Here is a 57671-nt window from a genome sequence, read left to right as displayed (position 1 = left end):
AATCGTACCGGAAAGCAGGGGAGGCGGAAAAAGAGTCAATCAGTGATGATATCATTTTTGAAATGGAGTTGGTCCGCCAAATCGAGGTTAACATTGATTACATCCTCATGCTGGTTGCCGAATACAAAAAAACCAACGCGAAGGACAAAACCATCCTGGTCACCATCGAGAAAGCTGTCAACTCAAGTCTCGAGTTGCGAAGCAAAAAGAAACTGATTGAACAATTTATTGACCGGATTAACCTGGTCACTGACGTTGTGGACGATTGGCAGCTTTTTGTCCGGGAGAAAAAGGATGCGGAGATCGCTCAGATCATCGATGAAGAAAGGCTGAAATCCGAAGAAACAAAGCGATTCATAGACAATGCTTTCCGTGATGGAGTCCTCAAGACCAAAGGCACGGACATTGACCGGATTATGCCTCCTGTTTCCCGGTTTGGTACAGAAGATCGAGATGCGCGAAAGTCCGCGATTATTGAACGCTTGATTGTATTTTTCGAAAAATACTTCGGCTTAGTTTAGCTTTACCAGCTGAATCAGGACATGCACGGTTTGCTCCAAATGCTGGTTTTGGCATCCATGGGCAAGAGCCTGGCCATGCCGGAGCGAGCGGGCGAAAATGCGAACAGGTGAACGATGACGTGACAAAAGCGGTCAGGATATTGTATCATTAGGGGCAAGCCTCGCCCAATTAAGTTGATGAAAAAGAGGCATCGTGCTAAGTTTATAGCAACAATACTATTGGAGGTTCTAGTATGAGTAACAAACTAATTAGAAAGTCGCTTGCTTTCCTTCTGGTGGCAGTGATGGCATTTGCCGTGTTTGGCTGTGCCCCGAAGACACCGCCGGAAGAGACGGGCAAGCCGACGGAGACATCGGCGCCGCCGACAACTGAGGCCCCGCCGAAAGAAGTCTTGCCTGACGTTCCGGCCGATCGGTACGATGCGCTGGCCACCCCGCGGACGGGGAGCAATGCCACAGTACCTCTCGTTGTCAGTACGGGTACATTGGATGGAAAATTCAACCCCTTCTTCTATACCTCTGCCTATGACGCTGATGTGGTCGGCATGACCCAGCTTGGCCTGTTGTACTACAACAAGTTCGGTGCACCTGAGGCAGGCATCGATGTTCCCAGCTTTGCCTATGAGTATTCGCAGGATATTGAAGGCGACACTTCGGTTTATACCTTTGTGCTTAAGAACGGCATCCCTTTCAGCGACGGCACTATCATGAGCGCCAAAGACGTGCTCTTCTCCATGTATGTTCTGGCTGACCCCATGTATGACGGTTCATCCACTTTCTACACCATGGACATCCAGGGGATTGTTGAGTATCGCCGCCAGGCGCCCATGGACCTTATTGAAAAAGTTGACTCCATTCTGGAAGCCGGCTATGAATACGTTGATGGCGAAATGGTCATGAACCCCGTTTCCGGTGTCAGCGAGGACGATCAAAAAGCCGTTTGGGGCTATATCGATCAGGCTGGAGCCCGATTCGCCCAGTCAATCGTCGATTATGTCTACAGAGAATATCCTCAGTACATTCCAGCCTATTTCGCACCCTATACGCAAGCTGATTTGGTTGAAGATGAGAACAAGAAAGTTGCTTTTGGCATGGTGATGTGGGGCTTCGGCGACTTGGATGACGATGACAACTTCGTCGACTACCTTGGGAATGTCTACGTTTTTGGTGAAGATGAAGTTACTCCTGAAGTTTACTGGGAGAACATCGTTGGCATGTACGGCTACGACCTTGAAGGCATCAACGGAGAAGCCGCCGAGCTCGAAATCGAAGACTTTGTCAAAGATGTATACTTCCAGGAAGAACGCGAAGAAGGTGGCGGCGTGCCCAGCATCTCCGGTATCACAACCGGCACCCTGACATCGGAGGATGGTGTTGAGAGAGAGTACATCAAGATCGTCCTGGACGGTGTTGACCCGACGGCCATCTTTAAATTCGGCGTTGCGGTTGTTCCCTTCCATTACTACACAAAAGGTTACGCGGGCGAGCTGAATGACTTTGGCGTTGATGTAGGCAACAAGGCCTTCATGGATCATCTGAAGACCAAGAACGACAAGCCCGTTGGCGCAGGCCCCTACATCTTTGAGGAATTCAAGGACAATGTGGTGACTTACGGCCCCAACGAGCACTTCCTGCTGGGTTCACCCCACATTCACACCTTCCGTTATCAGGAGATCACCCTGGGCGCCGAGCTTGACTCGCTGAAGACCGGCACGGTTCACTACGCTGATCCTTCTGCTTCGACGACCATCGTCAACGACATCACGGCGGGTGAAGGTGAATACGCCAAACTGGCCTACACCCTGGTCGACAACGACGGCTACGGCTACATCGGCATACAGGGCCAGGCAGTTCCCGAATTTGAAGTCAGAAAAGCGCTCGCTCACGCCATGAACGTGCAGCTGGCCGTTGATGACTACTACGGCGAGCTGGCCAGTGTCAACTATCGGACCATGACCAAAGTTCTCTGGGCCTACCCCGAGAACCCGGAAAATCTCTTCCCCTATGATGAGACCGGCGAAAAATCCAAGGAACTCTTCCTTGAAGCGGGTTATGTTTACGAAGATGGCGTCATGAAGTATCCTGAAGGTCACGAAAAAGAGGGCCAGCAGGTTACCTTCAAGTTCACCCTGCCCTCAGAGGCCAAAGACCACCCGGCTGGTTCCATCATGATCGACACGCAGGAAGTCCTGGCCAAGATTGGCGTCAAGGTGGACATCGAGGTCGACCAGAACCTCCTGGGCAAGCTCAATACTGCTTACGACAGCGGCATCCAGGTCTGGGCAGCTGCCTGGGGCGGCGGCGGCGTCGACCCCGATATGTTCCAGATCTGGTACTCCGACCCCAAGGTCAACCAGCAGCCTCCGCGCGCCGGCCTCTTCTACCTCTATGAGAATGGCTCGGACGAGGAGAAGGCCATGCTGACCAGGCTGAATGAACTGATCGTGGCCGGCCGCTCAACGCTCGACGTGGAAGAGCGTAAGACCATCTACAAGGAAGCGCTCGAACTGTCAACCGGCATCGCGATTGAGATCCCGACCTACCAGAGGAAGAACATGTTCGTCTACGACAAGACGGTCGTTGACGGTGATTCACTCTTCAGTGGTGAAGATGTGACACCCTTCCAGTCGCCTCTGAGCTTCATCTGGAATGTCGATCTGCTCGACTGATCTTTGTCGAATCAAGTGGCATTAAGCTGCTTCAGGTGCAAGGCCCGGAGAAAACCCGGGCCTTGTGCCTTTTCTCTGGATAAAAGGGACCTTTCAGTTAAGAAAAGCCGCTGGGCGGTTGCCCCTTGAATACAGGTTTGCTATCTTAGATGGACAAGATCCGGCAAAGGAGAGCGCCTGCCAAAAAAGAGCCGGCCTGCAGGGTCTGTCGTTGCAGAATGGCGCCATGGTCAGGGGGAGTTTCTTTTTCTGACGAATAGAGGATTGATATGTGGAAGTACATCTTGAAGAGGCTGGGCCTCGCCTTGCTCATCATCGTGGGCGTTTCGGTGCTCATCTATATGTTGAGTATGCTGATGCCTCTGGACTACATCGACAACCAGACATCGGCAGCCGTGCAAAGCGGCGCCATGACCCTGGACGATGTGCAGCGCCTGAAAGAACTTTACGGGCTGGCAGATAAAAGCCTGGGAGGCATCATCAAGGGTTATTCAAAATGGCTGCAGAGTACCTTGTCGGGTGACCTGGGTTTTTCTTTCCTTTACGGGAAGCCGGTCACCAAGGTGCTGGGTGATTACATCTGGATCTCATTTATCGTGGCCTTTCTGTCCTATATCCTGGAGATCATCATCGGGATACCCATGGGAATCAAGGCGGCTGTCAACCAGTACAGCACTTACGACTACACCGTATCAGTCTTTGCCATGATGGGGACGGCGCTGCCCTCATTCTTTCTGTCCGCCCTGCTCATGAATGTTTTTGCTATTAAATTGAAGCTCTTCCCGCTTCAAGGCCTGGTTACAGCAACCAAGGTATTTGCGGCGGACGCGCATCTGGCCATCCTGGCGGACAAGGCCTGGCATCTGGTGCTTCCCATCACCGTTTTGACCATGCTGGGCGTTGGAGGTGTGATGAAATTCACCCGTACTAATATGCTGGAAGTCCTGAATTCGGATTACATCCGAACGGCGAGGGCCAAGGGATTGTCCGAGCATACGGTAACCTATAAACACGCTTTCCGGAACACCATGATTCCTCTGGTCACCTCGCTGTCGGGCATGCTGCCCGGCCTTTTCGGAGGCGCCATGATCACGGAGACCGTTTTCGCTATCCCCGGAATCGGCTACATGGCCCTCCGGGCCACGCAGCAGGGTGACATTCCCTTCATCATGGGCTACAACATGTTCCTCGCCATTCTTACGGTGACCGGCATGCTGATCTCAGATCTGATGTACATGGTGGTTGATCCCCGGGTCAAATTGTCTTAGGGGAGGGGCTTGTCATGGATACCAATAACGAACGGAAAAACGCATATCAATATGTCGATATGGAAGATACTGCCGCGACAGGTTTTGAAGAGAACTTCCGTGTCATCTCCCCAGGCCGCATGGTGGCCAAGCGGTTCTTCAAAAGCAAGTTGTCCATTGCCGGGCTTGCCATGGTCCTCTTTGTCTTTGTCTTCTCCTTTGTAGGGCCCTGGATCATCGATTTGACCTGGAAATACAAGGAAACGCAGGTTTTCAAAATTGAAAGAAACTCGGATATGGTCTCGTCAGCCGACTTCAAGGGCCCGGACGGCAAACCCTATCAGTATTACGATAAGTCAAGAACTGTGGTGCTGTTCAAGGCGCCGCTTTCGAAAGATCACTGGCTGGGAACCGATACGTCCGGCTTTGACATCCTGACCCGGCTCATGTATGGGGGCCGGATCTCGCTGGTGATTTCTTTCATTGTTATTATCATGGAAACGATTCTGGGGATTATCCTCGGCGGGCTTGCCGGCTACTTCGGCAAGTGGGTTGACCAGGTGGTTATGCGGATTGTCGATATTTTTGCCTGTCTGCCCGGCCTGCCTATCCTGCTCATTTTATCGGCGACCATCAGTTCAATTGAATCCATTCCAGCTGAGCACCGGATCTACTACCTGATGGCCTTCCTTACCCTGATGGGCTGGACCGGGGTTGCCCGGCTTGTCAGAGGGCAGATTCTCATGCTCAGGGAACAGGAATACATGATGGCTGCGGAGACGACCGGCATCAGCGCCTTTAAGAAGATCTTCAAGCATCTGGTACCCAATGCCATGCCCCAGCTGATTGTCAGTGCAACCCTGGGACTGGGCGGAGTCATCCTTTACGAATCGACCCTATCCTACCTGGGGCTGGGTGTTCCCTTCCCCCGCGCAGCCTGGGGATCCATGATCGCTCTGGCTGACCCTTCCAAAGGCCAGGAAATCCTCGCCAACTATCCCAACATGTGGGTGCCGGCAGGAATTCTTATTGTCATTGCGGTCCTGGGTTTCAGCTTCATGGGCGACGGTCTGCGCGATGCTTTCGATCCCAGAATGAAAAGGTAGGTGACCACTTTGGCAAGGCTGAAAATATTTAAGCGTAAAAAAATTGAGGGTATTGACGATTCAGTTTATTTGACGCTTCGGGAGGAGCGGCGCATCTCCCGGAACAACAATCGGATCATCAAGAAATTTGAGCGGGCCAAGGCGCGGAAAAATGTCCCTGAAAAGGATTATTTGACCGTCATGAAAGACCCCAATAATGTGGTTGAATTTGAGGATCTCCACACCTTCTTCTTCACCGATGTCGGCACCGTCAAGGCTGTTAATGGCGTCAGCTTTGATGTTCCCCAGGGGAAAATCGTGGGCGTGGTCGGTGAGTCGGGCTGCGGCAAATCCGTGACCAGCCTTTCCCTCATGCAGCTTGTACAGGCGCCGACCGGGCAGGTTGTTGCGGGCAGCATCCGTTACAAGGCCAGTGACGGCAAGGTCTATGAAATCACCCAAATGCCCAAGGATCAGATGCTCAGGATCCGGGGCAAGGAGATCGCCATGATCTTCCAGGAACCCATGACCAGTCTCAATCCCGTCTTCAAGGTGGGTGAGCAGCTTGACGAAGTGCTTCTGGTTCATAAAGAGGTCAAATCGGATTCTGAGGCAAAGAAGCGCTCGATTGAGATGTTGAAGCTGGTTGGCATTGCTGACTGCGAGAAAATCTACAACAATTATCCGCATGAACTGTCAGGGGGTATGCGCCAGCGGGTCATGATCGCCATGGCCCTGGCCTGCAACCCCAGGCTGGTGATTGCCGATGAGCCGACAACGGCTCTCGATGTGACCATCCAGGCCCAGATACTGGAACTTCTCCGGGAAATCAAGGACAAGTATGAAGGAAGCATCATGTTCATTACGCACGACCTGGGCGTAATCGCCGAAATGGCTGACTATGTCGTCGTCATGTATGCGGGCCGCATCGTCGAGCAGGGGACGGTCCGGGAGATCTTCCATCACCCCAAACACCCCTATACGATCGGCCTGATGAAATCCAAGCCCGGCGGCGAAGAGGTCGGCAACAGGCTCTACAGCATCCGGGGGCAGGTTCCCAACCCCATCAACATGCCTGACCACTGTTATTTCTGCAACCGATGCGATCAGGCCATGCCGATCTGTCATGAGCATTACCCGGCGATGACCTTTTTCAATGAAAACCACGCGGCGGCCTGCTTCCTTTACAGCGACGAGATTCTGCAGGAGGAAAAAGACGTACTGGAGAGCATAAGGTAGAGCACCATGATCAACGAAAATTTGAAAATTGATAAGGGCAGTGACGACATCCTGATAGTCAACCACCTGAAGAAGTACTTTCCGATTTCAAAGTTCGGATTCGGTAAAAGACGGTCCTATGTCAAAGCTGTGGACGATGTTTCGTTCACCATTAAGCGCGGAACGACCATGGGTCTGGTTGGAGAATCAGGCTGCGGCAAGACAACGGTGGGCCGGACTATCCTGCGCTTGATTGATGTGACCGACGGTCAGGTATTTTTTGATGGAAAAGACCTGTCAAAAGTGTCCAAGCGGGCCCTGCGCAGGATGCGTCCGCAGATGCAGATGATCTTCCAGGATCCTTACTCGAGTCTTTCGCCCCGTGTACCTGTCGGTGAGATTATCGGGGAGGCAGTCAAGTCGCACAAGATCGTACCCAAGAATCGATATCGATCCTATATCTTGAAGGTCATGCGTGACTGTGGCTTGCAGCCCCAGTATTTTTACCGTTATCCTCACGAATTCTCGGGCGGTCAAAGACAGCGGATCAGTATCGCGAGGGCGGTCGCACTCAATCCGAAATTCATCATCGCTGACGAACCTTTGAGTGCCCTTGATGTATCCATCCAGGCGCAGATCATCAATCTGATGAAGGATTTGCAGGAACAGTTTGGCTACACCTATTTATTTATCTCACATGACCTGTCGGTCGTCGAGTACCTGTCCGATACGGTTGGTGTCATGTATCTGGGTACCATCATGGAGATGGGCGACAAGAAGAAGATCTTTTCCAATCCCATGCACCCTTATTCGAAAGCGCTGCTGTCAGCGGTTCCAGTTTCCGATCCCGATGTGAAAATGAACCGGATCGTTTTGGAGGGGGATATCCCGAGCCCGGTCAATCCACCTTCCGGCTGCAAATTCCGGACCCGGTGCCCCAACGTCATGCCGATTTGCTCAGAGATTGCGCCGAAATTCAAGGAATACGAAGAAGGTCACTTCGTCGCTTGTCATCTTTACAGCCAGGATTGACTAAAGGTGGAGCTCTTGGGCAAGAAAGACAAAAAAGAAGACTTTGTGGATGATGGCCGCGTCATTGCCGACATGAGTGTCGACGGGATGCCAGGCCCGCTCTTCAGGCGCAAAGCACGCAGGAAACCGGCAAAGGAAATGAACCAGCCGATTGCCAAGCTGACGAAACGGGAATACATCAATGCTTTTTTGGGCATCATTTCTTCCTACATCCTTTTCGGACTTGTCGTTTTTGGCAGCTTTGCGCTTTTCATCCTGTTTTGCATTAAAGTCTGGTTCAAATAGAAATTCAGGGGCCAGTTTAGGGGGAACACCATCAATGAAGAAAAATAGAATGCGCCATCCTCTGGTTTTGCTCATCATGATTGTTGCGGTGAGCCTATTCCTCGCTTCATGTTCAGTAACCGGCCAGGCAGCTGACCCCGGTGACTGGGGTTTTAATTGCCTGATTACCTACAATGCGCTAGGCGGGGTGGTCAACAATCGTGAAATCCGCGAAACCTACTACATGAAAAATTCCTATCTTTTCAAACCCTCAGGGACAACCAACATGTTGATTGAACCTGTCCGGGATGGCTATGTGCTGGCGGGCTGGTATACCGCCATGGAAGAAGTGCCGGATGACCAAGGGGCGGGTACGGGCTACGCCTTTAAGGGGGAGGACCGCTGGGATTTTTTCGAGGATCGGGTCCAGGATGATATGACCCTTTATGCCCGATGGATCCCCCAGGGCCGTGTCAGTTACATTGATCCGGAGACAGGTGAGGTCAAATTTTCCAAGAATATCACCAGCGATGAGGCCATCCAGCCCCTGTCGAGCGCAGCCGAGCAGCTGATTGCCAAGGCAGGCATGACCTTCGATGGTTACTATGCCGATCCCGAATTAACGGAACCTTTCCGCTTCAATGAGTACGTTCACAAAGAAATGATTCCGACAAACCAGGAGGTCTATGACCAGCTTTTTGAGATCTTCCCCGACTATTTCGAGAAGATCGATTTCGAGGAGCCTTCAAAGGAGGAACTGGAATCTCAGCTCGATACTTCGGACCTCTACATCAACAGGCTGGGGTACAGAGTCGTAACGGATGATCCGGAGGCCAGAGCAGAGATTCGCAGGGCCAAAGACCAGATCTATGAGGATGCGATTGAGTATTACACGGTCAACACGGCCAACAAGGAAATTTATCTGAAGTATTCTGAAGGCCGTTTCGTCCACGTCGGCAAGCCGTCCGATCTGAAATTCGGCAGCAAAACGGGCTTTTTCGGTCTTGACAAATCCGGCAATCCGATTGACGGTTACATCTTCACCAATGACATTGACTTCAGGGGGGAGACCTTCACCATGGCCGGGCCATTCAGCGGGAGGCTCATTGGCAACGGCTTCACCTTGAAAAATATCAAGCTGGTCATGAAGACCAAGAAAATGGATCAGGATAAACACAAGGATGTGGCACTTTTTGAAGAACTGGATGGTGCCTACCTTGAAAATCTGACTTTTGAGGATATCCTGGTTGACATCAGTATCGATCCAGGAGTTACTTTGAATGCTGCGCCCCTTGCGATCAAATCGAAAAAGACCACCCTGAAGAACGTCATCTTCAAGGAGATTGTCATTAATACCGGCATGGGCGATGATGGCGAGGCCCTGTACAGGCTCGGCGATCTTTTTGTTCAAGCGACAGGTACCGTCCTGGATCAGGTAACCGCCGAGAATATCGTATTCAAAAGCTCTGAATTCGCGGAGATCAGCCGATTGCTGGACTAGTCCGCAGCCGGCAGGCAGGAAAAACCAATCCGGCAGCGAGCGCGACTCATCGACCGCTCGCTTTTGCTTATTGTAAGAGTCATTTCAAACGGTCAAGTGACTGATAGAATGGAATAAAAGGAGGATCGCATCTGTCTGTTGAAGAACAGACTCTGCGTCATCATTATGAATCAATTGAAGGCCAAGAAAATCAAGCGCCATATCCTGAAATCCTATGAATTTTGGCAGATCGACGAGAAATTCCTGGTCGTTTCACCCGATAAAAAACTCTTTCTTCAAGAAGGCCTGGACGCCTTGCCCGCGAGTGAATCCGGCTATCTGGCCTATGCCTACCTTGACGATATCCTGAAAGTCGCTTTTCTCGGCTATGCCGATCCCGAGCAGGGTACTTATGAGTATTTTGAATCGGAGGATATCCTGGTTATGCCAGCCGCTGCCTTGACGCAAATGCTTGTCATGGTTGTCAAGCCAACACTTGAATTGAACAGCCATCCTTTTGTCCAGGGGGTGCTTGCTTTCCACGAGTCGGATGCGCTCAGGCGCAGTACCCTGGCGCTCCGGATCTTGGATCCGCTCCGTGACCCGCTTTACCCGGGTATCCTGACAGCCTGTTTCATACGGGATGAGCAAAAAAAACGGCAGGCCTACCAGGATTTGACTGATCGCTATCGGGAAAAACTGGAGACAGCACAAATTCAAACTGAGAACCAGGGAAGCCTTCCCGGGCTGCCGGACGTTCCCGATGATTACATCAACTTTGTCCGTATCAAGGATTTGACACCCGCCAACCATGGCACCTGGCGGGCCGTCCTCATGGAGAATCTTCCCGGAACCAGACTGAAGAAAAAAGGTGACTCTGTTGCAATTTCCCTGGTGCAGGTCACAGAAGAGGAGACGGACTGCGCGGTGCTCTTTGTCGACCACACGGCACCGGTTGAAGGAACCGGCATCACTGTCGCTTCCCACAAGCCGTCGCGGCTGCCCTGGAGGCTGGCCTATGAGCTGGTATGCACCGATTGTTCCTACCGGGATACTTTCTATCTGGGCAGGCAAGGCGAAGACCATCAGATGTTCAAGGAAATACTCGATGAGATCCGGTCAGGGAGAATTGACCCTCTGATCCTGATTGACCTGGTCCAGTCCGATCAGTGTGAGCTGGATTTTTCCAGAGAACTTTACCGGTGCAGGAACTGCGGCACCCTTGAAGTTAAAAGACAGCTGCGCCTCATTAAGGAAGACAAATCACTTTCTTCCACCTACAATTGTCCTTCCTGCGGGGAACGCATGTCTCTTGTGAAACGAAACCAGATCGCCTCAATTGATTGCCCCCATTGCCGCAAACCGCTGGCGCTTGTCTCGGAAAAGCAGTGGAGCAGGGTCCGGGGCCAGAACCAGGTGTGAGAGGATCATGATGAAGCAAGAATACTTCTTGAAGCAACTGGAGGAGGAGCTGGTCGTCGCACTCGGCTGTACGGAGCCGGTGGCGGTAGCCTATGCGGCGTCACTGGCGAAAAAGGAGGCAGGCGGGGGACCGGTCGAATCAATTGAATTACAGGCGAGTGTCAGCATTTACAAGAATGCGCTCGGAGTCTTCATCCCCGGAACCAAGGATATGGGCGCGGCTATGGCAGCCGCGCTCGGTGCTGTCGGGGGCAATCCCGACCTGGGACTTCAGGTCCTCCGGGACATCGGGGAAGAGCACGTGATTGAAGCCAGGCGTCTTTGTGCCGATGGCCTGGTTACAACCCATCCAGCACCGGGGGATTCCCCCCCGGTTTTCATTGAGGTCAAGGTCAAGGCGAAAAACCACACAGGAAGAGCCGTCATCGCCTGGAAACACGACCTGATCACGGAACTTGAGCGGGACGGCCAGCCGACCTTTGTCAACGACATTTCCCATTTGCAGGAAATGGCCGCGGCCATCACCGCCGATGATTTGCGTGAGATTTGGGATTTTGCGGTGCGGGTTGACCTCGGCCGGCTGGACATCATCCGGCAGGCCATGCTGTTGAACGACCGCATTTCCCGGGAAGGGTTAACCGGGGAGTATGGCCTGGAAGTGGGCCGATCCATCGCCGAGGCGCATCAGGTGACCGGCACGGATATTGACCGCAGCCGCTGTTCACTTTCAGATTATTGTGCTGCCCGCACGGCCGCGGCAGCTGACGCCCGCATGGCGGGCGCGCCCTTCCCGGTCATGAGCAACTCAGGAAGCGGCAACCAGGGCCTTACGGCCACGGTCTGTGTCACAGCGGCCTCAGAATACCTGGAGAGTTCTGAAGAGGCGCTGCTTCGGGCCCAGACACTCAGCCAGCTGGTAGCCATCCACGTCAAAAAAAACTATGGCAGACTGTCGCCGCTTTGCGGCGCCACCGCAGCGGCAGTTGGAGCAAGCGCCGGGGTGGTCATGCTGCTGGGCGGAGGCCTTGACCAGGTGATCGCTGCCGTTCAGAACATGTTTGGCACACTGACGGGCATGATCTGCGACGGTGCCAAACTGGGCTGTGCGCTGAAAGTCTCCGTGTCTATCTATGCCGCTGTACAGGCCGCTTTGGTCGCCATGCGGGGCAAGGAGATCGCGGCCACCGACGGTGTGATTGAGAGCGACGTTGAGGAGACCATCCGCAACATGGAACGGATCTCCAGGGAGGGAATGACCAAGATGGACGATCTCCTGCTCAATATCATGCTGAATAAGCAGGGAGGTTGTTGAGAATGGCTTTCTCAATGGTATAATGCCTAAGATAAAAGTTGCGGGTGTAGTTCAATGGCAGAACATTAGCTTCCCAAGCTAAATACGGGGGTTCGATTCCCCTCACCCGCTCCAGAAACCGCCGGACAGGATTTCCTGCAGGCGGTTTTCCTTTTTTTCAGGATCCATACGGTAAGTGACACCTGGTACAGGGGGATCTTGCCGCAGATTCTATAATCACATGAGTTGAGGTTTAAAATCGGATGAGTGGGAGGTCAGCCATCAAAAAAATCAAGCAAAAAAAGTATTTAATGGCAGCATTTGCTGTCCTCCTGATTCTTGCCGGAACGGTATTGGTATACTTGGGCTTCCGTTCCAAGTGGCAGGAAAATTCAGTGCAGAAGCAGCTTCGGGCTGTCTATACGGACCGGCTTGCGTCTGGACAATCCTGGATCAGCCAGATCGAAGAAACTGAAAGGCCGGAGAAGGAAGAGGGGCCGGCCCAGACAGACCCCGTCGTCCTTCCGGGTGATGATGAGGAACCTGACCAGGTCTTCGACATCAATCGGCTGAGGCCCATGGGGATCCTGAAGATTCCAAAAATTAAAATCGAAGCGGTCATGGTGGAGGGGGTGACTCCCAACGATTTGCGCTATGCAGTCGGCCACTTCACGGGAACGGGTCTGCCGGGAAGGGTCGGCAATCTGGCCATTGCCGGCCACCGCAACTTCATTACCGGCGACTTTTTCGGTCACTTGGACAAGGTTGAGCCCGGTGATGAGCTGATCGTCGAGTTCGACGGTCAGACTTATATCTACATTGTTTCTGAGATCTTTGTTGTCAAGCCGGAGGACACCTGGGTGCTGGATCCGGCTTCCTATCCTCAGATTACCCTGGTTACCTGCACCCCGCCCAGGATATCGTCACACCGTCTGATCGTCAGAGGGACACTGCGGGACACTCCCTGATTGCCTTTGACAAAATGGCCGGTCCTTTGTATGATAGGCAGGCAGCCAGACAGAAATGCCTTTTTAGCTCAGCAGGTAGAGCGCATCCATGGTAAGGATGAGGTCGCCGGTTCAATTCCGGCAAAAGGCTCCAGAGATCGAGGGTCCGCTCCCCGGGGGCGGGCCCTTTTTCGGTATTTTGAATGGTGGGCCAAGCCGTGGATAACAGGTTTTACAAGAAAATTTACAATCATTGCGACTTCTTCAAATCACTGGTCCTGGCCTTCAGAGGCGTCAAGTATATGAGGCTCAACCGTAGGAAAGGACTTGTATCTTCCCGGTTCAGGGAGCGGATCATGCTTGCCGTGACCGAAGTCAATGGCTGCGAAGCTTGTTCCTATGCCCACACCAAATTTGCGCTGGAAGAGGGGATGAGTCCCGAGGAAATTGAAGCCATCTTGAGCGGAGAGGCGGGAAGTATTCCGCAAGATGAACGGGTGGGTGTGTTTTTTGCCCAACATTACACGGATAACAATTGGAAGACTTCAGAAGAATCCTGGCAAAGGCTTGTTGATGAATACGGCGAAGAAGGTGCTTGGGTGATTTTGGCCATGATTCGGGTGATGAATGCGGCCAATATCTACGGCATTGCGATCAGCGCCTTATTTGACCGCCTGAAGGGGAAACCATCCGGAAAGACCCATATGCTTTACGAGCTGTCCATCATGCTGGCGGTTTTGCTCTATTTGCCGCTGGCTGCCGTCCGCGCGGTCTTCGACAATCTCACAAAGAAGCCTGTTTATCCTTTCTGAAGGTCAGGCTGTTTTTGGGCCAGGCTGCTCTGAACCCTGTCGCAGTAGGTATTCCAATTTTCCTCAAAAATGTCACTCGGCACAATGCATCGGGGTAAATCCAGAGCGGACCTGATTCCCCTTTTCCGGCAGTCCCTGACATTGATCCGATAAGCCTGCCAGTTCAAATCAGCTGTCTCCCTGATGACCGGGATCGATCGGTAACCCTCAAGAATCATGAAACAGGCCCGGGTGTGGCCATCTGTCATGACTAACTGCCCGTCCAGCTCCTTGACGGGAACCGGGTCGCATAAAGCGGGGTCGAAGTTCATCCTCAAGATCTTCAATTTTGCTTCGTTAATGTAGAACTGCGACGGCTGCAGCCGGCTGGCGTCAAGCCAGGAAATCTCATTATTTTTCATGTCTGCATGTCCTGTTCTTTTTTGCGCCGGGAGGCCTTTCATTTAGGTTAGGCGCCAGCCGGCCCCAAGTCAACCTGAAGTTACCCGGTATCTTATTGGGGACGGCAAGCGAGCGGGGTGTTATACTCGAAACGGGTCAGTCCCCGAATCATTCCACAGATCCATGCGGAAGATCATAACCAGCGCGTCAGATGGGCAGGATCGGGTTATGCGAAGTAAAGTCACCATTGCACCTATGAAAACGGATGAAGAAATGGATGGCAAGGGTTACGTCCATTGGAAAAGCTGGCAGGAAACTTATGCGGGGTTGATGCCCCAGGCGTGTCTGGACAAGCTGAGCCTCGAGCAAACTGTGTCCTGGGCACACAGCTGGCCTCAGAATACCCTTGTTTTGAAAAAAAATGATCAGGTCATTGGCTTTTCCTGCTTTGGCGAAAGTCATGATCCCGACTTGGGGCAAGCGGGTGAAGTCATCGCCCTCTATCTTCTTCGCGCTTTTCAAGGTCAGGGACTCGGACTTCAACTGATGAAGGCTACCATGGCTGAGCTGGCTGACAGGCCGCAAGTGATCCTTTGGGTCCTCAAAGGCAACGAAAAGGCTATCCGCTTTTATCGGCGCTACGGTTTTGAGTTTGACGGAACTGAGCGTACCAAGGCCCATGGGACCGAACTTCGCATGCGTCTGCGTCCATGAATTTCGGCCGAAAGATCAAAGCGCGATCCTGTAAGCCATATCAAGTTCTTCGCGGGAGATGGTTTTCGACATTTGCAAAGCTTCTTCAATTTCGATGGTGGTGATCCGGCCCTGCCGATAGGCCACCACATGTCCATATTCGCCGGCAACCAGGCTTTTGATGGCAGCAGAACCCATCCGGCTGGCCATGATGCGATCCCTGACAGAGGGACTCCCCCCGCGTTGCAAGTGACCCAGGATGGTGACCCTGGATTCAATGCCGGTTTCTTCTTCAATCCTTCTGCTGATTTCAACCGTATTGCCGGCACCTTCCGCAACGACCACAATATAGTGCTGCTTGCCTTTTTCGTGGCATTCCAGCAAACGGCGGACCACGCCCTTGTCAAAATCAATTTTCACTTCGGGGATCAGGATGACTTCCGCCCCACAGGACAGGCCTACATTCAAGGCAATATAACCTGTCTTTCGGCCCATTACCTCAATGCAGCTGCAACGTTCATGCGAGGACGCCGTGTCCCGGAGCTTGTCGATTGCCTCCATGGCCGTGTTGAGGGCCGTGTCATAGCCAATGGCATAACCGGAACAGCCCACATCATTATCAATGGTGCTCGGGATACCGACGACAGGCAAGCCCAGCCGGGCAAGATCCAAGGCTCCCCGCAGTGAACCATCGCCCCCGATGACCACCAGGGCATCCATATTGAAGGCCTGGCACATCTCAAAGGCTTTTTGGACACCCTCAGGTGAGTTGAAAGCCTGGCTTCGGGCCGTCATCAGAAAGGTCCCCCCGTGCTGCAGGCGCCCTGAAACGGAGCGGTCGCCCAATTCGATGATGTCCCCCTGGCACAAGCCGTGGAAGCCGCGCCGGCAGCCCAGCATTTTATATTCCTGGTGCAAGCCTTCCCGTACGACGGCACGGATGGCCGCGTTCATGCCCGGGGCGTCGCCGCCGCTGGTCAGCACACCGACCGTTCGGATGCCCCTGTCCCGGGACCATGGCGCCAACTTGTGTTTTCTCCTATCAGACATGGCTGAATCCTCTTTCCGCTCGACAACTTTAACTTCCAGCCAAGTATAGCCTAACCCAAAAGTCCGGAAACCTGCCAGGCGGATCAGCCGATTGGGATCTTTCGGTTGTTTTCCATTTCCCGGAAACTTCAGGATGGGCGACGAGTCGTAGCCCTGCTCAGCGGTGGATGGAGAAGTAAATGGGAATAATGGCGATCAGGGAAAATAAAAGTCCAGCCGGTCGAATACATTGAAAGCTTGATCGCTCCATCTTATCCGATTGCTGCAGGTGGATGAAAAGGCATCGGCTGAAGTGCGTACGGCAAAAAATAAAGGAGCAGGCCCAATAATTCCAAGAGGCCCAGGCGGGTGAACAGCGTGAGGCAGGCGTTGCCATACCGGCCAGCAGGAGTCAGCGCCTCACAAGTCGGGTCTTGATTGAACAGAATGCCGGGTCCCCAAAGGATGCGATGAATCCCTTCATAAGCACTGTTTATTGTGGCATCGATACTTGACAGTTTGACTTCTGCTTGGGAACAGAAGGTTGACCTTCTCTGTCAGGGACATTCCTTCTCAAGCCGGTTCAAGGCAGCCTGGATGTCTTTCTCCAATAGCCCCCTCATGCTCGTCTTACGGCCTGAAAGATCAATGGACGTCAGAGCTTTCACTATCTTTGATTTCAGCGCCGGCCGATGGCAGGCAATAAGAGGCAAAGCTTTAATGCATTGCCGGGCGGTGATTGGAGAAGGATCAGCGACCTGCTCAAGCAAAGAATCCAGGATGCCGTCGATTCGTCCTGCTTTGTCCCAGCGGGCGTTGGCCGTGATGAGGGCCAGGCCGCGGGTCCGGATGTAGGAACTGGGATGGTTGAGCATGGAAGTCAATCTCTCGAAAAAGGGGTAAACCCAATCCGCCTCCCGGCTGACAGCTTCCAGGACTTTGAGGGCTTCATAGGCACGAACCTGGTCACGGGAGTCCAGCTGATCCAGCAAGTCTTCAATTTTGGAAACCCCGTAATAAAGGTACCTGCAGACAGGGCGGATTTCACCCTGGTAACAGCCGGGGCCCTCTTCGATCAGGGTAAATCCGCACTTTTCCAACACTTTTCGCGAAGCGAGGTTGCCTGCATTGCAGATGCCATGGATGACAGGGATGCCGAGACGGTCCATGATTGCGGGAAGGAAGGCCCTGACTGCTTCTGTCGCGTAGCCACGGCATCTGTAAGCCTGGCCGGTGTGAAAACCGATCTCCCAGCCCTTTTGGATTTTGACCAGCTGCACATGGCCGATCTGCCTCCCATCATGGAGAAGGACGGCATAGACAAAGGGACCGTCAGCACTCTGGCAGCAGGAGATCAGGTGACGGATGGCGGATCTCGCCTCCTCTTCGGTTTCAAAGACCTCGTCCGGCACAAAACGGCGATTTTCGTCGTCGACGGAAAGGAAGTGGATATCCCTTGCCATGGACTCATCCAGATCTCTGATAATCAAGCGGTCTGTTTCCAGGTACATGGTCCGCCTCCGATAATGTCCGGGTCCGGGAATTCTTTCTACCAGTTGTCGAAGTCGCGCTTATCAATGAAAAGGAGCAATTCCTGGCAAACGCTGTCCCGCGGGCTCAAGGTAACGTCTCTTTTTTCACCATTGCCCAGCTTGATCCAGAAACGGATGGATTTGACTTTTTCATGTTCTCCCCCCGACAGGGCACCCAGGGCAGCTCCGAGCGATCCGGCAATACCATAGCCCATGATGGCGTTGGCCAGGGTGTCGTCAAAGGTTTGACTGTCAACTTCCCGGATTGCCACATCGGCAAGCCCATGTTTCCTGATATCGTCCTGGAGTTTTGCCTTGAAGAAAAAGCCGGCGAATTTTGTGAGCACCCACATGATTAAAAGAAAAGCGGCCAGGATCAGGCCCCCGTAGAAAAGCACGGCGAATATCAGGTCGAAATCGACTGGTTGCAAAATGAAGGTAATTGCGGTGCGGGCTGCCACTTGAGCCTCCGTCCGGTGAAATGCAATAAAAAGTCATGCGCCCTACGTTACAGGTATCGTCTGTGCTTGTTCGCCCTATCTCTTGTAACTATAATGCAGCTGTCATCAATTTGACAAGAAAAATTTGCAGTTTTCGAAAGTCTCTACGGACATTCAACAAATCAATGGAGGACAATATGAAAAAATATCTGATGATCATTCTGGCCCTCGTTCTCGTCTTCGCGCTGGTTGCCGGGTGTGCCCCCAAGGTGACGCCGGAACCGACAGGACCGACCGAGCCGGCCAAAACCGAGGGTGCGGGAGAACCTGAACCGCCGACCGGGCTTGAAGCTGCGGAAATTACAGTGCAGGTGGAAAAAGAGTGGATGGCTTACTATGAAGCTGCCGCTAAACGTATCACCGATGCCAATCCTGACGTTAAGATCCATCTCCAGGAGATTGGATCCTTTGATCACATTGGCATTCTGGATGAGACGGATGCCAGCAATCCTGACGTTGCCGATGTTTTTGCACTGCCTGCTGACCGCCTGACCGGCCTGGCCGGCAAGGACCTGCTCGGTGCCATCGACGGACAGAAAATCGCCGCCCGTCTCGGTGGCTGGAGCAATTTTGACGACGGCCTTGGCGGACTCTTCAAACTCGACGGCGAGTACCTTGCCTTCCCCTTCAACATTGAAACGCTGGTTGTCTTTGCCAACGTGAAGAATGCTGGAGCCGAAGGGATCGATCCTGCCAAGACGGCCGAACTGGATGAGGTGGAAAATCCGGCGCACATCCTGCTGCCCGTCTTTGACGCCTGGTTTGGCGTGGCTCTGACTAACTCGGCTGACATCGCGCTCCTGAAGGAGGAGGGAGACGGATTCGTTTCGGACCTGACTACCGCCTGGGGCGACCTGGAAGCGGGGAAAAAGGCTGCGCTTACAGTTCTTTATAACTACTGGAAGCTTAATTACGACAGCAACTCCACGCTCTTTGACCCCGAAGCTGGCTGGGGCTACATTGATGAGAAATTCACAAGCGGCAACAGCGGCGTTTTCCGCATCGGCGGGCCCTGGGAAACGGGCGCCATGAAAGGGATGACCAATGACGGGCAAGATCTGGGCATCTACCCCATTGGCCACATCACCGTCGCAGGCCAGCCTCTGCGCCACTGGCAGGGAGGCTGGGGCCTTGCCATTAACCCCCGCATCGAGGAGGATCAGGCCAAGGTGGAACTGGCCGAGGCCATGATCGGTGAAATCGTCAACCCTGAATATGCCGTTGATCTTTTCAAGGCAACCGGCAAAATTCTTGAGAACGTGACAGCCGGCGCCTATGCCGCCTCCGACCTGGACGAGATCGACAAGAAGGTCATTGCAGCCGTAATCGACTCTTTCCATGTATCACCAGGCCGCCCGCTCTTCCAGGAATTCGGTCCCGTATGGGATACCTGGAAAAATGCCGTACTCTCATGGAACAGTGTGGTTCCTGCGGGGATCGAAGCGGCTTACGGGCAGCTCAAAGCTTCCTTTGACGCCATGATGGCGGACTTGAAATAGTTCATCCGCGCCTGAAGGCTGACAAACTGTTCAAGGGCGGGAGAGTCCCAGGATTCCCCGCCCTTGTTAATTTTTCTCATCTTTTCGTTTATGATGAAAGGCAGAAGATTCTTGTTTTAAGGGGGGGGCATGCAAGAGGCTCGACAAGTCAAGCTGGATGAGGCCAGGCGCCGGCACAGCCGGCAATTGACTGTCCTTATCTCTTTGTGCGCAGGACTTGTTTTGCTGGCTTCGCTGGAAGCGGCCCTCCTGACGGGGCCTGATGCCTTCAAGCTTTGGCAGGACCTGTTTCCCGAGGCTGGGAGCGGCGACTATTCCGCTTTTATCCTGACACAGTTTCTTTTGGACATCCTGATCCCCGTCTCACTTTCCCTTTACACCTATTTCACCATCAGGAAAGTGGGAACACCGCCCGCCTATCGGCTGATCTGGGGCGCTGTCATCTTGATCGCGGCTATGTGGAAACTGCTGGCTTTTGACACATCCTCCCCGGCCTGGTACCTGACTTTGCTCTTGTGGGCCGGGCTTTTTCTTGTTGTGATTAACATTCACCGGCTCAAACGTGAATAGCCATGGAAAGAGGTAGGCATGAGGTATCCCGAGACCGTCCTTGACGAAATTGGCAACCAATACCCCAGGAAGAACTTGCTCCTTGCGCATCAAGCTGCCATGGAAGCCGCGGGTGACCGCGAATCTCCTCCAGGGACGCCTGAGATCACGGAAGAGGCCCTTAATGAATATCAGGCGCGACGGGCTGAGGCTCTGGCGGCAGAGAAGATTTTCCTGCGGCAGCAATCCGGGCGGAAAAAGACTTTCGAGATCGGGAGCGATGAAGATCCGGTCATTCGAAGCTGGCTGGTCAAGGCGAAAGAGAGTGAAGCCCGCGCTGCTTTCTACGAACCGCTGATCGACCTTGACTATGACTTTGAGCTCCGTCATAAACAGCATCTGGAAACCGCCCGCCAGCTCCCGCTGATCGCCGCGGAGCGGCGCGCTGTTCTCGGTGAACTGACGGCCGCCCGGGAGGCTCTGACGGAGGCCAGGGCTGCCGGTCAAAAAGAAGAAAGAGAAGCTTTTTCGTCTGCCCGGAAGGAACGTTTGGCCCTGCTTCGCGAGCAGAAGAAAGAATTGAAAGCGTCCTACCGGGAAGGAACCATCTCCGCCAAAGCATTCAACAACGAAAAAAAAGAGCGGAGCCTCGCAGCCAGAGATCAGATCGGGGTCATGCGCCGTCAGCTCCCAGTCAAGGCGCAAAAGGAACGGGTTCGCTATGCAAAACACCAGCTCCGCCGCGACAAAAAAAGCAAGCTGCGCGTTTTGGATTCTGACCTGTCGGATCTTCGCCGCAGGACACCGGTTGAAATTGCCAAGCGCCGTCCCCTGGTTTCTTATCTGACCTGGCCTCTTCCCGGTCTGGGACAATTTCTCCTGGGGCAGCCTTTGAAAGCCCTCTTTTTCGTCATCGGATCGTTTTTCACCTACCTGATCGCCATTCCCTACGCACTGGGACGCGGCAACTACCGGGGGAAAGGCCTGTTCGGCCTGATCTCCCTGGCCAGGGACGGATCCCGGCTTGACCGTTCCGTCATTTTTATGGTGGAAGGCGTCATCGCCATTATCCTCCTGCTGATGGGGCTTTTGATCCTTTACCAGTCTTTCAGGGACGTCAACCGGGTTGAGAAGAAAATGATCAAGGGTGTCAGGCGCTATAACTGGTTTGAAACAAGGACGGCTATCAAACGTGACGGCTTTCCCTTTTTCGCTTCCGCCCCTGCAGCGCTGGTGACCATCTTCATTGTTCTTCTGCCCATTGCCGTGACCATCCTGATTTCTTTCACCAATTACGATCCCTCGCACCAGTCGAAATTCAATTGGACGGGGCTGGCCAATTACAAGCAGATTGCCTTGGGGCAGGGGATCGCCGGAGGACCTTTCTGGCATATCACCGGCTGGACGGTCATCTGGACACTGCTGGCGACTTCGCTTGCCATCTTGATTGGTTTCGTACTCGCCCTGCTGGTCAACCAGGACCGCATCTACGGCAAACGTCTTTTCCGGACCGTCTACCTGCTTCCATGGGCCGTACCGGCCTTCATCACCATCATGTTCTTTTCAATCATGTTTTCCCCGGACGGCCCCTTGACCAGCGTTCTCTCGTCGCTGACAGGCCAGATCACCAATATCAAGTACTCGGCCTGGGGCACCCGCATTGTTCTGATCCTGCTCCAAGGCTGGTTGGGGAGTTCCTATGTCTTTCTCTTATGTACGGGGATCCTGCAGGGCATCCCGGGCGACCTTTACGAGGCGGCGAAGATTGACGGAGCTACTGGTTTTCAGGCGACCCGCCACATCACCATCCCGATTTTGCTCTTCCAGACCGCCCCGCTCCTGATCGGCCAGTACACCTTCAATTTCAATAATTTCTCAATCATTTACCTTTTTAACGGAGGCGGACCCTTCGAGCCAACCAAATATGGCAACATCGCCGGCTCATCCGACCTTTTGATCTCCTACATCTACAAACTGACCATTCAGAAGCAGTACCAGGGGATCGGCTCCGCCATCACCCTGATCGTCTCACTGGTGCTGATCTTTATCGCCTGGTTTGGATTCAGCCGATCCAAAGCCTTCCGGGAGGAAAAATTATGAGCGGGACAAAAGAAAAGAGACTCTACCTGTCAGACCGGCCGCCCCTGACAGCCGTCAAGGTTGTCATGCTGGCCATCAGCTATGTTCTGCTTTTTTTCTACGTCTTTGTAATCCTCTGGCCGCTTTCGCAGATCCTCTTTGCAAGCTTCAACGGCAACCACGGGTCTTATCTGCAAATCGGTGTATCCTTCTCCTTTTCCTTGAAGCACTTCGAGTATCTCTTTGGAGAAACCTATTTTCTGAACTGGGTGGTCAACACCATCCTGATTGCGCTGGCAACGGCCCTGTTGACTTTGTTTTTTGTCTCTTTCACCGGCTACGCGTACTCGCGCTACCGTTTCAAGGGCCGCAAGGCATCGCTCATGGCCATCATGTTGATCCAAACCATTCCCTCCTTCGCGGGGATCGCGGCCTTCTACACCCTTCACTCGATTATTGTCTCCATCGCGCCCTGGTTCAGCAGGCAGATGTTTCTCATCCTGATTTACGCGGGGGGCGGGATTGCGGGCAATACCTTCATTCTCAAGGGTTACATCGATTCCATCTCCAGGGAACTCGATGATGCGGCCCGGATTGACGGCTGCGGCAACCTGCAGGTTTACCGCTTGATCATTATGCCCATTGTCCGCCCCATGCTGGCTGTGATAGCCCTGTGGTCCTTTATTGGCCCTTTTTTGGACTTCATGCTCCCCAGCATTCTCTTGAATGACCCCAAGTCCTATACCCTGGCGACCGGGCTTCACACACTGATTAACGACGTCCGCAACATGCACCAGCCCGTCTTCGCGGCCGGAGGTCTTCTGACAGCGGTACCCATCATTGTTTTATTTATTGCGCTGCAAAAACAGCTGGTGTCAGGGCTGGCGAGCGGCGCCGTCAAAGGTTAGGAGGCAAACATGAAAGTCGACCTGGTTAATATCGGCAAAAAATATGAGGGACGGGAAAACTTTACCATCCGGCACATCGACCTGGAGATCGAAGACAAGGAATTCTGTGTCATTCTGGGACCCTCGGGATGCGGAAAAAGCACTCTCCTCCGCATGATCGCTGGGCTCAATTCCATCACGGAAGGCGACTTGCTTTTTGACGGGAAACGCATGAACAAGGTCGAACCCAAGGACAGGGATATTGCCATGGTCTTCCAGTCTTACGCGCTTTACCCTCACATGACGGTTTACGATAACATGGCCTTCTCCCTGAAAATGCGGCGGGAAAAAAAGACAGTGATCCATGACCGTGTCATCGAAGCGGCCGAGCTTCTGCAGATCACGGAATATCTCTATTCCAAACCGTCGGAGATTTCCGGCGGCCAGCGTCAGCGCGTCGCCCTCGGCCGGGCCATGGTGAGAAAGGCCGGTGTTTTCCTGCTGGATGAACCGCTTTCGAATCTGGATGCCAAACTGCGCGAGCATATGCGCGTTGAATTGGTGAGGCTCCATAAATCCCTGGATACGACATCGATTTATGTTACACACGACCAGACAGAAGCCATGACCATGGCAACCAAGATCGTTCTCCTGGACGACGGCAAGGTGCAGCAGGCAGGCCGTCCGTCCGAGTTTTATGAGAAACCGGCCAACCTGTTTGTCGCCGGTTTCATCGGTTCTCCAACGATGAACACCTTCCCTGGCGTTATTGAGAAAGGTCTTTTCAAAGCCGACGGGGATCTCTTCACGGTTGAACCCGGCCAGGAGGACAAGAAGAAGCTTTCCGGTCACGAAGGAAAGCGCGTAGTCATGGGGATCCGGTCCGAGCGCTTTTTGGCGGGTAAGGCGGAGAAGAATGGAATCACGGTCGAGGTGGATGTTATTGAAATGCTGGGCAAGGAGCAGCTGCTCTACTGTAAATTCCCCAACGGGAAAGAGTGTGTCATATCAGAGCCGGGCCACTTCAAGTACGCAATTGACGAGGAGCACAATTTTCACTTGGATACGCAGGGTCTCCATTTCTTCGACGAGGAGACAAGCGGGAGGATTAACTAACTAGCGCTGGCCGGGAAGCACCCGGTTTAATCGGGGCTCCCCCAGGAAAAAAGCCCTGAGCGTTTCATTGTAAAGCGACTTGAGGGGATCTGTCGGGTCGTCCAGGACAGTCCGGTCAGTAATCTCCAGTTTGGGTGCGATCCGGTTCCGAAAGAGGAGGGCATCAAGTGAAGCCTGGGTCCGGATCCGGTCGCTCCGGTCCGGCAGAAAATAGGCAGGAAAAAGAGCCGGCGGAATGAAATACCCTTCTGCCGGATGGTGTATCAGTCCGGTCAGATCATCTGTTTCACGGCGAATGCGTTCCAGGGCTTTTTCGTCACCCATGATGAAGAGATGCACCCGTTTTGCATGACCTGCAGCTTTTTCGATCAGGGCACGTTCGGCGGATGTGAGGACATCCCCCTCGATCACGATTGATTCCACAGGCCCGCCGGCCCTGCCGTGCTCTCCGTCATACCGGTCTCTTGTTTCCTCAAGCCGGGCCAGGTAGTCTGCAAAAGAAGGCCTGCCCCGCTCCATGAAGGTGACGCCCCCGGGGGCCACAGCCAGGGAGAGAAAACCTGCGCTGGCAAAGGCAGCCACGGCTTCCGGTTTTGCGTAAAGGTAGAGTTTGCCGATACCAAGATCAAAGGCGTGGGCAATGATGCCCGTCATAAGCTGGCTGAAGAGAGATCCTCCCCGGTGGCCGGGGTCGATGGCGATGCATTTCAGCCTGTTCCCATCCCTGGCCCCTGTTGCGACCAGCCTGCCATTCTCGAAAATCCCATGGACTGAAGAATAGGGAGGATCGGCCTGCAGTCCGGCTGAGGAAAGAAGGGCCTCCCATTGCTGTCGTATCCCGGTTTGTTTGTCAATATCAAGATGCTCGACCATTCAAGCTCACACTCCCGCCATCATCCGATTCCTATTTTACCTGAAAGGTGCCAAGCCGGGGCTGCCCTTGTCTTGTGCTAAAATCAGGTCAATTCCATTCCTGAAAGAGGCTGATGATGGATTCAATTGCGGGAACCGGCCTGGATCAGCGGTATAACTTCAAGGTTGTGCGCCAGGGGCGGAAAAGCGGGATCCTGTGTCATGTCACGAGCCTTGCGTCACCTTTCGGGGTCGGAACGCTTGGTGATACGGCGCTTGATTTCATTGATTTTCTGGCATTGTCGGGTCAGTCATGCTGGCAGATCCTGCCGTTGGGGGTGACAGGTTACGGTGACTCGCCCTATCAATGCGTATCCGACAGGGCGGGGAATCCCTATCTGATCGATCCCGGCCTGCTGATCCGTGAAAACCTCCTGTCGCCGGAAGCCCCCCGAAAATTCAAGTTCGGGGCAGATCCCGCTTCGGTTGACTTCGGCTTGCTATGGAAAAACAGAAGAAAACTGCTCCGGCTCGCATGGGAAGAGTTCAAGCAGGGAGGCCATGAGACACTGGAGCATGAATTCAAGGTCTTTTGCGTCAAGGAAGACGTCTCCTGGCTCCATGACTTTGCTCTTTTTATGACGCTGAAGGCGGCCCATGGCGGGGCGTCCTGGCGGACCTGGCCCAAACCCTACAGAGGACGCGACCCGGTTGCCCTGCTCGAGTTTGAGCAGGGCAGGCAGGATGACTTGCAGTTTGAAAAATTCCTGCAGTTCCTTTTTTTCCGCCAGTGGCAGCAGGTGAGGATCTATGCTGCCAACGCCGGTATCTGCATCATCGGTGACCTGCCCATCTACGCTGCGGAAGATTCGGTTGAAGTCTGGCTGGAGCCCGGGCTTTTTCAGCTTGACGAAAACTTTACGCCGACCTTTGTGGCGGGCTGCCCGCCCGATTATTTCTCTGATGACGGCCAGTTGTGGGGCAATCCGCTTTATGAATGGAAAGCTCATGCGGCGGAGGGCTATCACTGGTGGACGGAGCGGATGCGCTTTCAACTCCGACTCTACGACATGATCCGGATTGATCACTTTCGCGGACTCGAGTCCTATTGGGCTGTTCCCTATGGAGATAAAACCGCCCGGCGCGGATACTGGGTGCCCGGACCGGCCGATGCCCTTTTCGAGGCCATGGAAAAAGAACTGGGACCTCTTCCTATTATTGCGGAAGATCTGGGTTACATGACAGAAGAAGTTTACGCTTTCAGGGAACGCACCGGTTTTCCCGGCATGAAAGTGCTTCAATTTGCTTTCAATCCCGAGGTGACGAGTGATTACCTCCCCCATAACCTGACAGAGAATGCCATCCTTTACACGGGAACTCACGACAACGACACCATCGCCGGTTGGTTTGAGGCAGCCGACCCCGAAGAGACTGCCTTTGCCAAGCGCTATCTGGGCCTGAGTGAGGAGGAGGGGCTCATTTTCGGCATGATGCGTGGCGCGGCGACCAGTGTCTGCAACACGGTGATTTTCCAGATGCAGGATCTGCTGGGGCTCGGTGACGAGAGCCGGATGAACCGGCCGGGCAAGGCAGAAGGCAACTGGCGGTGGCGGATGCTGCCTGATGCCCTGACCCTGGAGCTGGCCACCCGGATGCGGGAGCTGACCCGGATGAGCGGAAGGCTCCCTGGGAGAACTCAGGGGGACAGCTGACGGGAGCGGAACTTGGGGCCCTTAGGGGTTTCAGTAGCCGGGCGGACCCCAGATAATGGCCCACCAATGTATAGAGTTTCCCTCCCAGTTGTGATAGTAGCCAATACCGAGGTGGGTGTGACCGCCGTCGATGATGTTTCCGCAAGTGTCCCTCAGACGGGAGAATAACATTTGGGGTGTATCGAGGGCGTATGGCCCCCAGGAACCCTGGAACACGACCTGGCTGAATATGCCCAGATCGGGCCAGGCCGGATAGGCCTTATGTTGGCTGTAATACGCGGCCAGCCTTTGGGCCAGATCGTGCGTCGCGTCTGTCATGACTAAAAGTTCCAACCCTTTTGTTGTTCTTTCCCCGTTGATCAAACGGAACAGTTCCTGGTCGTAGGCCTCATTGTGGAATTTCTCTGATGATGGGATAAGGCCAAAAATTTGGGCCCAATGGCACACTGAGGAACGGCTCGAATCGTGCCAGCAGCCGGCACCCAAATGTGTCCAGTACGGATTCAGGATATTGTCCCGGTGGCCGGGTGAATTCATCCAGGCTTCCATTACTTGTTGGGGCGTCTTCTGCCCTATAGCAATATTTTCACCTGAAACCATGTAAGGGATTTTGATGGCTGTGTCATAAGCGCTGCCGTTAGGCCGTGTGTGGCTGAAGCTTTCTGTGAGTTCCCTGGCCCGGACTTGTGCCGCATCGTTCAACCCCTGGCTTGACTTGACCGGATTCAGGCCTGCGGTTTTGCGCTCCTTGTTGACCAGCTCCAGGATTTTCTTTTCAAAGTCATCTTCGTAGTGGGGATCTGTCGCCGGAGGGGGGCCAACGGCCACCCAGCCCTGCCCTCACTTGAATTCCCATCCGGGTTGCTCCGGTTCGTGGTCCGGAAGCGACTCCCGCTGGCTGGAAGGGCGGGGAGTCTCGGGTACCGCACATCCCGCGGTCGTCACCCTTGTTGTCCGGCTGCCGCTCTCTTTGTGCGTGGTTTGCGGGATTCTTGTTTCTTCCGTTGTTGCCGCGTCGGCTGTCATGTCAGAAGCGGTCGCCGGGACGGTTTGCGCGCACTTTGTTTCCTCAGCCAGAGACGTGGCCGGCGATAGATGCTCGGAAGCGGCGGTCGTTTCCGTGTACGTTTCCCGGGGATCCGCGGTCTTCTCCATGAAGGGTGAGGCATTCTGACAGGCGGCCAGCAAGGTCAGCGAAAGGAAAAGAAGAAACAGCGAAATTAAAATTCTTTTCATGACAGAATCCGCCCAAAGAAGTGATCTGACTGACGCAACTATATGAAATATGCGTGATGATGTCAATCAATGGCTCGGAGATGATGAGGGCGAAGGCCTTCGTTCATGGGGGAATCTGCTCCACTCCTTTTATGCTAAAATAGATAAAAATACTGCCTTTCATCTGTATGGATTAGCGATTAAGGGGAGAACGATCCGGGAATGATCGATGAGAGCATGAAGCGTAAGCTGGTAGGGGCTGCTTTCGAAGCCCGCAAGGGGAGTTATTCCCCCTACTCCAGATTCCAGGTGGGCGCTGCCCTGCTGACATCGGATGGCCGAATGTTTACGGGTGCCAATATAGAGAACGCTTCCTATGGTGCCACCATATGTGCGGAAAGAACTGCAGCCGTCAAGGCTGCTTTTGCAGGTTCAAGGGAGTTTGTCGCGATCGCGGTTGTGGGATCTGAGGAGGGGTCGGACAGCGGGGACATGGCTTATGCGTACCCCTGCGGCATATGCCGCCAGTTTTTGCGTGAATTTTTGCCGCCGTCGGGTGATATGACCGTCCTGGTAGCCAAGGCGCCGGACCAATACCTGGAAACATCCCTGAACGCCCTTTTGCCCCATTCTTTCGGGCCATCGGATCTTGATTACCTGCATGGGTAAGGAACCAACGGCCCCGGGCCGTTTGGAAATAGAAGAATTGACTCATGCGAGTCACCATCAAACAGGAGGAAAATATGAAAAAAAGAATCTTTAGCCTGGCTTTGGTTCTGGTTTTGATCCTGGCGCTGGGCGTCGGATGTGCGCCGAAAGAGCCGGACGGTGGGGGGAAGGCCAAGCGCGTTGCCCTGATTACCGACCTTGGCGGGATCAATGACGAGTCCTTTAACCAATCAGCCTGGAACGGCATGGAGAAGCTGAAGGCGGACGGCTACGAAATCTCCTACGTGGAGTCGGAGAAGGAAGCAGATTACGCTGTCAACTTTACCAACAAAACCGAGGAAGGCAATGACATGATCTGGGGCATCGGCTTCCTCATGGAGGAATCAGTCAAGGAGGCCTCGAAAGAACATAAGGATCAGATGTTTGGCATCGTCGATGTCGGCCTTCCGGATGGGGAATATCCCAACCTGGTCGGTGCCATGTTCAACTCCGAAGAGTCATCTTTCCTGGTCGGTTACATTGCCGGTCATGTGACCGAGACCGACCATGTCGGCTTTGTGCTGGGCATGGAAGGTGATGTCATGTTCCGCTTCCAGTACGGCTACCTGGCAGGTGTCGCCTATGCCGCCCATGAGCTGGGCAAGGATATCCGGGTCGACTACGTGACCATTGACACCTTTGGCGATACCGCCAAGGGCAAGGCGACCGCGACCAAGATGTTCAGCGACGGTGCGGACATTGTTTATCACGCGGCAGGCCAGGCCGGTTCCGGCTGTATTACGGCAGCCAAGGAAATGGGCAAATGGGCCATCGGCGTTGACCTGGACCAGAATGAACTGGCACCCGACAATGTCCTGACCTCAGCCTTGAAGAATGTTGATCAGGCCGTTTACCTGCTGTCGAAACGCTTCCTCGAGGGTGAGGATGTCGGCGGCAAAACTTTCTTCTTCGGCCTTAAGGAAGGCGGGGTTGGCATTGCGCCCAGTTCCGACAAGCATGTTCCCAAGGATATTCTTGACAAGACAGCTGAAGTTGAAAAGAAGATCATCGACGGTGATATTGCCGTGCCCATCACCGCCGCGGAATTTGAAACCTTCAAGAGCAAGCTCGGATAGCAGATAAATGCCTTCCGGCTTAAGGACGGCATGAACGCCCGGACACTCTTTACAGGGTGGCCGGGCGACTATTATGGAGACTGAAGTATGGAGCAGGACACCCGGACCCTTCCCGACGAAAGCCCGGTCGGGAATATGAATGAAGCGTTCCATGCCCCGGGTGGGAACCAGGGGGAGGCCGCCGATTATGCTGTAGAGATGTATGGCATTTCCAAGTCATTTGGAACACTCAGGGCGCTCGATCACGTCGACTTGACCGTACGCAAAGGAACCATTCACGCCCTGCTTGGGGAAAACGGCGCAGGTAAATCGACACTCATGAAGATTCTCTACGGACTTTACACCAAAGACGCGGGAGAAATCCGGATCATGGGTGAGCCATGTGAGATCAAAAATCCAAAACAGGCGATCGCCCACGGAATCGGCATGGTTCACCAGCACTTCATGCTGGTCGAGAACATGACCATCGCTGAAAACATTGTCCTGGGCAGTGAGCCGATCCGATCCTTCGGGCGCCTGGATCGCGAAAAAATGAACCGGACCATACGTGAATTCGGTGAAAAGTACGGTTTGGAAGTCGATCCCCGGGCAGTGATTATGGACGTTTCAGTTGCCACGCAGCAGCGGGTTGAAATCCTGAAGGCTCTCTACCGGGGAGCCGATATTCTGATTCTTGACGAGCCCACGGCAGTGCTTACCCCCCAGGAGATCGACAATTTGATTGTGACCATGCACCGGCTGGTCGAGGTTGGCAAAACCGTCATCATCATCACGCATAAGTTGAAAGAAATCATCGCATCTTCGGAATACTGCACCATTATCCGCCGGGGCAAGGTGGTCGATACCGTGCGGGTCGAGGACGTGACTGAAAAGGATCTGGCTTCCATGATGGTGGGCCGGGAGGTCATGCTGACCACTGAGAAAGATCCCGCGGCACCCGGTGAGGTCATCATGGAGATCAATGACCTGACCGTTAAAGACAATCGCGGGATCGAAAAAGTGAAAGATCTGTCACTTTATGTCCGAAGGGGCGAAATCCTGGCCATCGCGGGTGTGGACGGCAATGGCCAAACAGAACTGATCGAGGCCATCACCGGTCTGAGGAAGTCTGAAAAAGGTGAAATCATTGTCAATGGGCAGCATATCGAAAACGGCCTGCCTGTCGATACGCACCGGTCCGGGATCCGGACCATTCATGAAGACCGCCACAAGCGCGGGCTTGTACTGGATTTTCAGGTTGGAGAAAATCTGATCCTCGAATCTTATAAGCAGAAACGTTTCCAGGGCAGGAACTGTTTGCTTTCATGGAAAAAAATAAACGATTATGCCAATCGGCAAATTGATAAGTTTGACATTCGGCCGGCGGGTTGCGCGCTTCAGCGGGCCAAGGAATTGTCCGGCGGCAATCAGCAGAAGGTCATCGTGGCGCGTACCGTTGAGCAGGAACCTGATCTGCTCCTGGCCTGCCAGCCGACACGCGGCCTTGACGTCGGTGCCATCGAGTACGTCCGCAATGCCCTGGTCGAACAGCGGGATCAGGGGCGGGCAGTTCTGCTTATTTCCTATGAACTCGATGAGGTGTTCGATATCGCTGATCGCATTAACGTGATTTACAACGGTCAGATTGTGGCTGACCTGGATCCTGAAAAAACTGATGAACAGGCCGTCGGTCTCTTGATGGCGGGAGGCAGTCAATGAGAAAGTTTGTCATCCAGGCTCTGAAAAGGCCTTTCACAGCCGTCTTCTGCGCCATTCTTGTCGGCCTTCTGGTCGGAGCGGTTACCCTTTTGCTCGGCGGCTTCGACCCGGGGCGGGGATACAGCCTCCTGATTACGGGGATTACCTCGAGCACCCGCCGCATGGCACAGGTCCTCGTCAATGCCGTCCCCATCGTCATGACGGGCCTTGCCGTTTCTTTTGCAGTCCGAACGGGCATGTTCAATATCGGAGCAGACGGCCAATTTATCATGGGGCAGATCACCGGCGCTATTCTTGGCTATTACGTCCCCATGCCGGCCATCATCCATCCGATCTTCATCATGCTCTGCGCTTTTGTGATCGGCGGGCTCTACGCCGGTTTTGCGGCTTATCTTAAAAACCGCTTCGGTATTCATGAAGTCATTTCATCGATCATGCTGAACTGGATTGCCTACTATTTCATGAATTTCATCGTCAACATGAAAAGTGTCAAAGTTCCCGGAACACAGCACTCCCCCGAAATTTTTGATACAGCGAAAATTACTTTTTTCAGCCGGGAGTTCCGGACAACGGCTGAAGGCGAGGCTCTCATCGCCAAACACCCCTGGATGGAAAGCCTGGTGCGAACGGACGCGGGCTACGCCATTCTGGTCATGATTGCCGTCACCCTTCTTTTATGGATTATTTTGAAATACACCCGCCTTGGTTTTGAATTACGTGCCGTGGGCTACAACTACTATGCTGCCGAATTTGCAGCCATGCCCGTCAAACGGAATGCGCTTCTTTCCATGTTTATCTCGGGCGGCACGGCTGCTTTGGGCGGTGCCATGCTGGTCATGTCAACTTCCTATTTCATCACCATGCTGGGAGCGACGGAAGGCTACGGCTGGGATGGGATTTCGGTTGCCCTGATCGCGGGCAATCACCCGATCGGCTGTATCTTCGCCGCCCTTCTCTATTCGGCGCTGAAGCTGGGCGGGACCGAAATCCAATCCCGGCTGGGCGCACCGACAGAAATCATCAACATCATGATCGGCGCCCTGGTGCTCAGTATTGCTTTTGCCCCGGCCCTGCCCAGGCTGGCGGAACGCCTGGAAAGAAAGGAGTAAGCCATGAGCCTTTTGAATACGGTTCTTCTGACGGTTTCCATCAGCCTGATGTATTCGGCTCCGCTCATTTTCACAGCACTCGGAGGGGTTATTACCCAGCGTGCCGGAGTGGACAATATCGGCCTTGAGGGAATGATGGCTTTCGGTGCCTGCGGCGCTTCCATTCTCTGCCATTTCACGGGCAGCCCCTGGTTCGGACTTTTGGTCGGTGCCGCTTTCGGTGCCACATTGGCGGTTCTTCACGCCTTCGTTGCCGTGACAGCCAAGGGAAATCAGCTTATTTCAGGCATTGCCATCAACTTCATCGGGCTGGGGATTGGCGTCTTCCTGACGCGATTCCTCTTTAATGGCGCAGCCCAGTCAAACTCGACCATCAGCACGCCCTTGCCCAAGGTATTCGGGCTTCTGGGGATTGACAAGTCGAAATCCAGGCTTCTGGAGTCCGCGGAAATTGATCTGACCGTGATTTTTGCCTTTGCCTTTGCGGTACTGATCTGGTTCGTACTCTACAAAACCAGGGTCGGCCTCCGTGTCCGGGCCTGCGGTGAGCATCCCGGCGCGGCGGACACTTTGGGGGTCAATGTGACCCGGATCCGCTATGTGGCGACCATCCTTTCCGGTGTCATGGCGGGTCTGGGCGGGGCCGTGACATCCCTGACCATCAGCTATCGCTTTACACCAACGGTTATCTCAGGCCAGGGCTTCATTGCGCTGGCAGCCGTCATTTTCGGCAACTGGAAACCCATCGGTGCAACGCTGGCCTGCTTGCTCTTCGGCTTTGCCCAGGCGCTCACAGTTGTTATGGCGGGGATCCCCTGGCTGCCGACCCAAATCCTGGCCATGCTGCCCTATGCGCTGACGCTTTTGATCCTGGTCATTTTTGTTGAGCGCTCGACACCGCCCAGGGCCCTGGGTCAACCCTATTTCAAGGGACAAGCATAGAGGCAGGATATGGAGAGGTATCAGGGAGAAGCCCTTCCCTGGCTTATCGCCGGCGGCATCAATCTGGATATCCTGGCCAGGCCATCGGCTGCTTTCCGCTTTCGTGACTCCAACCCCGGCATCATCACTGAGCGGCCTGGCGGTGTTGGTTTCAACATGGCCCGCAATCTGACCGGCATCGGCAGCCGTGTGCTCTTTCTTACCGTCCTGGGTGATGACAGGGCTGGAACTGTCCTGGCCGGCCGGGCGGCGGAGGCCGGTGTAGATCTCTCCGCGGCCATCATCAAAGAAGGGGAGAGAAGTTCCCGTTACCTGGCCGTTCATGATGATGAGGGTGACATGGCCGTCGCTGTCAATGACATGGCCCTCTTTGACTCCCTGACAGCCGATGACGTCACATCCTGGACCAGGCTTGGCAGCCCGGAGCAATGCTGCGGCGCCATCCTTGACCCCAATCTGCCTGCTCCCATACTGGCATCGCTGGCCTCTTCCTTTACGGTTCCTCTCTTCGCCGACGCCGTCTCAACCGCCAAGATGGACAGGCTGACCGGTATTCTTCCCCGCCTCCATGGTCTCAAGGTCAACCGGCTGGAAGCGGGGCATCTGACGGGAGTCAGGGTCGCGTCAATCGCCGACGCTGTCCGGGCCGTCAGACGGATAGCGGGGATGGGTATCAGCCGTGTCTGCCTTTCACTTGGGATTGACGGCGCTCTTTTTTCCCATGGCCCCGACCTGGTCCTTGCACGTCCCGGCAGGATCCTCCATGATGGAAACGCGACGGGTGCGGGAGATGCCATGGCTGCCATCTTTGCCTGGTCGGCCAATCGGACCGGAAGTCTCCAGGAGGTAGCCCGTTACAGTGTTGCGGCAGCTACCCTGTCGGTCGAGTCGGATGAGGCGGTCAACCCGTCGCTTTCATCCGAGCTTCTGTCCGAGAGGGCGGAAGAAGTGATCATTGAGGTAATCAAGTGAAAGAATTAGACGACTATCTTAATCTCTCCGATCAGGTCCAAAGGGCTGTGAGTGAGGGCATGCCGGTCGTTGCCCTGGAGTCCACCATTATTTCCCATGGTATGCCTTACCCGGACAATGTCAAAACGGCACTTGAGGTGGAAAAGATAATCAGGGACTGCGGAGTCCTGCCCGCGACCATTGCGGTCCTTGACGGCAGGCTGAAGATCGGTCTGGCGCCGGAAGAGATTGAACGGCTGGGCAAGGAAGGACTTACGGTTACCAAGACATCCCGCAGGGACTTGCCTTTTGTTCTGGCATCGCGGGTTACGGGCGCGACAACGGTAGCCGGCACCATGATTGCAGCCCATTTGGCAGGCATCCACTTTTTCGCCACGGGCGGCATCGGCGGTGTTCACCGGGGCGGGCAGGACACCCTGGACATCTCCGCAGACCTGGTCGAACTTCAGAAAACACCCCTTGCCGTAGTCTGTTCAGGGGCCAAGTCCATTCTGGATATTGGCCGGACCCTGGAATATCTTGAAACGGGGGGTGTGCCTGTCATCGGCTACGGCACAGACGAGATGCCGGCTTTCTATACACGGGAAAGCGGCTTCCCCCTGGCCATCCGGGCTGACAATCCCGGCGCGGTCGCGGAGGCCTTCCGCGCCCAGCGGGCACTTGGTTTCCCCGGCGGCATGGTCGTGGCCAACCCCATTCCCGAAAAAGCGGCCATGGACAGCATGGTTATCAATGAAGCGATCGAAACGGCCCTGGCCGAGGCTGAGGCGGCCGGCATCACAGGCAAAGAGGTGACACCCTTCCTGCTGGCCCGTGTCGTGGAGCGGACCGGCGGTGACAGCCTGAAGGCCAACATCGCGCTGGTGCTGGACAATGCCCGGGTCGCTGCCGCCATTGCCCTCGCCTACGCTGGTAAAAGTTATTCATAGAATAGCCTGTCGGGAGGAAAACAATGGAAAAACTTTATCACATTCAGCTTGACGATTCCCATGGCGCCCAATACGCTATCCTGCCCGGCGATCCAGGCCGTGTCGAAAAGATCGCCGGCCTTCTGGATCAACCGCGCTTTCTGGGTATCAACCGCGAATACACCAGCTGGCTTGGAAGCCTTGAAGATGAGCCTGTCCTGGTCATGTCAACCGGCATGGGGGGGCCTTCCACAGCCATCGGTGTTGAAGAACTCTACATGACCGGCGTCCGCTATTTTGTCCGGGTGGGAACCTGCGGCGGCATGAGCCTGGAGGTCATGGGCGGAGACCTGGTCATTGCTACGGGTGCCATCCGGATGGAAGGCACCTCGCGTGAATACCTGCCCATTGAATTTCCCGCTGTCGCCGATTTCGAACTGACCGGCTGTCTGGCGGATGCCGCCAAAGCAGGAGGCTATCGCTACCATACCGGTGTGGTCCAATGCAAGGATTCCTTTTACGGCCAACATTCACCGGAGCGTATGCCCGTCAGCTATGAACTGGAAAACAAATGGCAGGCCTGGCTGAAGGGCGGCACTCTGGCCTCCGAGATGGAAAGCGCAGCCCTCTACATTGTCTGCCAGTCACTGGGGGCAAAAGCGGCCTGCATCCTCAATACCATCTGGAATCAGGAGAGGCGTGCCCTGGGGATGGATGACACCGAAAGCCACGATACCATGCGGGGCATCCGGGTCGCGGTCGAGGCCATCCGGCGCCACATACAAATAAACAGGGAATAGACTGTTTTGCGGCCCGTTTATTTGGGTCTGACCAGCCTGCCGTCCTTGACGACAATTTCGACCAGATTCATGGCGAAGTGATAAGACAGGTGCCCGTGGTTGGGGCAGTCCAGAATCAGGATGTCTGCTTGCTTGCCCTCCTCCAGCGACCCCCGGCTTTCTGCCAAGCCGATGGAAGCAGCGGCATTGAGGGTGACCGCCGTCAAAGCTTCCTCCACGGTGAAGTCCATATAGATGGCCGCCAGGGCGATCATAAGCGGAATGGACTGCGAATAACAGCTGCCTGGGTTAAGGTCGGTGCCCAGGGCGACCGCCAGCCCCTGGTCGATCATGAAACGGCCTCTGGCATAGGATTCCTTGAGACTGAAGGCTGTCAGGGGCAGCAGGGTGGCGATCACGCCGGCATCTCGCATGGCAAGCAAATCCCGGTCGGAGGCCTTGAGCAGATGGTCGGCGCTGGTTGCCCCCAGTTTTGCTGCCAGGCCGGCCCCGCCCAGGTGGACGATTTCGTCCGCATGCATTTTCAGTTTGAAACCCATGGCCCTGGCAGCTTCCAGGAGGCGTTCAGAGTCTTCCAGCTCGAAGACTCCTTTTTCCGTGAAGACGTCACAGAAGTCTGCCCGGCCACGGGCCATGGGGAGTCCTTCCTCAATCAGGTAATCAATGTAAGCGGCTGTATTCCCCTTAAAACGGCGCGGCAGGGCGTGCGCTCCCATGTAGGTTTTGACAATATCGACCGGGTGATCGCGGTCCAGCCTTTCCAAGACACGGAGCATCTTGTCCTCGGTTTCCGTGTCTTCCCCATACCCTGTTTTCCCTTCGACCGTTGTAATGCCGAGTTCCAGCATCCGGTCAAGCCGCTGCCAGCCTGATTGATAAAGCTGATCTTCGGAAGCTTCTTTTGTCGCCTTGTTGGTCGACGCAATGCCGCCGCCGGCCTCCATGATTTCCATGTAGGAAGCACCCTGAAGCCGCCTGTTGAATTCCTGGTCCCGGTAGCCCCCGAAGACGAAATGGGTGTGGGGGTCAACAAAGCCGGGAATGACCGTTCGTCCTGAAGCGTCCAGGCGATCAAGTTGATTCCCTGACTGAAGCTTTCGCTCGATCCAATCGTGAGCCTCATGGGTGGTTCCGACAAATACGATGATGTCGTCCCGCCAAATGACCGCCCCGTCCGGGATGAGCAAAAGGTCTTTCATTTCAGATCCTTCCCTGGCTTTTGTCCCGCAGGGAGTTGCCAGTTCGGCGGCGTGTTCCATCATGAAATAGGCCATGTCAGTCTCCTTGAAATTCTTTTCTGAGCCCGGCTAAAGTTCTGCCACCAGGCGGTCATAGACTCTCTCCAGGCGTTCCAGGGCGGCCAGAAGGATCTTGCGGGGACAGGCCAGGTTGATCCGTTCAAAAGCCCGGCCATCCTGACCGAACATGGAACCCTGGTTGAAGTAGAGACCGGCCCCGACCAAAGCCGCCTCCAGTTTTTCGTGGTCAGGGCAGACCGGCCGGAAATCCAGCCAGGCCAGGTAGGTTCCCTCCAGATCGAAAAGATGAACCTTGGGCATCTTTTTGACCGTGAAATCCTTGAGGAGCTGGTAGTTGCCGTAGACATAGTCCAGCATGGCAAAATACCAGTCATCGCAGAGGGTATAGGCGGCCTCAGCAGCGGCGTAGCCGAAAGAGGAGTGGGAATTGATTCCGTCTGTCCGGACCCGGCACTCGTAAAGATCCCGGTCGTCCTCATCTTCCAGGATGATGCTGGCCAGGCCAAGGCCAGCAAGGGAGAAAGTCTTGGAGGCGGAGAAAGCCAGGAGATGGCGGCAGTTATGGGATCGGGCCACTTGGCTGAAGACGGTATGCTTGGTTCCGAAAGTAAAATCACAGTGGATCTCATCTGAGATGACAAAGACACGATGGCGTGCTGCAAGGCGGGCCATATCATCCAGCTCTGCCCGATTCCAAACCCGGCCCACCGGATTGTGGGGAGAGCATAGGATGAAGAGGGAGGCCTCTTTCATCTTGGTTTCCAGGTCGTCCAAGTCAATCTCGTAACGGCCTTTCCGGATCAGGAGGGGGGAGGTCAGGAGGCGGCGGCCGTTCATCTCAATGGCCCGGTAAAAGGGGTGGTAGACAGGGGTCTGGATCAGGACCTTGTCACCGGCTTTGGAAAAAGCTCTGACAGCGGCATAGACGGCCTGGACGACCCCGACCGTTGGCACTACCCAAGCGGGGTCAAGGGGGAAATCATGGCGGATCCGGTACCAGCGGTCCAAGGCCTCAAAATAGTCGGGCCGGGGGCCCGTGTAGCCCCATATACCTGTTTCAGCAAGCTCTTTCAGGCGATTCCTGATGGGCCGGGGGCTGCGAAATTCCATGTCGGCCACCGACAGGGGGATCAGGGATTTTTCAGGGTCCAGCGGGCCAGGGTTATTGTCCCATTTCATGGAGCCTGTATGCCTGCGGTCCAGAATTTCAGAAAAGTCCACGAATTTTCTTCCCCCTAATCGTCCATCAGCCAGTGCTCGATGATCTTGGTGTCGTCGAAGCCATGGAGGCCCAGATAATGCTCCAGTGAGCCCGTCAAGGCGTCCAGGGGGGCCAGGCCGATGATCTCGCTTCCGATGACGGGAACACCGTAGCGGGCCGCTTCCATGCGGACGGTCTCAAAGACGCGGTAGATGGGATTTTTGCGGTAGTCGGTGATATTCATGGTGACTTGAACGATTCCCTTTTCCTTGAGTTCGACTCCGCCCGCCTTGATGAATTGAAAGCCGCCGCCAGACTGGCGGATGGCGCGGGCGATCCGGTTGGCAATTTCAAGCTTGTCCGTTCCCAGGTCAATGTTATAGGCGATGAGCGGGAAGCGTGCCCCGACAGCTGTTACCCCGGCCGTTGGATGAATTTTCCGTTGACCGAAGTCGGGCTCCCATTCAGGGAGCAACAGTTTTTCGGCCATACCCTCAAATTGGCCCCGCCGGATATTGGCCAGGTTGACCCTGTCGGGCGAAGAGGCTGAATCTTCATAGAGAAAAACGGGGATTCCGTAGCGTTCATTGATGGCGCGGCCCAATTCCCTGGACAGTTCCACTGTTTCCCCGACGGTCATATTGCGGATGGGGATCAGCGGGACTACATCGGTCGCGCCCATCCGGAGGTGTTCACCCTGGTGATGGTTAAGGTCAATCAATTCGGTGGCAATTCCGACCGCATCCAGTATGGCTTCCTTTACAGCTTGCGGGTCACCCAGAACGGTTACCACCAGCCGGTTGTAATCGCGATCTCCTTCATAGTTGACCAGCCGGACACCCGGCCGGGCCTTGAGGGGGGCGACAATCCGCTCGATTGATTCTTCATTTCTTCCCTCACTGAAATTGGGGACACATTCAAGGATTTTTCTGCCTTCAGTCATACCCTTATCCTTCCCTGAGTGTTTTTTGGATCAGCTGGTCATCTGCCAGGTAGGGCAGGGTCAGGTAATCTTTGCCTTTCATGATCCGGTTGTATTCTTCTGCAGTTTCAATGGCATTCCGGCTTCGCGCCCAGGCGCGCCGGGCAACGCCGGCCATGACATCCCAGAGCACGGCATTGCGAAGCACCTGGTCGATGCGTTCGGATCCGTCCAGGACGCAGCCGAAACCGCCGTTGATGGCCTTGCCAATCCCGGTCCCTCCTCCGTTATGGAGGGCACAAAGGCTCATGCCGCGCGCTGCGTTGCCTGCGAAGACCGAAGTTGCCATATCGGCGGTCACATTACTGCCGTCATATATGTTGGAGGTCTCCCGGAAGGGCGAATCCGTGCCGCCCGTGTCGTGGTGATCGCGGCCGATCATGACTGGGCCGATTTTCCCCTGCCTCACAAGTTCATTCATCTTGAGGGCGATTTCCATCCGTCCCAGGGCATCACTGTACAAAATCCTGGCTTTGGTGCCGACCACCAGCTTGTTCTTTTCCGCGTCCCGGATCCAGTTGTAGTTATCGCGGTCCTGATAGCGCCTTTCGGGATCGATGCAGGACATGGCAGCCTGATCCGTCAAACGAAGATCTTCATCTTTGCCTGAAAGACACACCCATCGGAAGGGGCCATAGCCATAATCAAAGAGCAGAGGGCCCATAATATCCTCCACGTAGGAAGGCCAGATGAAGCCATCACGGTCATTTTCACCGTTTTTGGAGATCTCGCGGACGCCGGAGTCGAAGACTGCCTTCATGAAGGAGTTGCCGTAATCAAAGAAATAGGTTCCTCTTTCAGTCAGGGTTTTGATAGCCCGGTAATGGGCAGCCAGCGACCGGTTTACGTATTCCCTGAAACGGTCCGGATCCTCCGCCAGCATGGCGGTCCGCTCGTCGTAGGTCAGACCCTGCGGGCAGTAGCCTCCCGTATAGGGTTCATGACAGGAGGTCTGATCCGACAAGAGCTCGATGGGGATCATCCGGTCGATCGCGAACTCGAGAAGGTCAACGATGTTGCCGTGATAGGCGATGGCCAGCGCTTCCTTTTCCGCCATGGCTTCGGCCGCGGTTGAAAAGGCCTTTTCACAGGAATCGGCAATGACATCAACCCAGCCCTGTTCATGCCGGGTCTTGATGCGCGAAGGATCAACTTCGGCGATGATGGCGACGCCCCCGGCGATCTTGCAGGCCTTGCCCTGTGCGCCCGACATGCCGCCCAGGCCGGAACTGACGAAAAGACGGCCGGCCAGGTTTCCCTCATTGGGGATGCCCAGCTCCTGCCTGCCGGCATTGAGCAGGGTGTTGTAGGTGCCATGTACGATGCCCTGCGGTCCGATGTACATCCAGCCGCCGGCAGTCATCTGGCCATAGCTTGATACCCCCATGGAAGAGGCCCGGTTGTAGTCCTCCAGGTTGTCGTACTGGCCGATCATGAGGCCATTGGTCAGGATGACCCGGGGTGCCGAACGCGGGCTGTGGAAGAGGCCGACGGGGTGCCCTGAGAAGAGGACCAGGGTCTGTTCATCGGTCAGAATTTCCAGGTATTGCTTGATCAGCCGGTACTGCATCCAGTTTTGACAGACTGCGCCCGTTTCTCCGTAAGTGATCAGCTCGTAGGGATAAAGGGCCACCTCAAAATCCAGGTTGTTGTCGATCATGACCTGGAAGGCCTTGCCTTCGATGCAATTTCCCTTGTACTGGTCGATCGGTTTGCCAAACAGCCTCCCCTGCGGCCGGTAGCGGTAGCCATAGATCTTCCCGTGCCGGTCGAGTTCCCTCAAGAATTCGGAAGCCATGATTTCGTGGTGTTGCACGGGGATATAGCGCAAAGCGTTTTTCAGAGCAATCGCGCGCTCTTTCTCCGAAAGCCTGGCCTCGCGGCGGGGAGCGCGGCGAATGCCCGCTTCAAAAACAGGATCGGGCGGCAAGGGGCCGTCAAGTGTAATATGATGACAGGATTCAGTTTCGTATCTGTCCATAGTGACCTCCTCTCGTAATCGAGCCGTCGCTTCAAGTATACTATCGAATGAATGACCGGTCAGCCGGGAGGTAGTTTTTCATGAGTTGGTCTATTGGCATTGACTTGGGCGGAACCAACATAGCGGTCGGTCTGGTTGACGACAGTCACAGGATAGCCGATCGTGAGACTGTCAAGACGAAAGTGCCAAGGCCTGCTGAATCCCTGGCGGAAAGCATGGCCCTTTGCATTGACAATCTTCTCGCCCGCAGGAAGCTCAAGCTGTCCGATCTCAGCGCCATCGGACTTGGCCTGCCCGGTCTTGTTGACGGGGAAACGGGTTTGATGATTGAAGCCCCCAATTTGTACCTGGATCACATCGACTTCATTTCCCTCCTTAAGCAGCACTTTCCCCAAACCGTGATCAAAACAGGCAACGACGGGGACTGCGCCGCGTGGGGAGAGTATTTGGCCGGCGAGGCGAGTTCCTTTGAAAGTGCCCTGCTTCTTACGCTGGGCACGGGGCTGGGGGGAGGCTTTGTTTATAAGGGCAAGATATTCCGTGGCGCGACCGGCTTGGGGATCGAGCCCGGACATTCTGCGATTATGGCGGAGAACGGGCCCTTGTGCACTTGCGGCAGAAGAGGATGCCTCGAGATGTTCATTTCAATCCGGGGTCTGAATCGCCTTCTCCAGGAAAGTCTGCTCGAAGCGGGTGAGACACCTTTGCGCCGGCTGATTCGGCAGGACAGGCCCTCGGAGAACGTGAAAATATTTTTCGATATTGTCCGGACGGGCGACCCTGCCGCTTTGCGGGTTCTGAACCGTTATGCTGCCTACCTGGCTGCGGGCATACGGACGCTGACGGTACTCTACCGTCCCCACATCATCCTCCTGGGCGGCGGCATCAGCCGTGCGGGGGATTTGCTTCTGGAGCCGCTTCGCAATCTCCTTGAGCCCGAAAAACCGGACGATTTTATCCTTTCGCTGCCCCCCGTATTGATCAGCCGGCTGGGCAACGATGCAGGCATCATCGGTGCTGCCATGCTCCATAAGGAGGGTTCAGTTCCTCGATGAGGGCGACTTGTATTTGAATGTAAATCGGCTATAATATTTCCACAGAAGATTAACCAGCCGGGTGGCGAATGGATAAGAAAGCGTGGAAATGGTTATGGACTCCGTACTCAAAGCACTTGAATCAGCCTTGGAGGATAAACAGGATACGGTGCTTGCGACCGTAACGGCAAGCTCGGGAGCAACCCCGCGCGGGGAGGGCGCCCGCATGCTTGTGGGCCCGACAGGCCGCCTTGCGGGCACTGTGGGCGGCGGCGCTGTTGAACTTCACTCCCTGTCCATTGCACAGGAAGCCATCCGTGACCGGCGTTCCGATATCCATCACTTCTTTTTGACCAAGAATCAGATTGAGGACATTGGCATGATCTGCGGCGGCAATGCGACCGTCCACTATCTCTTCCTTAAGGGCAGCGATCAGGAGCTTCTGCGCATCGTAAAGGCCGCCCGTCAAGCCATCAAAAGGCGCCAGCCAAGTTGGCTGCTGACCGATATCAGCGAAAAGGGCCCGTTGGGGCTGGCCCTTTTCACAGCGCCGGAGGGCGCCAATCCGGCTGACCCCGACTTTTCCATGAAGGGTTGTCAGTTTACGGGTTTTCCCGAAGAGGACGCCTGTACCAGGGCTTTACTGGCCGAACCCCATCTGCTCTGCCAGCGGGGGCGAACCTTTGAGCTTTGCGGTCACCGGTTTTACGTCGAAGAACTGGTGGTGCCCGGTGTCGTCTACATTTTCGGAGGCGGTCACGTCGGCCAGGCCCTGGCGCCTGTTCTGTCCAAGGTGCACTTTGCGGTCGTTGTCCTCGATGATCGTGAGGAGTTCACCGATCCCGCCCTTTTTCCGGGCGCTTATGATGTCAGACTCTGCGATTTGAAGGATATCGGCCAATCAGTCACCATCGGCCCGGAAGACTATGTCTGCATCATGACCCGCGGCCACAGCAATGATCTGGACGTCGAGGACCAGGTCCTTGCAACGCCGGCGCGCTACATCGGGGTCATCGGCAGCCGTCACAAAACACAGACGATCGACAGGCTACTCATGGAACGCGGACATACCAAAGAAGCGCTTGAACGTGCGGTCACGCCCATCGGCCTTGACATTGGCGGCGAGACACCGGAGGAGATCGCCATCAGCATCGCGGCCCAGATGATTGCCGTGCGGGCCGGAAAACTGGAAGCCAGAAGAAAGCTTTGAGCAGGCAGGACAGCATCCATGGACAGACTGGCTGAGAGGGTTTCCTTCGCCTATCCCGCAGATGAGAAAGCGCTTCTCGCTTTCATACGTTCTCAAATTGATCTGTTAGAAGGAAGCGGGCGTCACATCCTGCTTACGGGCGCCATCGGCTCCGGCAAGTCGACCCTTGTTCAGCACCTGATTGACGACATGCAGGCGGTGCCGGCAGGCTATATGACGATCCGGCATATCGACGCCGATGAAACAAAACAGGGATTTGCCCATGTTGCTGCCGCCAACCAGCGGGGAACAGGTTTTTTGACCGTCAGACACCATGACCGGACTTCCTTTCCCCAAGATGACTGCTTCCTCATAGCCGATGAAAAAGGGCGCCGTTTTGATCTCGACCGCTTTCATGACACTGCCTGCAGGCTCCTGGATCGGCCGGGCACGCTGCTGATCCTCGATGAGCTCGGCGGCGATGAGCTTCTGATTGACAACTTTTATCAGCGGGTCCTCTCCTTGTTGGATGACCGCTCGCGGCCGGTGGTTCTTGTTTGGAAGCATGAGAGTTCATTTGAACGATCAGCCGGCCGCTCCACCCTGACGGAAGAAGAAAAAGGGTGCATCCGCGAGCGGAGACAGATAATCGCATCGCATCCCTCACTGGTTCAAATTGAGCTGGTCAACGGCAGCCAGACCATGGCCCACCAAAAACGTACCAGCTGGGGCAGTGCACTGGCAAAGGACAAAACAGCCATTCCCCAGGCAGCGACTCCGCAGGATGTGCCGGTTGGAGAAGAGGAGAAACCTGGATCCCGGAAGCGCATGACCTGGCGTTTCGCCATCATGGCCGCGGCGCTGACCGGCATCGTCATTCTCTCCTTTGCGGTCGGCTGGTATGGCATCAGCCCCGCCACCATCGTCCGCTTCTTCTGGAGCCGGATTTTCGGGACGGGAGCGGTCTTTCCGGCCGAAGTCCATACGGTTCTGCTTAATGTCCGCCTGCCCCGCATCGCGCTCGGCCTTCTGGTCGGTTCAGGCCTGTCGGTGGCGGGCCACACCTTTCAGGGGGTATTCCGGAATCCCATGGCTTCGCCGGATGTTCTGGGTGCCTCTTCTGGCGCGGGATTCGGCGCGGCCCTCGCCATTTTGTGGGGCTTGCCCGCCTCCGCCATCACCTCGCTCTCTTTTTTGTTTGGTCTGGTGTCCATCCTCCTGGTTCTGATACTGACCTCCTTTGTCAGGGCCCAGCGTATTCTGGCTCTCATCCTGACGGGCATGGTGGTCAGCTCACTTTTCTCGGCAGGCCTGTCGCTGGTCAAGCTGGTAGCGGATCCGACAGACCAGTTGCCCGCCATCACTTACTGGCTTATGGGCTCACTGAATTCATCGCAGATGAAACAGCTGTTTTTTGCCGCTCCCCTCATCTTGGGCGGCATGATACTCATCATGCTCTTGCGCTGGCAGCTCAACGTTTTGACCATGGGTGAAGAAGCGGCGGCTTCCATGGGTGTCCGCATACGTCTGATCCGGTTTGTTCTCGTCATGGCTTCAACCCTGATCACGGCGACCTGTGTCTCAGTCAGCGGGGTGATTGGCTGGATTGGCCTGGTCATCCCCCACATGGCCCGAATGATTACCGGGGCGGACAATCGGTTTTCGCTCCCCGCTTCGGCCTTGATCGGGGCAGGTTTCATGATTTTTGTCGATGATATCGCCCGCCGGGCAACAAGTAGCGGGATTCCCCTCGGAATTCTGACCGCTTTTGTCGGCGCGCCCTTCTTCATCTATCTGATTCTTCGCCAGGGCCGCAGGGAGTTGGCTGCATGACTACCATGACCCGGGGCCTCGAAGTCAGTGACCTCTCCTTCCGCTACCGGCTTGACCCGGTTCTGAAGGATCTTTCTTTCCAATCACCGGGAGGCCGGGCCGTGGGGGTCCTGGGGGCCAATGGGGCGGGCAAGTCGACCCTGTTCAAATTGATTCTCGGCATCCTGCCCTTGCAGCAGGGCCGGATCATGGTGAACGGGAGCAGCCTGCCGGAATTGTCCATCCGCAAACGTGCCAGGGAAATGGCTTACATTCCACAGACGCAGCCGGGAGACTTTCAATTCTCCGTATCCGAGCTTGTGCTCATGGGGACAACCGCCTCTTTCGGTGTCTTTTCCCAGCCGGGGAGAAAGGAGAAACAGCGCGCAGCTCAAGCCTTGCGTCTGTTGAAAATTGAAAAATTCGCGGACAGGCGTTTCGACCAGTTGTCCGGAGGTGAACAGCAGCTGGCACTCATCGCCCGCGCTGTTGCCCAGGATGCCCCCCTCTTAATCATGGATGAACCGTGCGCCAGCCTCGACTACGGCAACCAGATACGTGTGCTGGAGCAGATCAGGGAGCTTGCCGACCGCGGTTACCTGGTTTTGTTTTCAACCCATAACCCACAGCACGTTTTTCTTTACGCTGATGACGTGCTTCTGATCAGCGGGCAAACGGCCTATGCCTATGGCCCGCCCCATCACGTCTTGTCAGAGTCCTTGCTCTCTCATGTATACGGGATACCCATCCGCCTGGAAGAGAGCGCACAGACTGGCGATGTGACGGTCTTGCCCGATTTTGTCAGGATAAGGAAACCAAATTCTTAGGAGGAAAAAATGATAAAAGGAAAAAAAAGATGGCTGCCGCTTATTCTCGCGGTGATGATCCTGGCTCTGCTTCTGCCAGCCGCCTGTGCTCCCGCCACTCCGCCGGAGGAAACGGATCCGCCGCAAACGGCACCGTTCCCGACTCAGGAGGAAAAACGGAATGTTTTCCTTGATTCGGCCGGCCGCGAAATTGAACTTCCAACCGAACTGACCCGTATTGCCCCGTCCGGGACGCTGGCCAATATTGTCCTTTATACAGCCTGCCCCGACCTTCTGTGCGGAATCTCGCTTCCCTTCACGGAAAGCCAGCAAAAACTGATCGATCCGAAATACAGCAGCCTGCCCGTAATGGGCAAGTTTTATGGCAAGGGGCCGGACTTCAACCTTGAAACCGTCCTGGCGGCGGAGACACAGGTGATTGTGGACATTGGCGAAACAAAAGGTACGACCCGGGACGATTTGGACCAGTTGATGGATCAGATCAAGATCCCCACAGTCTTCATCGAAGCCATGTTCACGGGCATGCCGCAGGCTTACCGCGACATTGGCCGCCTGATCGGCGACACCTCGCGCACTGATCCCCTGGCCCTCTATTGTGAGGAGACGCTGGCCCTGTCTGATAAGGCCAAGGCCGAAATTCCGGAAGAAAAGCGCGTCAGTGTTTACTGGGCGTTGGGGGAGCTGGGCCTCAGCACCAATGCGGTGGGGTCTTTCCACAGTGAAGTGCTTGACTTCGTACCCGTGATTAATGTAGCTGATGTGGAAGCTTCAAACAAGGGCGGAGGCAGCGAGGTTTCCATGGAGCAGGTGATCGGGTGGAATCCCGATTACGTCCTGATCGACGGGGTAAAACTCCAGGAGGAAATGCTGGCCGATCCGGCCTGGATGTCCTTGCCGGCCATGAAGGAAGGCCGCATGATCGTCGTGCCGTCCCAACCTTACGGCTTTCTGGCCGACCCGCCCTCGGTCAACCGCTACCTGGGTTTGCGCTGGCTGGGTTCCATTTTTTACCCGCAAGTCTATTCCAATTCATTGCATGAGGAAGTCAGGGATTTCCTGGAGCTGTTCTACGGTATTTCTGCCGACGACAGTCAGATTGAAGCTATCCTGGCGGGCAGATTTGCTTAGGTTCCCCGGGGCAGTGATACCATGAAACTTACTGCTCGGCCATTCTGTAACCGACGCCAATTTCTGTCAGGATATAGCGGGTTGAGATATTGTTTTTTTCGATTTTCCGCCGGATATTGAACATATTGACGCGCAATATCCGGTTGTTGTCTGAAGGAGAATTAGGCCCCCAAATTTCTTTGATTATCGAATCGTAGGTCAAGACGACGCCAGGTTGTCTGGCGACAAGCTCAACGATTCGGTATTCAATTTGCGTGAGATGGATCAATTCACCGTCAACGGTGACCCGTCTTTTAACAAAATCGATATGGAAGCCGCCAACCGTGTATGAATCGTTTTGTGAGTGCTTTGTTTCCCTGTGTCGCAGGGCAACCCGGATCCGCGCCAGCAACTCGGGTGTGCTGAAAGGTTTGGTAATATAATCGTCGGCACCGAGATCCAGGGCCTCGACTTTATCCTTATCCATGTCCCTTGCCGAGATGACAATAACCGGAATATCAGACCAGTAACGCAACGATTTTAATATATCAATTCCGTCCAGATCGGGTAAGCCGAGGTCCAGCAGTACCAGGTCAGGAATGTGTGACGGGATTAAGGAATTGGCAATGGCACCGCTATGTGCGGTGATGACACGATAGCCGTTGGCCCTCAACACGGTCTCAATGACGCGGGCGATGTACTCTTCGTCTTCAATCAGCAATACGGTGTTCTTAATACTCATGTGTTTCCTCATTGGGAAGCGTGAACGAAAAGGTGGCACCGCCCGAGTCATTATTGCTCCCCTCAATGGTGCCGCCGTGTGCACTGACGATGCTCTTGCAGATTGAGAGGCCAAGTCCGAGTCCGTGCCCAAAATCGCCCCTTTTCCGTGTCGCTGGCTGAAAAAGATGATTCAGGTCTTCTGGCAGCAACCCCTTCCCGTAATCACGTACTGCGAACGTGACTTGTCCTCCCTCCTGTCTGACGGAAATATCGATGCGTTTTTGTCCGCCGCTGTATTTGACTGCGTTTTCGATGAGGTTCATGAGCACCTGCACAATGAGGGTGGAATCAACGGACACCATGACAAATTCTTGAGGCAGGTCGGTATGAATCCTGACTTGCGGGAATCGCCTGAACGAACGGTTTAACGCCTCTGAAACAATTTCTTCGACCGGTTCGAGTGACTTCGTGAGTTTAGGCCCTTCCGTCCCAACACGAGTTGCGGATAGCAGATTTTCGACCATTCTTAGAAGCCAGGAAGCTTCTTCCTGGATATCCTCTGCCATGGATTTTTTTTCATCCTCATCAAGACGGGTTTCATCACAGGTCAAAGCGGAACAAGCCCCAATAATCCCTGTCAGTGGTGTGCGGAAGTCGTGCGATATCGCCCTCAAGAAATCGCTCCGGATGCGCTCAGCTTCTTTTTCCATATAAATTTTCTGCTGTTCATCCGCCAGCTTCTGGCGTTCCATGGCAACGGCCGCCCTCACCATAATCTGGTCAAGGATTCCAATTAGTTTGTCATTTTTCCGGGTTTTTGGATCAAACAAGATGCTCACCACGGCGATTACTTCGCCGTTGGCAAGCAGAGGTATATGGCGAAAAGAGGTATTGGGGCAGTGGTCCGTACCGTATCCGACTGGCGCTCCAAGTTTCCATGCGGTTTCCGCGGCTCCGAGTTCAGTTGGATAAAGGATCAACCCGGAGGGGTACTTGCATTTCATGGATAAGCCCAGGCTGTCCGGAGTGTAGAGTACCGAATGACAGCCGCTCACCTCGAAAACGCAGGAAAGCGTGAGCTGCTGGAGCTTTTCAAGTCCACGTTCGGTTAACAGCCGGTTGTTCACACTGGTTACAAGTTCCGTTGCACTTAGTTGTTGGAGCGAGTGTAAACTTTGCTCCTTCAGTTTTCGAAAGAGACCATAGGCATAATGTGTTGCGGCACAAGTAAGGCCTATGGTGAAAAGCAAGTTCAGAATGTTGCAGGCGGTGATTGGCATGCCAAGCAAGATCGACAGGATGGAGCATGTCAAAGACGTTAAGAAGGCGATCAGGAGACGGCATTCGAGTGCAGGCAGCCTGGACGTGTTGATGAAGACAATGAAGAACATGCCCAAAAAGCCGGTGGTATACGCGTGTGTCAGAAAATATGAAGCAGAAAACAAGGCGGCAGCTGCAGGGATTGTGATCAAAATCTGCTTGATACAGGCAGCATGTCTTTCTTTTCTTGTAGCCATCCGGTACACCTCATCAGCAACTCGGGTTCATCATATCATCCCGGCTGGCTATGGCGTACGAGTGAGTTGATCTGCAAGATAATGTATCATTTCTTCGTTAAAATACTGTTAAGAATGCCCAAAATCCATTGAGCGGAGCCTTCATCGATGCTAATTTATAAATGGAATAGGCTCTTTAGTCGTCTTCGCAAGTTTATCCACAAAGGAATAAGGGGGTATTGCAATGAAACGTACATTCACTGTATTGCTTGTACTGGCCGTGCTGTTGGGCTTATGTGCTGGCTGCCAGAAAAAGCCGACATTACCAGGTGTCAGCGATTTTGTTTACAAAGATACCTATCGGACATACTTTTCGTCCGATTACCCGTCACTCAACTATTATTCAACGGTATACGCAGGTGTTCGGGGGTTGATGGCCAACTGCATTGACGGTTTGATCGAGCCGGATCAATACGGCGTGTACAAGCCGTCTCTAGCCGAATCCTGGGAGGTGAACGACGACCGTACAGTGTGGACCTTCCATCTTCGTAAAGATATTAAATGGGTTAACAGCAAAGGAGAGGATACGGGATTCACCGTGACAGCTGATGATTTTGTTGATGCGATACGTTACATCGGCGATCCGCAGAATGATGCCTATGGAATGCGCGTCATCCGCTCCCTCATTTCTGGCTTGGCCGATTATTACTGGGATCTTGATGATATCGACGATCCTGATGAAGAAACAGATCTTGTGCGAAGTGAAGTCGTTGCAGCCTTTGATGAAAGGGTGGGCGTCAAGGCTTTGGATGAACTTACGGTTCAGTACACACTTAATACCGGTGCGCCCTATTTCATGTCCCTGATCGAAAGCAGCATGCTCTTGCTTCCGGTTGAATATTCCTATGCAATTGACCTGGGAGAGGATTTCGGGATTGACCATGAACACCTGTTATTCTGTGGCGCTTATTACATATCAGAATACGAGCGTGATAAAAAAATCACCTTGACCAAGAATCCGCATTACTGGGACGCCGAAAGCGTGACCATCAAGACGATTGAGTATCAGAAAATGCCTGATGGAACAACGGCTCTGGAGATGTTCAAGCGCAATGAAATTGATGAGTGCGTTGTGGAATCAGAGGAGTATGCTTCGTTGCAGGGCACGGAATGGGCAGAGTCACTGGCACCGACAGAACACAGCAGCAGCACCAATTATCTTTGGCTGGATTTTGAATCGGCCAACCCAGAATTCAAGACCTTCATCCATAATGAGAATTTCCGCCGCGCCCTGCAACATGCAATTGATCGCGAATCGATTGCCTATCTGCGGGACTCAGTTACGCCCAAAAGACTGGTGAGAAATACCATATGCGCGGAAGAAATCATCTACGATGACAAAGGGAAAGACTACACCGATTATGAACCCCTGGCAGCCATCAAGGCAACAGATTACTTCAACAAAAGCCTGGCAAGGGAATACATGGAAAAAGCGGTGGCGGAGCTGTGTGATTCGGAAGGGAATATCCTCGGGGTTGAAGCGACGACAGTTGATATGCTTCCGGTCGCCTCCTACAAAGTTGACGGCAAACTTCCGGTGACGGTACTTTACGTAGGCACTGATGATGAAGATGAAATCATCATGGCACAACTACTGGAGAAAATGATCGAGGAAGCGATTGGTTCTGATTACATTGATATCCAACTGGCCTTTGCGACCAGCAGCTTCTACAGCACGGTCGCGGATCCGCTCAATTATGATGTCTACTATGATTCCCTGAGCGTGACCTATTCGGATCCCTCCTGTATTCTTGCCAGAATGACAACCGACGGCGCTGAGAATGTCGGCCTTTACGAGGTTCCTTCTTTTGATGAGCTGATTGAAAAGGCGCTCGATACCTCCGACTTGAGCGAACGTTACGGGTACTTTGCCGAAGCAGAAGCTTTCCTGATCCAGGGCGCCTATGTCATTCCCATGATTTCAAGCCTTAGAGGCTATTATATGACCCGCAGCATACCCTACACAGAACCCTTGACCCTGTTTGGAAATACACGATATAAAGGGATGCAAGTGATTGACCAAGTGCTGCCAGCAAAAACGATTGCAGAAATCAAGGCCGACTACGAAGTGAAGAAGGCTGCTGCGTTGGCGGGGGAATAAGCCGATTTCCAGACACCCTGTTGAGAAAGAATTGCCCGGACCGTTACGGGCAATTCTTTCATATCGTGGAAGGTGCTGATTTTATGACGAAGTATATCTTTAAAAGGATTTTGCGTTCAGTCGTAACCATAATAATCGTCTTTGTTGTTGTCTTCATGCTGCTTCGCTTCATGCCCATGAATGGCTACTTTACGACAGAGATGTTGAAAGAGTCCGATCCTGCGACAAGAATGACCTATTTGCGCAATCAGGGCCTTCTCGACCCTTCCTATGTTCAGTTGTGGCGATTTGTTAAGAAGCTGTTCCAAGGCGATCTGGGCCGGAGTCTAACCATCTACCCGAAAGTACCGATTAAGACAATCCTTGCAGAGAAAATACCCGTGACGGCTGCCTTCGGATTCGCCAGCCTGGTTTTGGGCATGGTGCTTGGACTGCTGCTTGGCATGTGGATGGTAAAGCATAAGGATAGGTTAGGGGAGGGCATCGGGACAACCTATGTGCTGGTTGTCAGAGCCATCCCCAGCCTGATCTATTTATTCTTCATTCAGGTTTGGGTATCACGTTTCTTGAATCTTCCGCTGGTGTATTATCGCGATCGGCCCGCCTCCTGGATCTTGCCAACAATATGCCTGTCACTTGGCAGTATCGCCTGGTACGCCATTTGGCTAAGAAGGTTCATGGTCGATGAGGAAAATAAGGACTATGTCAAATTTGCGCAGGTTAAAGGATTAAGTGAAAAAGAAATTTTGAGGAAACATATTTTCCGAAATGCAATCATACCGATTGTCATTTATCTTCCGTCCGACATCCTCTTCATCATTTCAGGATCACTTGTGATCGAAAGTCTTTACGCCATTCCAGGCACGGGGGGATTGTTGACCAAGGCAATCCAAAGACAAGACAACAATCTGGTACAGATTATTGTTCTGATGTACGCGGTACTTTCCGTTCTTGGGGCATTTTTGGGCGACTTGCTGGTCGCTTTCATTGATCCCAGAATAAAACTGACAGACGACGAGGTGTAGGCGATGAGTGCGGAAGAGTCAGGCAAGTCAGCGGAGCTTCGATTCACCCGGGATATGTTCCGGGCGGCCGTATTTGATGATATTGGCAGTGAGGACATTGGTTACACCAATTACTCCTATTGGCGAAGCACCATCCGCACATTCTTCAAAAGTATGGTGGTCCGGGTCATGGTCGTCATCGTAATCGCAATCATCCTAATGAGTTTCATCTATCCCATCTTGTCCAAAACGGACCCCAGGGCACTGACAACCAACACTGCGGAGTGGAATCTTCGCCCCTCAGCTGATCACTGGTTCGGCACAGATACAATCGGGCGCGATATATGGGCGAGGGCGTGGTATGGGACGCGCAATTCATTCCTGCTGGCCTTCGTTATTGCCTGCTCGGACATCGGCTTGGGTGCGATCATGGGTGCCTTATGGGGATACAGCAAAAAGGCGGATGTCGTCATGGTGGAGGTCTACAACGTGATTACCAATGTTCCTTCTACCGTCTATCTGGTTTTGCTGGCCTATATCATGGGCACCAGTTATCTAACGCTTTTTATTTCGATGGCGTCCCGCGGCTGGATTGTGGAAGCGCGTTTTTTCAGGAATCGAATCCTTTCCATACGGGACAATGAGTACAATATCGCGTCCAAATGTCTTGGCACACCGGTACGAAGAATTGCGACGAAAAACATCATTCCACACATTATCAGCCTGATCATCATGGAAACGGCCTTGTGTGTTCCCTACTCGATCAGTTCAGAAGTGTTTTTGAGTTTTATCGGAGTTGGAATGCCGGTAGACGCGATTACTTTGGGGAATATCGTCAACCATGGGAGAAGCTCATTTACCATGCACCCTTACCAGATGCTTCTTCCCACAATCATTCTGTGTATGGTCACGATCTCGTTTTATATAATCGGCAACAAATTTGCCGATGCATCGGATCCCAAGAACCACATTTAGAAGGAAGCCGCCCTTATGGAGAATAAGATCATCTTTTCTGCCAGAAATGTCGAAATCGACTTCAATTTGAGAGGCAAGCACCTAAAAGCAATCCGTAAGGCATCCTTGGATTTGTTTGAAGGCGAGACTTTTGCAATCGTCGGCGAATCGGGGTCTGGGAAGACCGTGTTTACAAAATCCTTCATCGGGATGACTGATAAAAATGGCAGGGTTACCGGAGGTGAGCTGCTTTTTCATGGAGAGGACCTGGCGGAGTATGAAACGGAGGCACAGTGGCTAAAAGTGCGCGGGAAGAAAATCGCAATGATCTTTCAGGATCCGATGACATCGCTCAACCCGGTGCGAACGATCGGTGAACAAATTTCTGAAGTTTTCACATGGCACCTTGACGCAACCCATGAAGAGGCAAAGGCAAAATCGATCGATCTGCTCAAGCGTGTCGGTATCAACGATGCCGAGCTCCGTTACGGACAATACCCTCAGCAGTTCTCGGGCGGTATGCGCCAGCGTGTCGTGATCGCGATCGCGATTGCCTGCAGACCTGAGATTCTCATTTGTGATGAACCGACGACAGCGCTTGATGTCACCGTGCAGGCTCAAATCCTCGAACTCATCAAGTCATTACAAAAAGAACTCAAGATGACTGTCGTTTACATCACCCATGATCTGGGCGTTGTTGCCAAAATTGCAGATCGGATAGGTGTGATGTACGCTGGCCAAATCATTGAGTTCGGTAACTGCCATGATATTTTCAAGAACCCTTTTCATCCCTATACGAAGGCTCTGCTCAAATCCTTGCCGCAGCTGGGAACGAAAGGAAGGGATCTGTATTCCATCAGGGGCACGCCCCCCAGTCTCTACAAAGAAATCGAAGGGGACGCTTTTGCTCCGCGCAATCCGCAGGCTATGCTAATTGATTTCAAAGCGGAACCCCCTCTCTACAAACTGTCGGAAACCCATTATGCCAAGTCCTGGCTGATGCACCCCATGGCGCAAGACTACCTGAAACAAATCACAGCCAGTGAGTCGCTTGCCACGCACCACAAGGAACCGACCCAAAGTCCAGGAGCAACAGACAGTGCAAGCGGCGATATACTTGTGTCGGTGAAGAACTTGACAGTCAAATTTAAGCTGAACAACAAGGAATTTCGTGCGGTGGATAATGTGAGTTTTGATATTTATAAGGGTGAGACCCTGTCACTGGTAGGCGAGTCAGGTTCGGGCAAAACAACCATTGGCCGTGCCCTGATGAAAATCTATCAGAACGTGGAGGGAGAAATTCGGTACAAGGGCAGTCCAATTACAGGCAGGCTGGACAGGAGGCGCATGCGGAATCTGAGAATGGAAATGCAGATGATTTTCCAGGACCCGATGGCATCACTCAATGAACGGGCAAAAATTGATTACATCATTTCAGAGGGTCTTCACAACCATAAACTTTATTTGGATGAAGCAGACCGCCTTCGCAAAGTGGAGCAGATTATGGAGGAGGTTGGGCTAAACAAAGATTTCGTCAGCCGTTTCCCTCACGAGTTTTCCGGCGGTCAGCGTCAGCGGATTGGGATCGCCCGAAGCCTTGTCATGAATCCCGAGTTTATTGTAGCGGATGAACCGATCTCTGCGCTTGATGTTTCAATAAGGGCACAAGTGTTGAATCTGCTGAATAAGCTAAAGAAAGAGAGAAATCTGACCTATTTGTTTATTGCGCACGATCTAAGCGTTGTAAAGCTATTCTCAGACCGAATCGCGGTGATCTACGAGGGCAAACTTGTTGAACTGGCGTCTTGCGACGAGATATTCCGACATCCTTTACACCCCTACACAAAGTCCCTGCTCTCTGCAGTGCCCTACCCTGATCCAGATTTCGAAAAAGACAAGGAACTCCTTGTCTACAACCCTGCCATTCACAATTATCAAAAAGACAAGCCTGTATGGGAAGAGCTGGTGAACGGTCATTTCGTTTATGGCAATCAACATGAACTCGAGATTTATCGAAAGGAGCTGATGATCTCATGAAAGAGGGATATGCCAGAACGCCGACAGGGCTGGTATGCGGCAAGACTTTCAAGATGCTGTCATTCTGCCTGCTGTCTTCAGCGATTGTCGGCGGGCTTTACGGTGACCGGCTGCATTTCCATTACGGTCTCAGTTTTTCAGGTGCCCTATGTCTCATGTTGAGTTGGTTTGACTATCTCAGGCTAAGGGGGGTTCGCTTCCCTCAGATACGTGCCCGGGTATCGGCGGGAAAAGTATCCCCCGCATGCATGGGAATGGGAGGGAACAAGGTAAAAAAACCAGCCTTTCAAATGAACCCCAGCGCTTTGGGCGACGACCCGGGTTCCAAGTCCGGGGCTGGCGGAGATAACCCATCTCAAGTACAACTTGAACGAGCTGGTATGTGGAGTAAGTTATTCTGCGGTGTGTTGTTGACAGCCTTATCATGTTTAATCGGAACCTAGTTGCATTAAAATGAAAGAGGGGCCAGTCCTTATTTATATGAGAAGCGGAGTTGTGCCATGATCCGGATCGCCTTATCGTGCAGCTTAGACGGGGTCAGCGAGCAGACTCCGGATGAATCCGGCCAAAGCCGGGTGAATAATGCTTACATCGAGTCAATCTTGAGGGCAGGAGCTGCTCCCGTTCCGGTTCCTGTCACGCAGGAGGCGGATGGACTGGCAGCAATCATTGACTGTTGCTGCGGGTTGGTGCTGACAGGTGGTGATGATATCTCCCCCCTGCTTTATGGTGAAGAGCCGCTGCCGGAGGTGAGATCTGTATCTGCCAGGCGTGACAAGTACGAATTGCTTCTGTTCAACTTGGCGGTGGAGCGAAAAATTCCCGTGTTTGGCATATGCCGGGGGATACAGCTGATCAATGTCGCCCTCGGTGGTTCACTCCACCAGCATCTGGCTGCCATGTCCGACCTCACCATACGGCATGATCAAGAAGAGAGCCGGCATACTCCAACGCACCTCGTCATGGTTACAAGCGATTCCCTCATTCATGGGGTATTGGGCGATCAGGCAGAGGTCAACTCCTTTCACCACCAGGCCATCAAGGTTTTGGCCAAAGGCCTGAAGGTGACAGGGGTCAGTCCGGACGGCGTGATTGAGGCCGTGGAGTCAGCAGAGGGTTTTGCGCCAACCATCCTTGGCGTCCAATGGCATCCCGAGGGACTCTCCGAAACCCGGCCGGAGATGGCCGCCTTGTTCAAACTGTTTGTGAATCTATGTGAGACCGGTCACAGATCCTGATCAGTGGCATCTGCGTCCATTACGGGAGGAGGCGGGACAAAGGGCAGGGACCAGTCGAGTTCCTGATTGCAATAGACACATCGCTTGATGGAATGAACGGGAACGTAACTGATCAGTTTATGGCAGCGGGGGCAAAGGTAGGCGTCTGAAGTCGACTCGTGAACAGAATTTTTCCTGAGTGCTCCATACTTCATTCTGCGTCTGACAATGGTTGTTTTAATCAGATTCATGCCATAAAACTCCTTGTAAACATTGTAACACAAGGCGAAAGGACTCTCCCGCAGCCATTTGTGGGGGACCGAGTCAAGTTGTTGTAGGTCAGAAGAGAATTCAATGGACTCTCCCTAAGCCGCCATCGGTGATTGCTTTTTGCAAACGGTAGAGCGGAGTCCCCCGTTTGTTGGTCCATGGGGCCGTCGTA

The 57671-nt window shown here is 54.0% G+C and carries 51 protein-coding genes and 2 tRNA genes (1 of these 53 running past the window's edge); 39 read left to right on the top strand and 14 right to left on the bottom strand.

Annotation, left to right across the window (positions count from 1 at the left end):
- From GX839_06425 to GX839_06360, 14 genes are all read left to right on the top strand, one after another.
- Positions 1-521, top strand: partial view of a type I restriction endonuclease subunit R gene (locus tag GX839_06425; protein NLB05091.1) — the final stretch only. The gene continues 2575 nt to the left of window position 1, outside the view; only the last 521 of its 3096 coding nucleotides appear in the window; its start codon lies off the left edge, out of view; its stop codon occupies positions 519-521.
- A 233-nt stretch (positions 522-754) separates the two neighbouring features.
- On the top strand, positions 755-3190 hold the full coding sequence (locus tag GX839_06420; GenBank protein NLB05090.1) for a hypothetical protein: 2436 nt from the start codon (positions 755-757) through the stop codon (positions 3188-3190).
- Between the two features lie 269 nt (positions 3191-3459).
- Complete coding sequence (locus GX839_06415; GenBank protein NLB05089.1) at positions 3460-4458, top strand: ABC transporter permease; 999 nt, start codon at positions 3460-3462, stop codon at positions 4456-4458.
- A 14-nt stretch (positions 4459-4472) separates the two neighbouring features.
- On the top strand, positions 4473-5543 hold the full coding sequence (locus GX839_06410; protein NLB05088.1) for an ABC transporter permease: 1071 nt from the start codon (positions 4473-4475) through the stop codon (positions 5541-5543).
- A gap of 51 nt (positions 5544-5594) precedes the next feature.
- Complete coding sequence (locus GX839_06405) at positions 5595-6761, top strand: ABC transporter ATP-binding protein (GenBank protein NLB05087.1); 1167 nt, start codon at positions 5595-5597, stop codon at positions 6759-6761.
- Between the two features lie 6 nt (positions 6762-6767).
- Positions 6768-7772 (top strand): ATP-binding cassette domain-containing protein, encoded by a 1005-nt coding sequence (locus GX839_06400; protein NLB05086.1) that lies wholly within the window; start codon positions 6768-6770, stop codon positions 7770-7772.
- A 15-nt stretch (positions 7773-7787) separates the two neighbouring features.
- On the top strand, positions 7788-8057 hold the full coding sequence (locus GX839_06395) for a hypothetical protein (GenBank protein ID NLB05085.1): 270 nt from the start codon (positions 7788-7790) through the stop codon (positions 8055-8057).
- A gap of 34 nt (positions 8058-8091) precedes the next feature.
- Positions 8092-9537, top strand: coding sequence for a hypothetical protein (locus GX839_06390; protein ID NLB05084.1), 1446 nt, complete (start codon positions 8092-8094; stop codon positions 9535-9537).
- Between the two features lie 138 nt (positions 9538-9675).
- Positions 9676-10938 (top strand): hypothetical protein, encoded by a 1263-nt coding sequence (locus GX839_06385; protein NLB05083.1) that lies wholly within the window; start codon positions 9676-9678, stop codon positions 10936-10938.
- A 7-nt stretch (positions 10939-10945) separates the two neighbouring features.
- On the top strand, positions 10946-12250 hold the full coding sequence (locus tag GX839_06380; protein ID NLB05082.1) for a serine dehydratase subunit alpha family protein: 1305 nt from the start codon (positions 10946-10948) through the stop codon (positions 12248-12250).
- 40 nt (positions 12251-12290) lie between these two features.
- Positions 12291-12364: transfer RNA gene (locus GX839_06375), tRNA-Gly, on the top strand.
- 260 nt (positions 12365-12624) lie between these two features.
- Entirely contained in the window at positions 12625-13197 is a 573-nt protein-coding gene (locus GX839_06370) for a class D sortase (protein NLB05081.1), read from the top strand.
- A 57-nt stretch (positions 13198-13254) separates the two neighbouring features.
- A tRNA-Thr gene (locus GX839_06365) sits at positions 13255-13330 on the top strand.
- 64 nt (positions 13331-13394) lie between these two features.
- Positions 13395-13988, top strand: a complete 594-nt coding sequence (locus GX839_06360) for a carboxymuconolactone decarboxylase family protein (protein ID NLB05080.1) — start codon at positions 13395-13397, stop codon at positions 13986-13988.
- Here the strand turns inward: GX839_06360 and GX839_06355 are convergent.
- Positions 13976-14389, bottom strand: coding sequence for a hypothetical protein (locus GX839_06355; protein ID NLB05079.1), 414 nt, complete (start codon positions 14387-14389; stop codon positions 13976-13978). The two genes, GX839_06360 and GX839_06355, sit on opposite strands and share 13 nt — an antisense overlap.
- A gap of 208 nt (positions 14390-14597) precedes the next feature.
- Between GX839_06355 and GX839_06350 the strand changes: the two genes are divergently transcribed.
- A complete protein-coding gene (locus tag GX839_06350; protein NLB05078.1) occupies positions 14598-15083 on the top strand; it encodes a GNAT family N-acetyltransferase in 486 nt (161 codons plus the stop codon).
- A 15-nt stretch (positions 15084-15098) separates the two neighbouring features.
- Here the strand turns inward: GX839_06350 and GX839_06345 are convergent, their stop codons facing one another.
- The 3 genes from GX839_06345 to GX839_06335 form a co-directional block, all read right to left on the bottom strand.
- Positions 15099-16112 carry a 6-phosphofructokinase gene (locus tag GX839_06345; protein NLB05077.1) on the bottom strand — a complete coding sequence of 338 codons (1014 nt, stop codon included), beginning with the start codon at positions 16110-16112 and terminating at the stop codon, positions 15099-15101.
- A gap of 536 nt (positions 16113-16648) precedes the next feature.
- Positions 16649-17602 carry a GNAT family N-acetyltransferase gene (locus tag GX839_06340; GenBank protein ID NLB05076.1) on the bottom strand — a complete coding sequence of 318 codons (954 nt, stop codon included), beginning with the start codon at positions 17600-17602 and terminating at the stop codon, positions 16649-16651.
- Between the two features lie 38 nt (positions 17603-17640).
- Entirely contained in the window at positions 17641-18084 is a 444-nt protein-coding gene (locus GX839_06335; GenBank protein NLB05075.1) for a hypothetical protein, read from the bottom strand.
- Positions 18085-18260: 176 nt separating this feature from the next.
- Here GX839_06335 and GX839_06330 point away from each other — a divergent pair, with 176 nt between their 5' ends.
- The 5 genes from GX839_06330 to ugpC all read left to right on the top strand — a co-directional run bounded on the left by GX839_06330 (position 18261) and on the right by ugpC (position 24253).
- The gene (locus tag GX839_06330) at positions 18261-19622 is read left to right on the top strand and encodes an extracellular solute-binding protein (GenBank protein ID NLB05074.1); all 1362 of its coding nucleotides are present in this window, start codon (positions 18261-18263) and stop codon (positions 19620-19622) included.
- A 129-nt stretch (positions 19623-19751) separates the two neighbouring features.
- Positions 19752-20192, top strand: coding sequence for a hypothetical protein (locus GX839_06325; protein NLB05073.1), 441 nt, complete (start codon positions 19752-19754; stop codon positions 20190-20192).
- Positions 20193-20210: 18 nt separating this feature from the next.
- Positions 20211-22271 (top strand): ABC transporter permease subunit, encoded by a 2061-nt coding sequence (locus tag GX839_06320; protein NLB05072.1) that lies wholly within the window; start codon positions 20211-20213, stop codon positions 22269-22271.
- The gene (locus GX839_06315) at positions 22268-23158 is read left to right on the top strand and encodes a sugar ABC transporter permease (GenBank protein ID NLB05071.1); all 891 of its coding nucleotides are present in this window, start codon (positions 22268-22270) and stop codon (positions 23156-23158) included. The genes GX839_06320 and GX839_06315 overlap by 4 nt, the downstream gene beginning before the upstream one ends.
- A 9-nt stretch (positions 23159-23167) precedes the next feature.
- Entirely contained in the window at positions 23168-24253 is a 1086-nt protein-coding gene (ugpC, locus tag GX839_06310) for a sn-glycerol-3-phosphate ABC transporter ATP-binding protein UgpC (protein NLB05070.1), read from the top strand.
- Here the strand turns inward: ugpC and GX839_06305 are convergent, their stop codons facing one another.
- Positions 24254-25126: a hypothetical protein gene (locus GX839_06305; protein NLB05069.1), complete on the bottom strand. Its 873-nt coding sequence runs from the start codon at positions 25124-25126 to the stop codon at positions 24254-24256.
- Between the two features lie 116 nt (positions 25127-25242).
- Between GX839_06305 and malQ the strand changes: the two genes are divergently transcribed.
- Positions 25243-26817: a 4-alpha-glucanotransferase gene (gene malQ, locus GX839_06300; protein ID NLB05068.1), complete on the top strand. Its 1575-nt coding sequence runs from the start codon at positions 25243-25245 to the stop codon at positions 26815-26817.
- Positions 26818-26847: 30 nt separating this feature from the next.
- Here the strand turns inward: malQ and GX839_06295 are convergent, their stop codons facing one another.
- Together GX839_06295 and GX839_06290 are read right to left on the bottom strand one after the other, a co-directional pair.
- Positions 26848-27645: a hypothetical protein gene (locus GX839_06295; protein NLB05067.1), complete on the bottom strand. Its 798-nt coding sequence runs from the start codon at positions 27643-27645 to the stop codon at positions 26848-26850.
- Positions 27646-27657: 12 nt separating this feature from the next.
- Positions 27658-28053 (bottom strand): hypothetical protein, encoded by a 396-nt coding sequence (locus tag GX839_06290; protein NLB05066.1) that lies wholly within the window; start codon positions 28051-28053, stop codon positions 27658-27660.
- Positions 28054-28269: 216 nt separating this feature from the next.
- Here GX839_06290 and cdd point away from each other — a divergent pair, with 216 nt between their 5' ends.
- From cdd to udp, 8 genes are all read left to right on the top strand, one after another.
- A complete protein-coding gene (cdd, locus tag GX839_06285; protein NLB05065.1) occupies positions 28270-28701 on the top strand; it encodes a cytidine deaminase in 432 nt (143 codons plus the stop codon).
- A gap of 74 nt (positions 28702-28775) precedes the next feature.
- Positions 28776-29816, top strand: a complete 1041-nt coding sequence (locus GX839_06280; GenBank protein ID NLB05064.1) for a BMP family ABC transporter substrate-binding protein — start codon at positions 28776-28778, stop codon at positions 29814-29816.
- A 135-nt stretch (positions 29817-29951) separates the two neighbouring features.
- Positions 29952-31514, top strand: a complete 1563-nt coding sequence (locus tag GX839_06275; protein NLB05063.1) for an ABC transporter ATP-binding protein — start codon at positions 29952-29954, stop codon at positions 31512-31514.
- Positions 31511-32623, top strand: a complete 1113-nt coding sequence (locus GX839_06270; GenBank protein NLB05062.1) for an ABC transporter permease — start codon at positions 31511-31513, stop codon at positions 32621-32623. The genes GX839_06275 and GX839_06270 overlap by 4 nt, the downstream gene beginning before the upstream one ends.
- Before the next feature lie 3 nt (positions 32624-32626).
- A complete protein-coding gene (locus tag GX839_06265; GenBank protein NLB05061.1) occupies positions 32627-33565 on the top strand; it encodes an ABC transporter permease in 939 nt (312 codons plus the stop codon).
- 9 nt (positions 33566-33574) lie between these two features.
- A complete protein-coding gene (locus tag GX839_06260; GenBank protein ID NLB05060.1) occupies positions 33575-34537 on the top strand; it encodes a MarR family transcriptional regulator in 963 nt (320 codons plus the stop codon).
- Positions 34534-35466, top strand: a complete 933-nt coding sequence (locus tag GX839_06255; GenBank protein NLB05059.1) for a pseudouridine-5'-phosphate glycosidase — start codon at positions 34534-34536, stop codon at positions 35464-35466. Before GX839_06260 ends, GX839_06255 begins: the two co-directional genes overlap by 4 nt.
- 23 nt (positions 35467-35489) lie before the next feature.
- The gene (udp, locus tag GX839_06250; protein NLB05058.1) at positions 35490-36245 is read left to right on the top strand and encodes a uridine phosphorylase; all 756 of its coding nucleotides are present in this window, start codon (positions 35490-35492) and stop codon (positions 36243-36245) included.
- 17 nt (positions 36246-36262) lie between these two features.
- Here the strand turns inward: udp and GX839_06245 are convergent, their stop codons facing one another.
- From GX839_06245 to GX839_06230, 4 genes are read right to left on the bottom strand one after another with little or no spacing between them, the layout of a single operon-like run.
- Positions 36263-37519, bottom strand: coding sequence for an imidazolonepropionase (locus GX839_06245; protein NLB05057.1), 1257 nt, complete (start codon positions 37517-37519; stop codon positions 36263-36265).
- Between the two features lie 33 nt (positions 37520-37552).
- Positions 37553-38725 (bottom strand): pyridoxal phosphate-dependent aminotransferase, encoded by a 1173-nt coding sequence (locus GX839_06240; protein NLB05056.1) that lies wholly within the window; start codon positions 38723-38725, stop codon positions 37553-37555.
- A gap of 14 nt (positions 38726-38739) precedes the next feature.
- Positions 38740-39648, bottom strand: a complete 909-nt coding sequence (ftcD, locus tag GX839_06235) for a glutamate formimidoyltransferase (GenBank protein NLB05055.1) — start codon at positions 39646-39648, stop codon at positions 38740-38742.
- A gap of 4 nt (positions 39649-39652) precedes the next feature.
- Positions 39653-41668, bottom strand: coding sequence for a urocanate hydratase (locus GX839_06230; protein ID NLB05054.1), 2016 nt, complete (start codon positions 41666-41668; stop codon positions 39653-39655).
- Positions 41669-41748: 80 nt separating this feature from the next.
- On the opposite strand from GX839_06230, the gene GX839_06225 reads away from it, so the two are divergent.
- From GX839_06225 to GX839_06205, 5 genes are all read left to right on the top strand, one after another.
- On the top strand, positions 41749-42723 hold the full coding sequence (locus tag GX839_06225; protein ID NLB05053.1) for an ROK family protein: 975 nt from the start codon (positions 41749-41751) through the stop codon (positions 42721-42723).
- A 205-nt stretch (positions 42724-42928) separates the two neighbouring features.
- Positions 42929-43912: an XdhC/CoxI family protein gene (locus GX839_06220; protein ID NLB05052.1), complete on the top strand. Its 984-nt coding sequence runs from the start codon at positions 42929-42931 to the stop codon at positions 43910-43912.
- Between the two features lie 18 nt (positions 43913-43930).
- Positions 43931-45724: an iron chelate uptake ABC transporter family permease subunit gene (locus GX839_06215; GenBank protein ID NLB05051.1), complete on the top strand. Its 1794-nt coding sequence runs from the start codon at positions 43931-43933 to the stop codon at positions 45722-45724.
- A gap of 5 nt (positions 45725-45729) precedes the next feature.
- Positions 45730-46530: an ABC transporter ATP-binding protein gene (locus GX839_06210; protein ID NLB05050.1), complete on the top strand. Its 801-nt coding sequence runs from the start codon at positions 45730-45732 to the stop codon at positions 46528-46530.
- Between the two features lie 9 nt (positions 46531-46539).
- Positions 46540-47658 (top strand): ABC transporter substrate-binding protein, encoded by a 1119-nt coding sequence (locus tag GX839_06205; GenBank protein NLB05049.1) that lies wholly within the window; start codon positions 46540-46542, stop codon positions 47656-47658.
- A 28-nt stretch (positions 47659-47686) separates the two neighbouring features.
- On the opposite strand, the gene GX839_06200 is transcribed toward GX839_06205, so the two are convergent.
- Together GX839_06200 and GX839_06195 are read right to left on the bottom strand one after the other, a co-directional pair.
- Positions 47687-48379, bottom strand: coding sequence for a response regulator transcription factor (locus GX839_06200; GenBank protein NLB05048.1), 693 nt, complete (start codon positions 48377-48379; stop codon positions 47687-47689).
- Positions 48369-49877, bottom strand: coding sequence for a hypothetical protein (locus GX839_06195; GenBank protein ID NLB05047.1), 1509 nt, complete (start codon positions 49875-49877; stop codon positions 48369-48371). Before GX839_06195 ends, GX839_06200 begins: the two co-directional genes overlap by 11 nt.
- 223 nt (positions 49878-50100) lie before the next feature.
- Here GX839_06195 and GX839_06190 point away from each other — a divergent pair, with 223 nt between their 5' ends.
- The 5 genes from GX839_06190 (at position 50101) to GX839_06170 (ending at position 57250) form a co-directional block, all read left to right on the top strand.
- Positions 50101-52017, top strand: a complete 1917-nt coding sequence (locus GX839_06190) for a peptide ABC transporter substrate-binding protein (GenBank protein ID NLB05046.1) — start codon at positions 50101-50103, stop codon at positions 52015-52017.
- An 83-nt stretch (positions 52018-52100) separates the two neighbouring features.
- Complete coding sequence (locus GX839_06185; protein ID NLB05045.1) at positions 52101-53042, top strand: ABC transporter permease; 942 nt, start codon at positions 52101-52103, stop codon at positions 53040-53042.
- A gap of 3 nt (positions 53043-53045) precedes the next feature.
- Complete coding sequence (locus GX839_06180; protein NLB05044.1) at positions 53046-53996, top strand: ABC transporter permease; 951 nt, start codon at positions 53046-53048, stop codon at positions 53994-53996.
- Positions 53997-54011: 15 nt separating this feature from the next.
- Positions 54012-56012 (top strand): ABC transporter ATP-binding protein, encoded by a 2001-nt coding sequence (locus tag GX839_06175; GenBank protein ID NLB05043.1) that lies wholly within the window; start codon positions 54012-54014, stop codon positions 56010-56012.
- A gap of 500 nt (positions 56013-56512) precedes the next feature.
- On the top strand, positions 56513-57250 hold the full coding sequence (locus tag GX839_06170) for a gamma-glutamyl-gamma-aminobutyrate hydrolase family protein (GenBank protein ID NLB05042.1): 738 nt from the start codon (positions 56513-56515) through the stop codon (positions 57248-57250).
- Here the strand turns inward: GX839_06170 and GX839_06165 are convergent.
- Positions 57238-57480 (bottom strand): hypothetical protein, encoded by a 243-nt coding sequence (locus tag GX839_06165; GenBank protein ID NLB05041.1) that lies wholly within the window; start codon positions 57478-57480, stop codon positions 57238-57240. The genes GX839_06170 and GX839_06165 overlap by 13 nt on opposite strands.
- Between the last annotated feature and the right edge of the window lie 191 nt (positions 57481-57671).

This window comes from Fastidiosipila sp., from assembly GCA_012511175.1.
Lineage (GTDB): Bacteria > Bacillota > Clostridia > Saccharofermentanales > DTU023 > UBA4923.
This window is presented reverse-complemented; position numbering and strand designations above follow the sequence as displayed.

Coding starts and splice junctions, on each gene's coding strand:
- GX839_06420 (NLB05090.1), top strand. CDS start 755: ATGAGTAACAAACTAATTAGAAAGTCGCTTGCTTTCCTTCTGGTGGCA.
- GX839_06415 (NLB05089.1), top strand. CDS start 3,460: ATGTGGAAGTACATCTTGAAGAGGCTGGGCCTCGCCTTGCTCATCATC.
- GX839_06410 (NLB05088.1), top strand. CDS start 4,473: ATGGATACCAATAACGAACGGAAAAACGCATATCAATATGTCGATATG.
- GX839_06400 (NLB05086.1), top strand. CDS start 6,768: ATGATCAACGAAAATTTGAAAATTGATAAGGGCAGTGACGACATCCTG.
- GX839_06390 (NLB05084.1), top strand. CDS start 8,092: ATGAAGAAAAATAGAATGCGCCATCCTCTGGTTTTGCTCATCATGATT.
- GX839_06380 (NLB05082.1), top strand. CDS start 10,946: ATGATGAAGCAAGAATACTTCTTGAAGCAACTGGAGGAGGAGCTGGTC.
- GX839_06355 (NLB05079.1), bottom strand. CDS start 14,389: ATGAAAAATAATGAGATTTCCTGGCTTGACGCCAGCCGGCTGCAGCCG.
- GX839_06350 (NLB05078.1), top strand. CDS start 14,598: ATGCGAAGTAAAGTCACCATTGCACCTATGAAAACGGATGAAGAAATG.
- GX839_06345 (NLB05077.1), bottom strand. CDS start 16,112: ATGTCTGATAGGAGAAAACACAAGTTGGCGCCATGGTCCCGGGACAGG.
- GX839_06340 (NLB05076.1), bottom strand. CDS start 17,602: ATGTACCTGGAAACAGACCGCTTGATTATCAGAGATCTGGATGAGTCC.
- GX839_06330 (NLB05074.1), top strand. CDS start 18,261: ATGAAAAAATATCTGATGATCATTCTGGCCCTCGTTCTCGTCTTCGCG.
- GX839_06325 (NLB05073.1), top strand. CDS start 19,752: ATGCAAGAGGCTCGACAAGTCAAGCTGGATGAGGCCAGGCGCCGGCAC.
- GX839_06320 (NLB05072.1), top strand. CDS start 20,211: ATGAGGTATCCCGAGACCGTCCTTGACGAAATTGGCAACCAATACCCC.
- GX839_06315 (NLB05071.1), top strand. CDS start 22,268: ATGAGCGGGACAAAAGAAAAGAGACTCTACCTGTCAGACCGGCCGCCC.
- ugpC (NLB05070.1), top strand. CDS start 23,168: ATGAAAGTCGACCTGGTTAATATCGGCAAAAAATATGAGGGACGGGAA.
- GX839_06305 (NLB05069.1), bottom strand. CDS start 25,126: ATGGTCGAGCATCTTGATATTGACAAACAAACCGGGATACGACAGCAA.
- malQ (NLB05068.1), top strand. CDS start 25,243: ATGGATTCAATTGCGGGAACCGGCCTGGATCAGCGGTATAACTTCAAG.
- GX839_06290 (NLB05066.1), bottom strand. CDS start 28,053: ATGAAAAGAATTTTAATTTCGCTGTTTCTTCTTTTCCTTTCGCTGACC.
- cdd (NLB05065.1), top strand. CDS start 28,270: ATGAAGCGTAAGCTGGTAGGGGCTGCTTTCGAAGCCCGCAAGGGGAGT.
- GX839_06280 (NLB05064.1), top strand. CDS start 28,776: ATGAAAAAAAGAATCTTTAGCCTGGCTTTGGTTCTGGTTTTGATCCTG.
- GX839_06275 (NLB05063.1), top strand. CDS start 29,952: ATGAATGAAGCGTTCCATGCCCCGGGTGGGAACCAGGGGGAGGCCGCC.
- GX839_06270 (NLB05062.1), top strand. CDS start 31,511: ATGAGAAAGTTTGTCATCCAGGCTCTGAAAAGGCCTTTCACAGCCGTC.
- GX839_06265 (NLB05061.1), top strand. CDS start 32,627: ATGAGCCTTTTGAATACGGTTCTTCTGACGGTTTCCATCAGCCTGATG.
- GX839_06260 (NLB05060.1), top strand. CDS start 33,575: ATGGAGAGGTATCAGGGAGAAGCCCTTCCCTGGCTTATCGCCGGCGGC.
- udp (NLB05058.1), top strand. CDS start 35,490: ATGGAAAAACTTTATCACATTCAGCTTGACGATTCCCATGGCGCCCAA.
- GX839_06245 (NLB05057.1), bottom strand. CDS start 37,519: ATGGCCTATTTCATGATGGAACACGCCGCCGAACTGGCAACTCCCTGC.
- ftcD (NLB05055.1), bottom strand. CDS start 39,648: ATGACTGAAGGCAGAAAAATCCTTGAATGTGTCCCCAATTTCAGTGAG.
- GX839_06230 (NLB05054.1), bottom strand. CDS start 41,668: ATGGACAGATACGAAACTGAATCCTGTCATCATATTACACTTGACGGC.
- GX839_06225 (NLB05053.1), top strand. CDS start 41,749: ATGAGTTGGTCTATTGGCATTGACTTGGGCGGAACCAACATAGCGGTC.
- GX839_06220 (NLB05052.1), top strand. CDS start 42,929: ATGCTTGTGGGCCCGACAGGCCGCCTTGCGGGCACTGTGGGCGGCGGC.
- GX839_06215 (NLB05051.1), top strand. CDS start 43,931: ATGGACAGACTGGCTGAGAGGGTTTCCTTCGCCTATCCCGCAGATGAG.
- GX839_06210 (NLB05050.1), top strand. CDS start 45,730: ATGACCCGGGGCCTCGAAGTCAGTGACCTCTCCTTCCGCTACCGGCTT.
- GX839_06205 (NLB05049.1), top strand. CDS start 46,540: ATGATAAAAGGAAAAAAAAGATGGCTGCCGCTTATTCTCGCGGTGATG.
- GX839_06200 (NLB05048.1), bottom strand. CDS start 48,379: ATGAGTATTAAGAACACCGTATTGCTGATTGAAGACGAAGAGTACATC.
- GX839_06195 (NLB05047.1), bottom strand. CDS start 49,877: ATGGCTACAAGAAAAGAAAGACATGCTGCCTGTATCAAGCAGATTTTG.
- GX839_06190 (NLB05046.1), top strand. CDS start 50,101: ATGAAACGTACATTCACTGTATTGCTTGTACTGGCCGTGCTGTTGGGC.
- GX839_06185 (NLB05045.1), top strand. CDS start 52,101: ATGACGAAGTATATCTTTAAAAGGATTTTGCGTTCAGTCGTAACCATA.
- GX839_06180 (NLB05044.1), top strand. CDS start 53,046: ATGAGTGCGGAAGAGTCAGGCAAGTCAGCGGAGCTTCGATTCACCCGG.
- GX839_06175 (NLB05043.1), top strand. CDS start 54,012: ATGGAGAATAAGATCATCTTTTCTGCCAGAAATGTCGAAATCGACTTC.
- GX839_06170 (NLB05042.1), top strand. CDS start 56,513: ATGATCCGGATCGCCTTATCGTGCAGCTTAGACGGGGTCAGCGAGCAG.
- GX839_06165 (NLB05041.1), bottom strand. CDS start 57,480: ATGAATCTGATTAAAACAACCATTGTCAGACGCAGAATGAAGTATGGA.